51 protein-coding genes and 1 pseudogene (1 of these 52 running past the window's edge) are annotated in these 57,671 nt (G+C 35.9%); 40 read left to right on the forward strand and 12 right to left on the reverse strand.

Features of this window, described 5'->3' with window-relative positions; genetic code table 11:
* Window positions 1-342: 342 nt before the first annotated feature.
* The 7 genes from B3D98_RS12525 to dnaA all read right to left on the reverse strand — a co-directional run bounded on the left by B3D98_RS12525 (window position 343) and on the right by dnaA (window position 10,243).
* Complete coding sequence (locus tag B3D98_RS12525) at window positions 343-1,425, reverse strand: HD-GYP domain-containing protein (protein WP_054548809.1); 1,083 nt, start codon at window positions 1,423-1,425, stop codon at window positions 343-345.
* A 141-nt stretch (window positions 1,426-1,566) separates the two neighbouring features.
* Window positions 1,567-4,032, reverse strand: coding sequence for a DNA gyrase subunit A (gene gyrA / locus B3D98_RS12530; RefSeq protein ID WP_066038361.1), 2,466 nt, complete (start codon window positions 4,030-4,032; stop codon window positions 1,567-1,569).
* A 25-nt stretch (window positions 4,033-4,057) separates the two neighbouring features.
* Window positions 4,058-5,992, reverse strand: coding sequence for a DNA topoisomerase (ATP-hydrolyzing) subunit B (gene gyrB, locus B3D98_RS12535; RefSeq protein ID WP_048395198.1), 1,935 nt, complete (start codon window positions 5,990-5,992; stop codon window positions 4,058-4,060).
* Between the two features lie 93 nt (window positions 5,993-6,085).
* Complete coding sequence (gene recF / locus B3D98_RS12540) at window positions 6,086-7,201, reverse strand: DNA replication/repair protein RecF (protein ID WP_048395200.1); 1,116 nt, start codon at window positions 7,199-7,201, stop codon at window positions 6,086-6,088.
* 3 nt (window positions 7,202-7,204) lie between these two features.
* Window positions 7,205-7,429, reverse strand: a complete 225-nt coding sequence (gene yaaA / locus B3D98_RS12545) for a S4 domain-containing protein YaaA (RefSeq protein ID WP_054548810.1) — start codon at window positions 7,427-7,429, stop codon at window positions 7,205-7,207.
* 113 nt (window positions 7,430-7,542) lie between these two features.
* Window positions 7,543-8,679 carry a DNA polymerase III subunit beta gene (gene dnaN / locus B3D98_RS12550; RefSeq protein ID WP_004233305.1) on the reverse strand — a complete coding sequence of 379 codons (1,137 nt, stop codon included), beginning with the start codon at window positions 8,677-8,679 and terminating at the stop codon, window positions 7,543-7,545.
* Between the two features lie 169 nt (window positions 8,680-8,848).
* Window positions 8,849-10,243: a chromosomal replication initiator protein DnaA gene (dnaA, locus tag B3D98_RS12555; protein WP_369700628.1), complete on the reverse strand. Its 1,395-nt coding sequence runs from the start codon at window positions 10,241-10,243 to the stop codon at window positions 8,849-8,851.
* 546 nt (window positions 10,244-10,789) lie between these two features.
* On the opposite strand from dnaA, the gene rpmH reads away from it, so the two are divergent.
* The 11 genes from rpmH to B3D98_RS12610 all read left to right on the forward strand — a co-directional run bounded on the left by rpmH (window position 10,790) and on the right by B3D98_RS12610 (window position 21,394).
* Window positions 10,790-10,924 carry a 50S ribosomal protein L34 gene (rpmH, locus tag B3D98_RS12560; RefSeq protein WP_004233310.1) on the forward strand — a complete coding sequence of 45 codons (135 nt, stop codon included), beginning with the start codon at window positions 10,790-10,792 and terminating at the stop codon, window positions 10,922-10,924.
* A gap of 100 nt (window positions 10,925-11,024) precedes the next feature.
* On the forward strand, window positions 11,025-11,369 hold the full coding sequence (rnpA, locus tag B3D98_RS12565) for a ribonuclease P protein component (protein ID WP_048395204.1): 345 nt from the start codon (window positions 11,025-11,027) through the stop codon (window positions 11,367-11,369).
* A gap of 373 nt (window positions 11,370-11,742) precedes the next feature.
* Complete coding sequence (yidC, locus tag B3D98_RS12570; RefSeq protein ID WP_025115704.1) at window positions 11,743-12,513, forward strand: membrane protein insertase YidC; 771 nt, start codon at window positions 11,743-11,745, stop codon at window positions 12,511-12,513.
* Entirely contained in the window at window positions 12,510-13,310 is an 801-nt protein-coding gene (jag, locus tag B3D98_RS12575; RefSeq protein ID WP_288583329.1) for an RNA-binding cell elongation regulator Jag/EloR, read from the forward strand. Before yidC ends, jag begins: the two co-directional genes overlap by 4 nt.
* A 249-nt stretch (window positions 13,311-13,559) precedes the next feature.
* Window positions 13,560-14,945 carry a tRNA uridine-5-carboxymethylaminomethyl(34) synthesis GTPase MnmE gene (mnmE, locus tag B3D98_RS12580; RefSeq protein WP_054548811.1) on the forward strand — a complete coding sequence of 462 codons (1,386 nt, stop codon included), beginning with the start codon at window positions 13,560-13,562 and terminating at the stop codon, window positions 14,943-14,945.
* Between the two features lie 27 nt (window positions 14,946-14,972).
* Window positions 14,973-16,865, forward strand: coding sequence for a tRNA uridine-5-carboxymethylaminomethyl(34) synthesis enzyme MnmG (gene mnmG, locus B3D98_RS12585; protein ID WP_048395211.1), 1,893 nt, complete (start codon window positions 14,973-14,975; stop codon window positions 16,863-16,865).
* A 115-nt stretch (window positions 16,866-16,980) separates the two neighbouring features.
* Window positions 16,981-17,697: a 16S rRNA (guanine(527)-N(7))-methyltransferase RsmG gene (gene rsmG, locus B3D98_RS12590; protein ID WP_279493533.1), complete on the forward strand. Its 717-nt coding sequence runs from the start codon at window positions 16,981-16,983 to the stop codon at window positions 17,695-17,697.
* Window positions 17,698-17,876: 179 nt separating this feature from the next.
* On the forward strand, window positions 17,877-18,776 hold the full coding sequence (noc, locus tag B3D98_RS12595) for a nucleoid occlusion protein (RefSeq protein ID WP_004233323.1): 900 nt from the start codon (window positions 17,877-17,879) through the stop codon (window positions 18,774-18,776).
* A 223-nt stretch (window positions 18,777-18,999) separates the two neighbouring features.
* Window positions 19,000-19,761: a ParA family protein gene (locus tag B3D98_RS12600; RefSeq protein WP_048395216.1), complete on the forward strand. Its 762-nt coding sequence runs from the start codon at window positions 19,000-19,002 to the stop codon at window positions 19,759-19,761.
* Entirely contained in the window at window positions 19,754-20,602 is an 849-nt protein-coding gene (locus tag B3D98_RS12605; protein ID WP_048395218.1) for a ParB/RepB/Spo0J family partition protein, read from the forward strand. The genes B3D98_RS12600 and B3D98_RS12605 overlap by 8 nt, the downstream gene beginning before the upstream one ends.
* A 78-nt stretch (window positions 20,603-20,680) precedes the next feature.
* Entirely contained in the window at window positions 20,681-21,394 is a 714-nt protein-coding gene (locus B3D98_RS12610; protein WP_048395220.1) for a DUF554 domain-containing protein, read from the forward strand.
* Here B3D98_RS12610 and yyaC read toward each other — a convergent pair.
* Window positions 21,314-21,946: a spore protease YyaC gene (yyaC, locus tag B3D98_RS12615; protein ID WP_048395222.1), complete on the reverse strand. Its 633-nt coding sequence runs from the start codon at window positions 21,944-21,946 to the stop codon at window positions 21,314-21,316. The two genes, B3D98_RS12610 and yyaC, sit on opposite strands and share 81 nt — an antisense overlap.
* A gap of 91 nt (window positions 21,947-22,037) precedes the next feature.
* On the opposite strand from yyaC, the gene B3D98_RS12620 reads away from it, so the two are divergent.
* The 4 genes from B3D98_RS12620 (at window position 22,038) to B3D98_RS12635 (ending at window position 25,436) form a co-directional block, all read left to right on the forward strand.
* Complete coding sequence (locus B3D98_RS12620) at window positions 22,038-22,910, forward strand: mechanosensitive ion channel family protein (RefSeq protein WP_054548813.1); 873 nt, start codon at window positions 22,038-22,040, stop codon at window positions 22,908-22,910.
* A 1-nt stretch (window position 22,911) separates the two neighbouring features.
* Window positions 22,912-23,112, forward strand: coding sequence for a DUF951 domain-containing protein (locus B3D98_RS12625; protein ID WP_048395226.1), 201 nt, complete (start codon window positions 22,912-22,914; stop codon window positions 23,110-23,112).
* 97 nt (window positions 23,113-23,209) lie between these two features.
* On the forward strand, window positions 23,210-24,310 hold the full coding sequence (ychF, locus tag B3D98_RS12630; protein WP_016994923.1) for a redox-regulated ATPase YchF: 1,101 nt from the start codon (window positions 23,210-23,212) through the stop codon (window positions 24,308-24,310).
* A gap of 85 nt (window positions 24,311-24,395) precedes the next feature.
* A complete protein-coding gene (locus B3D98_RS12635; protein ID WP_257520876.1) occupies window positions 24,396-25,436 on the forward strand; it encodes an acyl-CoA dehydrogenase in 1,041 nt (346 codons plus the stop codon).
* A 67-nt stretch (window positions 25,437-25,503) separates the two neighbouring features.
* On the opposite strand, the gene B3D98_RS12640 is transcribed toward B3D98_RS12635, so the two are convergent.
* Window positions 25,504-26,073, reverse strand: a complete 570-nt coding sequence (locus B3D98_RS12640) for a DUF3267 domain-containing protein (protein WP_054548815.1) — start codon at window positions 26,071-26,073, stop codon at window positions 25,504-25,506.
* A 176-nt stretch (window positions 26,074-26,249) separates the two neighbouring features.
* Between B3D98_RS12640 and rpsF the strand changes: the two genes are divergently transcribed.
* The 10 genes from rpsF to B3D98_RS12690 all read left to right on the forward strand — a co-directional run bounded on the left by rpsF (window position 26,250) and on the right by B3D98_RS12690 (window position 35,997).
* Complete coding sequence (gene rpsF / locus B3D98_RS12645; RefSeq protein WP_016992320.1) at window positions 26,250-26,537, forward strand: 30S ribosomal protein S6; 288 nt, start codon at window positions 26,250-26,252, stop codon at window positions 26,535-26,537.
* Between the two features lie 43 nt (window positions 26,538-26,580).
* Window positions 26,581-27,147, forward strand: a complete 567-nt coding sequence (ssb, locus tag B3D98_RS12650; RefSeq protein ID WP_054548816.1) for a single-stranded DNA-binding protein — start codon at window positions 26,581-26,583, stop codon at window positions 27,145-27,147.
* Between the two features lie 40 nt (window positions 27,148-27,187).
* On the forward strand, window positions 27,188-27,424 hold the full coding sequence (gene rpsR / locus B3D98_RS12655) for a 30S ribosomal protein S18 (protein WP_012296211.1): 237 nt from the start codon (window positions 27,188-27,190) through the stop codon (window positions 27,422-27,424).
* Window positions 27,425-28,013: 589 nt separating this feature from the next.
* Window positions 28,014-28,505 (forward strand): RNA polymerase sigma factor, encoded by a 492-nt coding sequence (locus B3D98_RS12660; RefSeq protein ID WP_016992318.1) that lies wholly within the window; start codon window positions 28,014-28,016, stop codon window positions 28,503-28,505.
* A complete protein-coding gene (locus B3D98_RS12665) occupies window positions 28,505-29,254 on the forward strand; it encodes a hypothetical protein (protein ID WP_279493524.1) in 750 nt (249 codons plus the stop codon). The genes B3D98_RS12660 and B3D98_RS12665 overlap by 1 nt, the downstream gene beginning before the upstream one ends.
* 462 nt (window positions 29,255-29,716) lie before the next feature.
* Window positions 29,717-30,658 (forward strand): YybS family protein, encoded by a 942-nt coding sequence (locus tag B3D98_RS12670; RefSeq protein ID WP_288583346.1) that lies wholly within the window; start codon window positions 29,717-29,719, stop codon window positions 30,656-30,658.
* Window positions 30,659-30,671: 13 nt separating this feature from the next.
* Entirely contained in the window at window positions 30,672-32,642 is a 1,971-nt protein-coding gene (locus B3D98_RS12675) for a DHH family phosphoesterase (protein ID WP_288583348.1), read from the forward strand.
* On the forward strand, window positions 32,642-33,088 hold the full coding sequence (gene rplI / locus B3D98_RS12680) for a 50S ribosomal protein L9 (RefSeq protein ID WP_004233368.1): 447 nt from the start codon (window positions 32,642-32,644) through the stop codon (window positions 33,086-33,088). Before B3D98_RS12675 ends, rplI begins: the two co-directional genes overlap by 1 nt.
* Before the next feature lie 13 nt (window positions 33,089-33,101).
* On the forward strand, window positions 33,102-34,463 hold the full coding sequence (gene dnaB / locus B3D98_RS12685; protein ID WP_004233370.1) for a replicative DNA helicase: 1,362 nt from the start codon (window positions 33,102-33,104) through the stop codon (window positions 34,461-34,463).
* Between the two features lie 244 nt (window positions 34,464-34,707).
* The gene (locus B3D98_RS12690; RefSeq protein WP_004233375.1) at window positions 34,708-35,997 is read left to right on the forward strand and encodes an adenylosuccinate synthase; all 1,290 of its coding nucleotides are present in this window, start codon (window positions 34,708-34,710) and stop codon (window positions 35,995-35,997) included.
* 44 nt (window positions 35,998-36,041) lie between these two features.
* On the opposite strand, the gene B3D98_RS12695 is transcribed toward B3D98_RS12690, so the two are convergent.
* Complete coding sequence (locus B3D98_RS12695; RefSeq protein WP_048395239.1) at window positions 36,042-36,959, reverse strand: YitT family protein; 918 nt, start codon at window positions 36,957-36,959, stop codon at window positions 36,042-36,044.
* Window positions 36,960-37,282: 323 nt separating this feature from the next.
* Between B3D98_RS12695 and B3D98_RS12700 the strand changes: the two genes are divergently transcribed.
* The 11 genes from B3D98_RS12700 to B3D98_RS12750 all read left to right on the forward strand — a co-directional run bounded on the left by B3D98_RS12700 (window position 37,283) and on the right by B3D98_RS12750 (window position 50,587).
* On the forward strand, window positions 37,283-38,743 hold the full coding sequence (locus tag B3D98_RS12700) for a peptidoglycan DD-metalloendopeptidase family protein (RefSeq protein WP_288583351.1): 1,461 nt from the start codon (window positions 37,283-37,285) through the stop codon (window positions 38,741-38,743).
* Window positions 38,744-38,957: 214 nt separating this feature from the next.
* Entirely contained in the window at window positions 38,958-39,671 is a 714-nt protein-coding gene (yycF, locus tag B3D98_RS12705; RefSeq protein WP_036077923.1) for a response regulator YycF, read from the forward strand.
* Between the two features lie 5 nt (window positions 39,672-39,676).
* Window positions 39,677-41,542, forward strand: a complete 1,866-nt coding sequence (gene walK, locus B3D98_RS12710; RefSeq protein ID WP_048395245.1) for a cell wall metabolism sensor histidine kinase WalK — start codon at window positions 39,677-39,679, stop codon at window positions 41,540-41,542.
* Window positions 41,539-42,864 (forward strand): YycH family regulatory protein, encoded by a 1,326-nt coding sequence (locus B3D98_RS12715; protein ID WP_054548820.1) that lies wholly within the window; start codon window positions 41,539-41,541, stop codon window positions 42,862-42,864. The genes walK and B3D98_RS12715 overlap by 4 nt, the downstream gene beginning before the upstream one ends.
* Window positions 42,851-43,675, forward strand: coding sequence for a two-component system regulatory protein YycI (locus B3D98_RS12720; protein WP_048395249.1), 825 nt, complete (start codon window positions 42,851-42,853; stop codon window positions 43,673-43,675). The genes B3D98_RS12715 and B3D98_RS12720 overlap by 14 nt, the downstream gene beginning before the upstream one ends.
* Complete coding sequence (locus tag B3D98_RS12725) at window positions 43,675-44,463, forward strand: MBL fold metallo-hydrolase (protein ID WP_048395252.1); 789 nt, start codon at window positions 43,675-43,677, stop codon at window positions 44,461-44,463. The genes B3D98_RS12720 and B3D98_RS12725 overlap by 1 nt, the downstream gene beginning before the upstream one ends.
* A gap of 166 nt (window positions 44,464-44,629) precedes the next feature.
* Window positions 44,630-45,925, forward strand: coding sequence for a S1C family serine protease (locus B3D98_RS12730; RefSeq protein ID WP_288583357.1), 1,296 nt, complete (start codon window positions 44,630-44,632; stop codon window positions 45,923-45,925).
* A 245-nt stretch (window positions 45,926-46,170) separates the two neighbouring features.
* Complete coding sequence (locus B3D98_RS12735; RefSeq protein WP_004233391.1) at window positions 46,171-46,335, forward strand: CxxH/CxxC protein; 165 nt, start codon at window positions 46,171-46,173, stop codon at window positions 46,333-46,335.
* A 90-nt stretch (window positions 46,336-46,425) separates the two neighbouring features.
* On the forward strand, window positions 46,426-46,905 hold the full coding sequence (gene rlmH / locus B3D98_RS12740; protein ID WP_054548823.1) for a 23S rRNA (pseudouridine(1915)-N(3))-methyltransferase RlmH: 480 nt from the start codon (window positions 46,426-46,428) through the stop codon (window positions 46,903-46,905).
* A gap of 206 nt (window positions 46,906-47,111) precedes the next feature.
* A complete protein-coding gene (locus B3D98_RS12745) occupies window positions 47,112-48,713 on the forward strand; it encodes a hypothetical protein (RefSeq protein ID WP_054548824.1) in 1,602 nt (533 codons plus the stop codon).
* Between the two features lie 665 nt (window positions 48,714-49,378).
* Entirely contained in the window at window positions 49,379-50,587 is a 1,209-nt protein-coding gene (locus tag B3D98_RS12750; RefSeq protein ID WP_288583363.1) for an acyltransferase family protein, read from the forward strand.
* A 98-nt stretch (window positions 50,588-50,685) separates the two neighbouring features.
* Here the strand turns inward: B3D98_RS12750 and B3D98_RS12755 are convergent, their stop codons facing one another.
* On the reverse strand, window positions 50,686-51,264 hold the full coding sequence (locus tag B3D98_RS12755; protein ID WP_288583365.1) for a TetR/AcrR family transcriptional regulator: 579 nt from the start codon (window positions 51,262-51,264) through the stop codon (window positions 50,686-50,688).
* 176 nt (window positions 51,265-51,440) lie between these two features.
* On the opposite strand from B3D98_RS12755, the pseudogene B3D98_RS12760 reads away from it, so the two are divergent.
* The 4 genes and pseudogenes from B3D98_RS12760 to B3D98_RS12775 all read left to right on the forward strand — a co-directional run.
* A pseudogene (locus B3D98_RS12760) lies at window positions 51,441-51,790 on the forward strand (IS4 family transposase); the annotation flags it as partial.
* A gap of 380 nt (window positions 51,791-52,170) precedes the next feature.
* Window positions 52,171-52,953 carry a transporter substrate-binding domain-containing protein gene (locus B3D98_RS12765; RefSeq protein WP_288583367.1) on the forward strand — a complete coding sequence of 261 codons (783 nt, stop codon included), beginning with the start codon at window positions 52,171-52,173 and terminating at the stop codon, window positions 52,951-52,953.
* Between the two features lie 31 nt (window positions 52,954-52,984).
* The gene (locus B3D98_RS12770) at window positions 52,985-53,650 is read left to right on the forward strand and encodes an amino acid ABC transporter permease (RefSeq protein WP_004233396.1); all 666 of its coding nucleotides are present in this window, start codon (window positions 52,985-52,987) and stop codon (window positions 53,648-53,650) included.
* A gap of 27 nt (window positions 53,651-53,677) precedes the next feature.
* Entirely contained in the window at window positions 53,678-54,406 is a 729-nt protein-coding gene (locus B3D98_RS12775) for an amino acid ABC transporter ATP-binding protein (RefSeq protein ID WP_167444822.1), read from the forward strand.
* 199 nt (window positions 54,407-54,605) lie between these two features.
* Here the strand turns inward: B3D98_RS12775 and B3D98_RS12780 are convergent, their stop codons facing one another.
* Window positions 54,606-57,671: the 3' portion of a S8 family serine peptidase gene (locus tag B3D98_RS12780; protein WP_288583369.1), read on the reverse strand. Its footprint extends 678 nt past the window's final position; 3,066 of the gene's 3,744 nt are visible here — the last part of the coding sequence; the start codon falls outside the window, past its right edge — the gene reads right to left on this strand; it ends in the stop codon at window positions 54,606-54,608.

Genomic DNA, 57,671 nt, shown 5'->3' on the forward strand with positions numbered 1-57,671 from the left:
AAAATTTTGCTTCGTTCACTAGCTAAGCTAGTTACTTAAAACTTTATTGATTACGTTTTGCTTGTTCAGTTTTCAAGGTTCATTTTGTTTATTTCGTTGTCACCTCTTGGCGACTCATTTATAATATCAAGATTCCAAAATAAAGTCAACAGTTTCTCCAAAAATATTTTAATACAATATATAAATGTTTCAAAAAACAATTATGGTTAAAATGCTCACTATTTAATTGATTACTATTATTGCGAAGTGTTTGTTAAGAAAAAATTATATTAGCACTTGCGTAGAGTACATCTCTTACCTAATAAAAAAAGGCAAACCACATAATATAGTTTGCCCGTCTATCTATAAATTAGTTATGATACGTGAAATATAAAAACTGCGATTTTTCCCTAAATCAAAAATTTCCCCTGAATGAATTAATTTAATAAGTGGTCTTGTTGGGGCAAATTTATTTACAAACATTACTTCCCCACGTTCTAAATTAGAAAGCTCTACAATTGTACCTATCGGAAGATCTGCAACAATATCAATTAATGCACGTACTACTTTAATATCAAATTTACCAAACTCAGATTCATTAATCATTTCAATTACTTTAAATGAAGATTGTTTCGTTCTATATACTCGTTCACATGTCATAGCATGAAAAACATCTGCAACAGCAATGATTTGTGCAAATATAGAAATATTGGCGATCTTTTCGTTCTTCGGATATCCACTACCATTTAAACGTTCATGATGTTGGAAGATTGCTTCTTTCATCGTTTCTTTTAAAATGGTCAAATCTTTCACCATATTATGGCTATAAATCGGGTGTTTATATATCTCATCATATTCTTGCTCTGTTAATGGTGTCTTCTTATCCCTGATACGAGGATGTACTTTAGCCATACCACAATCAGCCAATAAACCACCGATGGCTACTTGAATAGTGGTTCCTCTATCATAACCAAGTTTTTGAGCAATAACTGAGGCAATCAGACCAGTTGCTACACAATGATGATACAGGTAGTCTTTTGGATTTGAATACTCATTTAAATCAAAAATAATAGTACGATCTTCTAGTACCATCTCTACTAAAGGTAAAATAATTGTTCTGGCCTTTGCAATATCTACCTTGGCGCCCGCTTCCCAGTTTTTAAATTCTTTTTTAAACTGTTCAACTGAATGATTATAGATTTTCCTAAAAGTCGGAAGTTCTTCTATTATAACTTCGACATCACTTTCATTCTTTTCTACACGCATATCATTTTCACTTTTATAAACGGGGACGGTGAAAATATTAAATGCATGAAAAACTTGCAAGTGTACATAAGAAATCATTGTATCTTTGAAAATAATCGGATACTGTGTATTAGCAAATATATCTTCAGAAATTACCTTGCCAACACCTAGCTCTGAAATTGGAACATGTATAGTTTCCACAGAATGAACACCTCTCCACTATTTCTTGCTTCAAAATAAGGTATTATCATTTTATCATGGAATTCAAAATAATTACTTATTTTTCATTATTTACGTAAAAAAACCGATGACGACATTCAATAATGTCGTCATCGGATTATATTATTCTTCGACTTCCTCTTCGTCTTCAAAAGACTCTTCTGCTTTTTCCACTTTAGCGACAGTTGCAACCAATTCGTCATCTCCTAGTCGAATTAAACGTACACCTTGCGTACTGCGCCCAATTAATGAAATATCATTTACATCCATACGGATAAGCATACCATTAATAGTTATAAGCATTAAATCCTCAGAACCATCGACGGTTTTTACAGCCACCATTGGACCATTCTTATCTGTAATCTGAATAGTTTTCAGTCCTACTCCACCACGACTTTGTAAACGATAGTCCTCTTCAGAAGTACGTTTACCGTAACCTTTTTCAGTTACTACTAATATTTCTTGCCCTGGTTCAACAATCTCCATGCCAACTACTTCATCACCATCACGTAGCTTAATGCCTCGAACACCACCAGCTGTACGGCCCATAGATCGAATGTCGTCTTCTTGGAAACGAACGAGCATACCATCGCGAGTACCAATAATCACTTGTTTCTCTCCATCTGTAAGACGTACCGAAATAAGATCGTCGTCTTCTCTCAAGCTGATTGCGATTAAACCATTTGTTCGAATGTTAGCAAATTGTGATACAGGGGTACGTTTTGTAATACCTGTTTTTGTGGTAAAGATAAAGTAAGCATCTTCATCAAACGATGCAACACGAATCATAGCTGTTACTTTTTCGCCTTTTTCTATATTGAGCAAGTTTACGATTGGTAACCCTTTAGCAGTACGACCGAACTCAGGAATTTCATATCCTTTTGCTCTAAATACTTTACCTTTAGACGTGAAGAATAAAATTGTATCGTGGGTAGAAGTATTCATTAGATGCTCTACAAAGTCGTCTTCATTTGTACCCATTCCTTGTACACCACGACCACCACGCTTTTGACTACGATATGTATTCGCAGCTAAACGCTTGATATAGCCATTATGTGTTAAAGTAACAACTGAGTTTTCAACAGGAATTAAATCCTCATCCTCAATCATTTCAATTCCACCTGATGTAATCTCAGTACGGCGTGTATCATTAAAACGTTCTTTCAACTCTAAGATTTCAGTACGAATAATATCTACAATTTTCTCTTCATCTGCTAAGATTGCCTTTAATTCAGCTATAAGAACTTGAAGCTCTTGATATTCTGCTTCAATTTTTTCACGTTCTAAGCCACTTAATCGAACGAGTCGCATATCTAAAATAGCTTGAGCCTGACGCTCCGATAAGCTAAAGCGTTCCATTAATTGAGGTTTTGCTTCTTCACCACTACGTGAACCACGTATAATAGCGATTATTTCATCAATATGATCGAGTGCGATTCGTAAGCCCTCTAAAATGTGAGCGCGGTCTTCAGCTTTTCGAAGATCAAACTCTGTACGACGACGAATAATTACTTTTTGGTGTTCTAAATAATGGTATAGCATTTCTTTTAAGCCTAATACTTTAGGCTGACCGTTTACTAAAGATAGCATATTGATACCGAAGCTAGATTGCATAGCTGTTTGTTTATATAAATTATTTAGTACAACATTAGCATTTGCATCTTTACGAACTTCAATCACTACACGCATACCACGACGGTCTGATTCATCACGTAAATTTGTGATTCCATCTATTTTTTTATCACGTACAAGCTCTGCAATTTTTTCAATGAGCTTAGCCTTATTCACTTGGTAAGGCAATTCATGAATAAGAATAGTTTCTTTACCATTTGCCTTTTGCTCAATTTCCACTTTCGCACGGATGATAATGGAACCTCGACCAGTTTCATAGGCTCTACGAATACCACTACGTCCTAAAATTAATCCACCAGTAGGAAAATCAGGGCCAGGAATGATTTCCATCAGCTCTTCAGTCGTAATGGCCGGATTTTCAGAAAGTGCTATAACAGCATCAATTGTTTCGCCCAATTGATGCGGAGGAATATTTGTTGCCATACCTACAGCAATCCCTGCAGCACCGTTTACTAAAAGATTTGGATAGCGACTTGGTAAAACTATTGGTTCTTTTTCTGATCCATCATAGTTATCTGTATAGTCAATTGTATCTTTATTAATATCACGGAGCATTTCCATTGCTATTTTAGACATACGTGATTCTGTATAACGCATGGCTGCTGCGCCATCACCATCAACAGAACCGAAGTTTCCGTGACCATCAACAAGCATGTAGCGATAGCTAAAATCTTGTGCCATACGTACCATTGCATCATAGATGGAAGAGTCACCATGTGGATGGTACTTACCCATTACATCCCCAACGATACGTGCTGACTTTTTGTAGGCTTTATCTGCTGTATTACCTAATTCCTGCATCCCATATAAAATACGACGATGAACTGGTTTTAATCCATCACGTACATCAGGTAATGCACGTGATACAATTACACTCATTGCATAATCAAGAAAGGATGTTTCAATTTCTTCTGTTATATTAACTCCTTTAACACCGGAGCGTTCTTGTTCTGACAAAGTGTAGACCTCCTCTCAAGAAAAATTAGATATCTAAATTAGCGTATACGGCATTTTCCTCGATAAATTGACGACGAGGTTCAACTTCATCGCCCATTAAACGTTCAAATGCTTGGTTTGCTTTAATTGCATCATCTAATTCTACTTGTAATAATGTGCGGTACTCAGGATCCATTGTTGTTTCCCAAAGCTGCTCAGCGTTCATTTCTCCAAGACCTTTATAACGCTGCACATTTGGCTTTGGCATTTTTGGTAGCCGTTCTAAAATTTCTTTTAATGTCTCTTCATCATAGCAATACTCAATATGTTTACCTTGTTTCACTTGATAAAGTGGTGGCTGTGCAATATAAATATAGCCTGCTTCTATAAGTGGTCGAAGGAAACGGAAGAAGAATGTTAAAAGTAATGTACGAATATGTGCCCCATCGACATCGGCATCTGTCATGATAATGATTTTATGATAACGAGCTTTCTCTAAATTAAACTCCTCACCAATACCAGTGCCGAATGCTGTTATCATCGCACGGATTTCCGCATTCGATAAGATTTTATCTAAACGAGCTTTCTCAACGTTAAGGATTTTACCACGTAAAGGTAAAATTGCTTGGAAGTGTCGATCACGTCCAGATTTAGCCGAACCGCCGGCAGAATCACCCTCAACAATATAAATTTCACAATCAGCTGGGTTAGTAGAAGAACAGTCAGCTAATTTACCCGGTAAGCTAGATACTTCAAGGGCATTTTTACGACGAGTAAACTCACGTGCTTTTTTCGCAGCTACACGAGCACGGGCTGCCATTAATCCTTTTTCCACAATCTTTCGTGCAACCGTTGGATTTTCTAACATAAAACGCTCAAAGCCATCTGAGAACAAAGAATTGGTAATTTGACTTACTTCTGAATTCCCTAACTTTGTTTTTGTTTGTCCTTCAAATTGCGGATCTGGATGTTTAACTGAAACTATAGCTGTTAACCCTTCTCGTACATCCTCACCTGTAAGATTAGCGTCAGATTCTTTTAGTAATCCACTTTTTCGTGCATAGTCATTAATAACGCGTGTAAGGGCTGTTTTAAACCCTGACTCATGTGTACCGCCCTCATACGTATTAATGTTATTAGCAAATGAAAAAATATTAGAAGAGAATCCAGCATTATATTGCATAGCAATTTCTACTGTGATGCCATCCTTCTCTCCAAGAACATCAATTGGATCATGGATTGGCTCTTTAGATTGATTTAAATGCTCAACATAAGAGCGAATACCACCTTCATAGTGGTATGTTGTTGAGCGAATCTCTTCTTCACGCTCATCAGCAATCGTAATCTTAATACCACGATTTAAATAAGCCAATTCTCTAATACGATGAGCTAAAATATCATATTCATAAACAGTAGTTTCTTTAAATATTTCTGGGTCAGCTTTAAAACGCGTTGTTGTACCATTATGATCGGTGTCACCGATAACCATTAACTCTTGAACTGTTTTTCCACGTTCAAATTTTATTTCATGGATATGACCTTCACGATGTACTTGAACAATTGTTTCAACAGAAAGTGCATTTACTACTGATGCTCCAACTCCATGAAGACCACCAGAAACTTTATAGCCTCCACCGCCAAATTTACCACCAGCATGTAAAACAGTCATAATAACTTCAACAGCAGGCTTACCCATTTTTTCTTGAATACTAACTGGAATACCACGACCGTTATCTTCTACACGAATCCAGTTTTCTTTTTCAATTGTTACTTTGATATCTGTACAAAATCCTGCAAGTGCTTCATCGATACTATTATCAACAATTTCCCATACTAAATGGTGAAGCCCTTTAGAGCTAGTTGAACCGATATACATCCCTGGTCTTTTACGTACTGCTTCTAAACCTTCTAATACCTGTATCTGATCGGCCTCATAAGCTTGGTTTTGTAAACCTTCGTTCTCTATAGCCACGGCTTTCATCTACTCCTTCATAACATCATTGTGTGTAAATGAATGAACAGTCAACCGAGCTGACTATTACCATTCTTTTTGTAATCTAAAAAACTACCCTGGCTAACTTCTTTCAATCGCACCTTGTTTCACGTGGAACAGTTGAGCCTGTTCCATCGTTTCATGATGAATTCCTTCCACACTTGTGGTTGTAACAAAGGTTTGGACTTCACCCTGAATGGTATTTAATAAATGCGATTGGCGATAATCATCGAGTTCCGATAAAACATCATCTAAAAGTAGTATGGGTGTTTCATTTGTTTCTTGTTTAATTAATTCAATTTCAGCAAGCTTTAAAGACAATGCAGTAGTACGCTGCTGTCCTTGTGAACCATAAGTTTGAACATCATAGCCATTCACTAAAAACTGTAAATCATCTCGGTGTGGACCAACTAATGTCACGCCTCTATCAAATTCACGTTCTCTCGCTTCAATTAATTTTTGATGTAAAGTATTTTCAATTTCACTAGTAGAGTGTTCTTTTTCAATACCAGCTACCGTACGATATTTTATAACCAGTGTTTCCTTACCTTGCGATATACCTGCGTGTATGGGTTCCGCCCACTCTTGCAATAAATCCATAAATTGAAATCTTTTACGAATAATTTGGGTAGCAGCGTGAATATATTGTTCATTGTAGACCTCATACATCACATCATTTGGCATGGACTTGCCTTGGTTCATTTTTAAAAAATGGTTACGTTGTTTTAAAACTTTTTGAAAGGTTAATAAATCATGTAAATAGACAGGCGAAATTTGCCCAATCTCCATATCAATAAAACGCCGACGTATTTGCGGACTTCCCTTAACAACGTTCAAATCCTCTGGCGCAAACATAACGACATTCATTTGACCAATATAATGACTAAGGCGACTTTGCTCTATATGATTTATCTTGCCCTTTTTACCTTTCTTTGTAATCGTAAGTTCGATCGGTAAAATACCATGCCTTTTTTTAACGGCCCCTTCTATTTTACCATAGTCTGAATCCCAACGTATCAATTCTTTATCGTTCGTTGTTCTATGGGACTTAGCCATTGCTAAAACATAGATGGACTCCATAACATTTGTTTTTCCTTGTGCATTTTCACCAATAAAAACATTAATTTTTGGAGAGAAGTTTAAAGCTAAGGCATCATAGTTACGGTAATTTGTAAGTTTTATTTGCTCAATATACATAATTTATTGTCCAGTTGGTCCTATAATTTGAAAACGACCACATCCAGGAATATTTACAACATCTCCGTTACGTAATTTACGACCTCGACGATCGTCTACTTCTCCATTTACATATACAGCATGTTCTTGTAAAAACCACTTGGCCATTCCACCTGAACTAATGGCATCAGTAATTTTTAAAAGTTGCCCTAACGTGATGAACTCCTCATCAATTTTAATGTCCTGCATAGTGTGTTCCCCTCCGAATACAGACTGTCTATCTCTCTATCATACCTAAAATTACGCCATAAGTAAAAAAAGATAGTCACGATGAGCGACTATCTTAACAGATCTTTTATTCTTTAGTAAGTTCGTACAGGTAAAATTAATTGTAAAATAGCATCATCATGAACGGAACGTAAAATAAACGGTCTCATTGCCCCAGTAAATTGAATAACTACGTCTTGTCCATCTATTGCTTTTAATGCTTCCATCATATATTTTGCACTGAATGAGATTTTCAAACCTTCCCCTTCTAATGCTTCCACAGGAATTTCTTCTTGTACTTTTCCGATTTCAGGAGAATTAGAAGAAACCTCAACTGCTTGGTTATCTAAAATTTCAAAACGGACAACATTATTACGATCTCCTCGTGCAACAAGTGATGCACGGTCAATAGCTTGTAATAAAGATTTACCATTAATTGTTACATTTGTTTGATACTCTTCAGGAATTAAACGAGTTGTGTCAGGATAATTTCCTTCCAGTAAGCGAGAGAAGAATAATACATCACCAGTTTTAAATAATACTTGCTGACTTGTAATAACGATTTGGACAAGATTTGTAGAATCTTCAAGTACTTTATTTAATTCATTCAAACTTTTCCCTGGAATTACTACACTATGTTCAACTTCTGGTAAATTTTCGAGTTGCACTTTACGTCTTGCCAAACGATGACTATCTGTTGCAACACAGATTAATGTTTCATTTTTGATCTGCCAGTTTACACCTGTCAACACGGGTCTACTTTCTGAAGTGGCAACAGCGAATACTGTTTCACGGATAATTGTTTTTAAGAGATCAGCAGGAATAGTAAATTTTTGATCTTCTGTAAGCTCTGGTAATAAAGGATACTCTGCTGCATCTGAGCCAATTAAATGGAATTCCGATTTCCCTGAACGAATATGCGTTTGGAAACCTGGTGTTACTTGAATTTCAACATCGTTTGTTGGTAATTTACGTACGATTTCATTAAACATACGTGCTTGTACAACAATTGAACCTGTTTCTGTAATGTGAATAATTTGTTGTCCATCTTCTTCTACTGGAATAAATGTTTGAATAGTTATATCAGCATCACTACCAGTTAAGCGGATCCCTTCCTCTGTTACGTCAATTTTAATACCAGTTAAAATCGGAATTGTTGTTTTTGAACTTACTGCTTTCATGACATCATTTAAACCTTCTAATAAACGGTCACGTAAAATATCAAATTTCATTCGTTTTCCCTCACATATTTATATTATTTATTTATATAAAATAAAAAGATATAGTAATAGGCCCTGTGGATTTGTGGATAAGTATATTTTTATGAATAAAATCAGTCTATCCACATGTAGATAGACTGTGTATAAGTTTGTGTTTAAATAGTTAGTTTGTCCACAGCAATTACTTGCCTAGCATACTACGAATTTGTTTAACATCTTGTTGAAGTTGAACGTCATTTTTCAACATAGAAGATATTTTTTCGTGCGCATGGATGACAGTCGTATGATCGCGGCCACCAAATTCTTCGCCAATTTTGGGCAGCGAAAAATCTGTCAACTCGCGTGATAAGTACATAGCGATTTGACGTGGAAAAGCAATTAATTTAGTACGTTTTTTAGCAGCGAAATCTTCCAAACGTATACTAAAATGTTCCCCTACTGCATTTTGAATGTCTAATATTGTCACTGTTCGCGGTTTTGAATTTGGAATGATATCCTTCAATGCCTCGGCAGCTAATGTCGCTGTAATATCTTTGTTTACAAGAGATGAGTAGGCAACGACGCGAATAAGCGCACCTTCAAGCTCCCTAATATTGGAGTCAATCTGGTTCGCAATATAAAGCATTACTTCATTTGGTACCTCTAGACCGTCTGCTTTTGCTTTTTTACGCAAAATAGCGATACGAGTTTCCAAATCGGGTGGAGCAATATCAGTTATTAACCCCCACTCGAAACGTGAACGGAGCCGATCTTCTAAAGTTGGGATCTCCTTAGGAGGTCGGTCACTTGATATAACAATTTGTTTGGATTCTTCATGTAAAGTATTAAAAGTGTGGAAAAATTCTTCTTGAGTTGATTCTTTTCCAGCAAGGAATTGAATATCATCAATTAGCAGTACATCCACGTTGCGGTACTTATTGCGAAAATCAAGTGCTTTGTTATCACGAATTGAGTTAATAAATTCATTTGTAAATTTCTCGGATGATAAGTACACTACTTTAGCATTTGGATTATGCTCTAATACATAATGACCAATAGCGTGCATTAAGTGCGTTTTACCTAGCCCTACTCCCCCATAAATAAAGAATGGATTGTATGCCTTAGCAGGTGCTTCAGCTACAGCTAGCGAAGCTGCATGTGCAAAGCGGTTACCAGAGCCAATAACAAACGTGTCAAAAGTATATTTCGGGTTTAACATACCTGGTGAAATATCATGATGTTCATTATTTTTTGCTTGGATAATCGGCGCTGGCAAATCAAAATCGTCCGAATCCTGGTTTTTTTGAACAACAAATTTAATAAGCAAGTCTTCGCCTGTTAGCTCCGTTAATATACCTGTAATCAAATGAATATAATGATTTTCAAGCCAGTCTCGAGCAAACGAATTTGGCGCAGCAATTGTCACAGTGGACCCACTACCATTGTAAGATAGTAACTTCGTAGACTTTAGCCACGTTTCGAAGCTTGGTTTAGAAATTTTTTGTTCAACTTGAGCCAGGACATTGTTCCATAGTTCTTCTAAATGTTCCAAGCTGCTAATCTCCTTTACAGTGTTCAATACAAAAAAAAATCGCATTTATAGAATTGTAAATACGTTCATTTTATAACTCGTCCACATAATCACAAGTTGTGGATAAAAGTTAACCAAAGGCTGTGATGAAAATTATCCACAGCATATTAACAGTTGTGGATAATTAAAATGTTCGTTTTAGTTTTCAACAAAGTGAAGCACAGTAATCGTATCAGAAAAACAAAGCTATTTCAATAGTTTGTGAAACTTATCCACATAGCTTACAGTTATGCACTTTATAGTTGTCCACAAGCACTGCTTATGTGAGAAACCTGTAGATAATTGTTGTGGATAAAAAATAATGCAAAAAATACTATACACAACTCTGTGTAAAAAAAACAAGTACTCTGTGGATAAATATTTTTATGTTTATGTAGAAAAAATATTTCTAGTAGAGTTCCAAACACTAGAAAATTGAGAATAGAATAAATAGATAGTTGGACGGATTAAAAGAAATTTGTGAAATTCATTGACAAAATAACTAGATACTTTATATAATATTCGAGTCTGTATGTTGAAAAATTCAACTCATATCAGGAGGTGTCTATATAAATGAAACGTACTTACCAACCAAAAAAACGTAAACACAGCAAAGTACACGGTTTCCGCGCACGTATGAGCACAAAAAACGGTCGCAAAGTTCTTGCTGCTCGTCGTCGTAAAGGAAGAAAAGTTTTATCAGCATAAAATAAGTCCACTGAGCCACATCAGTGGTCTTTTTTTTCTTTATTTTTGGTAAACCTAGAAATGAGGATCAAAAGATATTATCTAATAGCAGGTGAAAGAAATGAAAAAACGCCAACGAGTGAAGAAGAATGATGATTTTCAAAAGGTGTTTAAAAAAGGTAAATCTTTCGCTAATCGTCAGTTTGTTGTTTATTTTTTAGTAAAAGAGGGACAAACGGAATTTCGTGTAGGTTTATCAGTTAGTAAGAAGCTTGGGAATGCGGTAACACGCAACCAAGTAAAACGCTATATTCGACAAAGTATTCATGAATTAAAAGATGAGCTAAAGCCGAATATGGATTATGTTATTATCGCCAGACATCCGGCGGCCACTATGGATTTTCATGAAGTGAAACAAAGTTTGCAGCATGTACTACGAATCGCAAAGGTAATGAAAAAAGTGTAATGTATGCAACCAAGTGGTGAAATTACGCCTGTACTGTTAGCAATAGAATAAATAATATGTGATTTTGCATAAAATTATATGTAAGAGAATTATACACACGGGGGTATTTGTGTCGAGAGTTTTCGCTTAAAAATATGTAAAATTCACAACTTATCCTAGGAATAAGTATGTGTAGTTAGAATATTTAGTAGAGTGAATGTTATAGGCATGATAAAATAACTGATAACTTTATCTTCATCGAGGACTCTCAAAAGTGGACTGAAATAAAGATAAGGCTACTGACGTTAAACCGATTATGTGATAGGAAACTGTCGGTACAAAAAGAACCATATAGAATAAGAAAAAGTGAATAGTAATTGTAGGGGGAAGAAGGTTGAAAAAACAACATTGGGTAATTTTGTCACTAGTATCGGTAGCCTTACTACTTTCTGGTTGTACAGAATTCAATGAACCAATTTCCAAAGATAGCACAGGCTTCTGGAATGAATTCATTGTTTGGCCGTTGGTATCAGCAATAAAATACTTTGCTGATCTGCTAGGTACGTATGCATGGGGGATCATTGCCGTAACGATTATTATTCGTTTAGCAATTTTGCCATTGATGATCAAACAAACAAAGAGTTCTAAAAAGATGCAAGAAATTCAACCAAAATTGAAGGAACTGCAAAAGAAGTATGCTTCTAAGGATGCTCAGACACAACAACAATATCAGCAAGAAATGATGAAGTTAATGAGTGAATCTGGAGTAAATCCACTTGCAGGATGCTTACCAGTAATCATTCAAATGCCAATCTTAATTGGTTTCTATCATGCAATTAGCCGTATGAATGCAACATCAACATTTGATTTAGGGAATTTCTTTATCTTCCCGCTAGCAGATCCTGCACCTGCATTAGCTATTACAGCTGGCTTAATGCAATTTATCGTGTTACGTACAGGACCAGCAATGGATAATCCTCAAATGAAAATTATGATGTATATTATGCCATTCATGATTATTGGTTTTGGTATGGCCTTACCAGCTGCATTATCATTATACTGGGTAATCGGAAACATTATTTCGATTTTCCAAAACTTGTACATTTATAAACCTTGGAATAAAGATAAAACACAACCTGCTCAAAATGGAGGGGCTAAAAAGTGAAACAACTTACGCAAATAGGCGCAACAACACAAGAAGCGATCTCATTGGCGTTACAGAAACTTGGCAAAACCCGTGAACAAGTAGATGTTGAAGTTTTACAAGAAGGTAAAAAAGGATTTTTAGGTTTTGGTGCACGTTCTGCAGAGGTACGTGTAACAGTAAAAGAAGTTCAGGTTCCGACAATTGAAGGCGACAATGCGCAATTGCAGGTAGTAACTCAATTATATGAACCAATAGAAGTAGATGATGTTGAAACACTAAGTTCACAAGTTTCTGAACAACCAAGTGAAATGGAAGAAGTTCAACAAGTCGTTAAAGAACAAACTGAGGATGGAGACTCAGCAAATCCAATTGAAGAGGCAAAGGCTTATTTAAGTAGTATCGCTGAACAATTGGCTATTCATGATCTTGAGATTGCTACGACACGCGAAGGGAAATATGTATTATTTCAACTAAAAAGTGAGAAAGCTGCCCTGCTTATAGGGAAACGAGGTCAAACATTAAATTCCTTACAGCAATTAACACAACTCGTATTAAATAAAAGCGCAAAGCAGTTCTTAATGGTGAAACTAGATGTAGAAAACTATCGCGAGCGTCGACAAGTAGCTTTAGAATTACTTGCGGATCGAATGGCGGATAAGGCATTACGCTTAAATCAACGTGTGGCATTTGAACCAATGCCGTCTTACGAACGAAAGATAATTCATAATCAATTAGCAAACCGCCTAGATCTTGAAACGTATTCAGAAGGTACGGAGCCTAATCGTTATTTAGTAATAGAACCAGTAAAAAAATAATTAGACTGTTTCACATAATCATACAGACAATATATTTTGAAAGGTCATTTTATCTTTTAGATAAAATGACCTTTTTTAATGAAACGTAGCAAATTTTGTCGAAAATATGATTAGCGAAAAATTGATTTTATTCACATTTGGAAATGATCCTTACTTTAGATTTTGCTGAAAATATGTTAGTCTAAGGTGTTAGTAAGTATTGGTCGGTTTTGATTATCCACATGTGGATAACGTTGAGGAGGTCATTAAATGGAGTTCGATACAATTGCTGCGATATCCACACCGATGGGTGAAGGTGCCATAGCCATCGTTCGTTTAAGTGGAGACGAGGCTGTGACGATTGCAGACAAAATATTCAAATCACCCGGGGGAAAAAGTTTAACAACCAAAGATTCGCACACTATTCATTATGGACATTTAGTCGATCCTAAAACTAATGAGGTAGTAGAGGAAGTAATGCTATCGCTGATGCGTGGGCCAAAAACATTCACACGTGAGGATGTAGTTGAAATAAACTGTCATGGTGGATTAGTTTCAGTCAAACGCGTGTTGCAACTTGCTTTAACAAATGGAGCAAGGTTAGCTGAGCCAGGTGAATTCACAAAACGTGCCTTTTTAAACGGACGTATTGATTTATCACAGGCTGAAGCAGTAATGGATTTGATAAGAGCTAAAACAGATCGTGCGATGAATGTGGCTCTGGGTCAAATGGATGGAAAATTATCGAGACTTATTGGTGATTTGCGCCAAGCTTTACTAGAGACATTAGCGCAAGTAGAGGTTAATATAGATTATCCAGAGTATGATGATGTAGAAGAAATGACTGTACCTGTATTAGTAGAGAAATGTACATGGGTAAAAAATGAAATTATAAAACTTTTGCAAACATCTTCTCAAGGAAAAATTTTACGTGAGGGATTATCAACAGTTATTTTAGGTCGTCCGAATGTAGGGAAATCTTCACTATTAAATAGCTTAGTACAAGAAAATAAGGCCATAGTGACAGATATTGCAGGGACTACTCGTGATATTATAGAGGAGTACGTCAATGTCCGAGGTGTTCCACTTCGTTTAGTGGATACAGCGGGTATTCGGGAAACAGAAGATATTGTTGAACGAATTGGAGTAGAACGCTCACGGGAAGCTCTTCGTGGAGCTGATTTAATTCTGTTTGTATTAAACTATGCAGATGAATTAACTGCTGAGGATGAGCGTCTATTCGAAACAATTGAAGCGATGGATTACATCGTTATTGTAAATAAAACAGATTTACCGCAAAAAATTGATTTGGCTCGTGTCAAGGAATTAGCTGGTGACCATCGCATTGTAACAACTTCTCTGCTACAAGAGGAAGGTATTACAGAGCTAGAAGAAGCCATTGCTGCATTGTTCTTTGAGGGACAAATCGAAGCGGGCGATTTAACATATGTTTCAAACGCAAGACATATTGCTCTTCTACACCAAGCGCAAGCAACGGTAGAAGATGCAATAGCAGCTGCACAGGATGGTGTACCAGTTGATATGGTACAAATTGATGTAACAAGAACATGGGAAATACTTGGCGAAATCATTGGTGATACTGTTCAAGAAAGCCTCATCAATCAACTATTTTCTCAGTTCTGTTTAGGAAAATAATTTTCAGAAAGAAAGGAAGGTACGAGCATGCCAACAAAATATGAGGCAGGCACGTTTGATGTGATTGTGATTGGTGCTGGTCATGCAGGTTCAGAAGCTGCACATGCCGCAGCTAAAATGGGTGCTAACACATTAATGCTAACAATCAATTTAGATATGATTGCATTTATGCCATGTAATCCATCTATTGGTGGTCCTGCCAAAGGAATTGTCGTACGTGAGATTGACGCTTTAGGAGGCGTCATGGGGAAAGTGATAGATAAAACGCATATTCAAATGCGAATGTTGAATACAGGGAAAGGCCCAGCTGTACGTGCATTGCGCGCACAAGCGGACAAAGTTTTGTATCAGCAAGAAATGAAACGAGTATTAGAAGAAACACCAAACTTAACAATCCATCAAGGGATGGTTGAAGAGTTAATTATTGAGGATGGGGAAGTAAAAGGGGTCATTACACAAATTGGTGCCGTTTATCGTGCTAAAACAGTTGTCGTGACTACAGGTACTTTCCTACGTGGTGAAATCATTATTGGTGATATTAAATATTCAAGTGGTCCTAATAACCAACAACCGTCAATTCGCTTAGCTGATAATTTAAAAGAGCTAGGTTTTGATCTAGTTCGATTTAAAACAGGTACACCACCACGTGTGAATAATCGAACAATAGATTATGACAAAACAGAGATTCAACCAGGTGATGATGTTCCACGTGCATTTAGTTTTGAAACGACTGAATTCATCATGGATCAGCTACCTTGCTGGTTAACATATACAAGCCCTGAAACTCATGAAATTATTGAAGCAAATTTACATCTTTCACCGATGTATTCAGGGATGATTAAAGGGACAGGTCCACGTTATTGCCCATCTATTGAAGATAAAGTTGTACGTTTTAATGATAAGCCAAGACACCAAATCTTCTTAGAGCCAGAAGGCCGCAATACACGTGAGGTTTATGTTCAAGGTTTATCAACAAGCCTACCAGAGCATGTTCAAACACGTTTACTAAAATCTATACCTGGCTTAGAGAATGCGGAAATGATGCGCGCTGGTTATGCTATTGAATACGATTCAATTGTGCCAACACAACTATGGCCAACTTTAGAAACAAAACGTATTAAAGGCTTATATACAGCGGGTCAAATCAACGGCACATCTGGCTATGAAGAAGCTGCCGCGCAAGGCTTAATGGCGGGCATGAATGCTGCTGCTAATGTACTAGGTAAAGACGAATTAATTTTGAGCCGTTCGGATGCTTATATTGGCGTTTTGATCGATGACCTAGTGACAAAAGGAACAAATGAGCCATATCGTTTATTAACATCTCGTGCAGAATATCGTTTACTATTACGTCATGATAATGCAGATCTACGATTAGTAGAGTTAGCTTACAATATGGGGATGATTCCACAAGAAAGATATGCTAGTTTCAATGAGAAAAAAGAGCTGATTGAAAATGAAATTGCACGTCTTCGTGAAGTCATTATTAAGCCAAATGAAGCGACACAATCTGTTATTCGTTCTGTTGGTGGTAGTGAATTAAAAGACGGTATACGTGGTGCAGACTTATTAAAACGTCCTGAAATGCATTATGAGTTAATCTCTTCTTTAATTCCTGCAGAAATCGAGTTGGCGGATGAAGTGAAAGAACAAATTGAAATCCAGCTTAAATATGAAGGCTATATCGAAAAAGCATTGCAACAGGTAGAGAAACTACACAAAATGGAAAACAAAAAAATTCCTGAGAATATTGATTACGATGCTATTTCAGGTTTAGCAACAGAAGCGCGTCAAAAATTAAAACAAGTTACACCTCTATCTATTGCGCAAGCCTCTCGTATTTCTGGTGTTAATCCAGCTGATATTTCAATTCTGCTTGTTTATATTGAACAAGGTAAAATTGCGAAAGTAAGCAGCTGATCATCAACAACAGTAAAGTGAATAAGAGGCGGGCATACCATTGTGCCCGCTTCCTATTTTTAAAGCTATACTATTAGTTGGAGTTGTATAGCTAGATCAACAAAGGAGACTTTACATGAACGAACAACAATTTATTGAGGCTCTGAAAGAGAAAGGTATTGAACTTTCTGATATACAGATTGCTCAATTTAAAAAGTATTTTGAATTACTTGTTGAGTGGAATGAAAAGATGAATTTAACTGCCATTACAGATTTAGAAGGCGTGTATTTAAAGCATTTCTTCGATTCGATTAGTCCTTCATTTTACTTTGATTTTTCAAAAGTCATAACTGTTTGTGATGTTGGAGCAGGAGCTGGTTTCCCAAGTATCCCAATTAAAATCTGTTTCCCACATTTACAAGTTACAATTGTCGACTCCTTAAATAAAAGAATTACCTTTTTAAATCATTTAAGTGATGAGTTACAATTAGAGAATATGCATTTTGTACATGCTCGCGCGGAAGAGTTTGGCCAAAATTTAAAATACCGCGAACAATTTGATGTGGTAACAGCACGAGCTGTAGCTCGTTTATCCGTTCTAGCAGAGTTATGTGTACCTTTAGCGAAACAAGATGGATATTTTGTTGCTTTAAAAGCCGCAGCTGGGGCAGAAGAACTAAAGGATGCTAAAAAAGCTTTAACAACATTGGGTGTTAAACTGAGTGAGGAATTTTCTTTCAAGCTACCTGTTGAAGAAAGTGAACGCATTTTATATATATTTGATAAAATAAAAGGAACACCGAAAAAATATCCGCGTAAGCCAGGTGTACCAAATAAAACACCGATTCAATAATTAGTGTTTCATGTGAAACTTCTCAAAGTGGAAAATATTTTTTCTATTTTGAGCATACATACTAGTTATGGATGGTTCACGCAAAAGACATCTATGAACTATATACATTTCAAGAAATATAATAAATAATAATAGAATGACACAGAGCAAGATAGTTACTTAAAGGTGGTGCCACTTGGATGAAAAGTCCTTTTTCACGTTTTTTTGGAGGCGGAAGTAAAACAGAGCCTATTGTGAAAAATGAAGTAGAACAAGCAGAGGCGGTTCATGCAGCGGAAGAAGTCATAAAGTTGCCTATTGATCAAATTGTACCTAACCGTTTTCAGCCACGTACTATTTTTGATGATGAAAAAATTGAAGAATTATCAAGAACCATTCATACACATGGTGTGATTCAGCCAATTGTTGTACGTAAAACATCAGACAATCAATATGAAATTATCGCTGGTGAGCGTCGTTATCGAGCGATGAAAAAGCTACAATGGACAGAAGTCCCTGCTATTGTACGTAATTTAACTGATAAGGAAACAGCATCTATTGCGTTAATAGAGAACTTGCAGCGTGAGGAGTTAACTGCTATTGAAGAAGCGGTAGCCTATCAAAAATTATTAGAGCTTCATGAGCTAACACAGGAAGCTCTTGCCCAAAGACTTGGAAAAGGACAATCCACTGTAGCCAACAAATTACGTTTATTAAGGCTGCCAGATGAAGTACAGCAAGCTATTTTGAAGCGAAAAATATCTGAACGACATGCACGTGCATTAATTGCTATTAAAGATCAACCATTGCAACTAGAAATTTTGCAGCTAGCAATTGAAAATGATTGGAATGTGCGACAGTTAGAGGAGCAAATCCAGGCTATATTACATCCTGTAGCTGATGAGCAGGAAGAATCAATTCCAAAGAAAGCTAAACCGAAACGTAAAGCTATAAGTAAAGATGTACGTATTGCTTTGAATACCATCAAACAGTCTTTAACGATGGTAACGAAAAGTGGGATTACGGTGAAAACTGAAGAAGAAGATACAGAAGAATACTATCAAATTACAGTGAAGATACCTAAAAAGAAAAAAGTGTAATAAATTATTTTAGAAAAATAATTTATGATCAAATTTATCACTGTACAGGGGAGATATCTCAGAAGATTAATAGAGATATCTCCTTTTTTGTATTTATTCTTAATATTTTATACAACTCTCTTCAAATTTTTTGATAGAATGAAAGTTAGATAGCGGATTAAATAGTGATTTTACAAATGATTTGTCAAAGTAAACTTTGATAGATGAAAGCAGGTGCTTTTAAATGGGTAGAATTATAGCAATCGCCAATCAAAAGGGTGGCGTAGGTAAAACAACAACTTCGGTCAATTTGAGCGCTTGCCTAGCATACTTAGGTAAGAAAGTGCTTTTAATTGATACTGATCCGCAGGGGAATACAACAAGTGGACTTGGTATTAATAAAGGAGAAATACAGGGTTGTATTTATGATGTGCTCATTGATGATGAAGATGTTCAAAATGTCATTCAAAAAACAAATGTTGAAAATTTATCTATCGTGCCAGCAACAATCTCACTTGCAGGTGCAGAAATTGAATTGGTTTCGACTATTTCCAGAGAAGTACGTTTAAAACATGCTTTACAAAATGTGAAAGAGGATTTCGATTATATAATTATTGACTGTCCACCATCTTTAGGGCTTTTAACAATCAATGCGTTAACAGCTTCAGATGCGCTTATTATTCCTGTACAATGTGAATATTATGCATTGGAAGGGTTAAGTCAATTACTATCAACAGTTCGCCTCGTTCAAAAGCATTTGAATCAACAGCTTTATATCGATGGCGTTTTATTAACAATGCTAGATGCACGCACAAACTTAGGCTTACAAGTTATTGAGGAAGTGAAAAAATATTTCCAAGATAAAGTATATAAAACAATAATCCCCCGTAATGTGCGATTAAGTGAGGCACCAAGTCATGGTCAACCAATCATCACTTATGATGCAAAATCTAGAGGTGCAGAAGTTTATTTAGAGATGGCGAGGGAAGTGATTAAAAATGGCTAAAGGTCTAGGAAAGGGTATTGGGGCATTATTTCCAGGAGAGTCTTTAGAACACAGTGGTCAAGTGGAAGAAATCCAATTAGATTTAATTGTTGCGAACCCATTTCAGCCACGTAAAATTTTCGATGAAGAAAGTTTACAAGAATTAGCTGATTCTATTAAAGAACATGGAATTTTGCAGCCAATTGCTGTGCGTAAAAAAGCACGCAAGTTTGAAATTGTTGCGGGAGAGCGTCGTTACAGAGCTTGTCTATTAGCTGGCCTCGAGGTTATTCCTGTCATTATAAAAGAGCTATCAGATGCACAAATGATGGAGCTTGCTATTTTAGAAAACCTCCAACGTGAGGATTTAACTGTTATTGAAGAAGCAGAAGCCTATCAGAGTTTAATGGAAAACTTACATTTAACTCAGGAAGAGTTATCGAAGCGATTAGGAAAAAGTAGACCGCATATTGCCAATCACGTTCGGCTACTGGCATTACCAGAAGATGTACGTAAACTGATGAATGATGGAACTTTATCGATGGGGCAGGGACGGGCATTACTCGGCTTAAAAAATAAAAGAAGAATATCAGAAGTGGCTAATAAGGTAATAAATCTAGGATTGAACGTACGTCAAGTTGAATTATTAGTGCAAAATTTAAATGAAGAAGTTTCACGTGAAACAATCCCTCCTAAGAAAAAAGATATCTTTGTAACTGCAAAGGAGTCACAATTACGAGACTACTTTGGAACAAATGTTCAAATAAAGAAAACAAGCAATAAAGGGAAAATAGAAATTGAATTTTATTCTGAAGATGATTTAGAACGAATATTGGAAATATTAAACATACAGGAAGAATAAAATAATATTTCTATAACTTAATCAGAGCGCCAAGCAAATAGGCGCTCTCTATTTTTTAGAGAGAAAGAAGGCTTAAGTGTGGTATTACTAGGGGCATTAATAAATGCTGTGTTAATTATAGTAGGAGCATTAGTAGGGCGCATTTTTAAAAATCTTCCTGAATCTATGAAATCTACGGTTCTTTCTATTATTGGTTTAGCCGTCACATTATTAGGGATAAAAATGGGCTTTGAAAGTGATAATTTTATTATATTGGTAGTAAGTTTAGTGGTAGGTACAGTAATAGGTGAGTGGTTAGATTTAGATAAACAAATGAATCGTCTAGGTAAATGGGTAGAGAGTTTATTTCGTACAAAACGGGATGACCAAAATCAAATTAGCATAGCAGAGGGCTTTGTAACTGCCTCACTAATTTTTGTTGTAGGATCAATGGCTGTTATAGGTGCTCTTGATAGTGGTCTTCGTAATGATCATAATGTACTCATTACTAAAGGATTAATAGATGGATTTACATCCATTATTCTAGCCTCGACATTAGGTATAGGTGTAATGCTATCCGCTGTACCTGTCTTTGTTTATCAAGGATTAATAGCTCTTTTTGCAGGTGTTATAAGTTCCTTTATCCCTGATGCCGCACTACAAATGTTCATTACAGAAATGACGGCTGTTGGCGGGGTTATGATTATGGCAATAGGGTTAAACATTGCAGGCTTAGCTAAGATCAAAGCTGCTAACTTGCTTCCAGGTATCGTCATTGTTGGTATTATGGTGGCTATCTTCTACATTTTTTAGTGAATAACGATGAGCAGCCAGTAATAATGCTCTTGAAAGCTTTTCAGCCATTGCATAAGAGATATGAAGTCTGGTATTTTGTAAAACAAGCATTTCCATAAAGCCTCCAATATTGACGATTCCTTTCACGGAAATGTCTCCAATTGGGGGTAATTCTTTTTTTACAGCTTTTCCAGGGAAAATGGGTCCACTTTGAACTGAAATATGACCAACATTTTGCTCACTGCCGAGACAGGCATCAATCGCAATAATGAATGGTTTTGTAGTATGATTGTGTAGCTGTTGCATTGTAGAATCTAGGTTTAGAGCATGTAAAGGGTCTTCTAAGGAACCTACAATTTCATAAGGAAAGCTAACAGATTTTTTTAAAAAGCTACCAGTTAATGGACCAAGTGTATCACCCGTACATCGGTCACTGCCAATACAACAAAAAATTAGTCTTTCATGATGAAACGGTATATGTTCTAAAAATAATGTACTTAATTGCCAAACAGCATTTTTACTCTCATGATGAAGGGAATAAGGTAGTAACAAATTTGGTATAGTATTCATAAAAAAACTCACTTTCTTTTTATTTTTAGAAGTGCTCAATTTTTATGCAGTATACGCAAATTTTTAGCAAGTTATTCAAGAGGTGGTAATGATGGAAAAGAATAAAAAGTTAATGGAAAAATACTGGGACAAGCTCACATCTGAGGATCTTTGGGAAAAGGTTATTGATGCATCTATAGAAATTTTGCTCATTCTATTAGTATCGTGGATCGCTGTAAGATTAGGTAAAAAATTTATTAAAAAGGTGTTTTTAATCCGTATGCGTTCACCATTGAGCCACTCAGAGCGACGCCAACGAACAATTTCAAGATTATTACAAAGCGTGATTTCCTATGTCGTTTATTTCTCTGCAATCATTGGTATACTTTCTTCCTTAAATATAAAGGTAGCAGGTTTATTAGCGGGTGCAGGAATTGTTGGTTTAGCAATAGGTTTTGGTGCTCAAAGCTTAGTAAAGGATGTTATTACTGGATTCTTTATTATTTTTGAAGACCAGTTTGGTGTAGGCGATTATATAAAAATAAATGCTGCAGAAGGTACAGTTGTAGAAATTGGCTTACGTACAACAAAAATTAATGGTGCTACTGGTGAACAGTTCATCATTCCCAATGGTGCCATAGGCGAAGTCGTCAATTATTCTGTTAACAACTCCAAAATTTTTATAGATTTACAAATGGCCACGGATGCTGATTTTGAGAAAGCAGAAGGGGTTATTAATAAGTATTTAGAGACATTGCCTAAGATGCATAAAGAATTAATTGCAGCTCCGGTATTTCTAGGTGTGCAAAACGTGAAAGGGACAGAAGTAACCATTCGTATAGCTGCTGAAACATTACCGCAGCAACAATATGGAGTAGCACGTACCATACGCCGCGATATTACGAAACTCTTTGAAGAAAATAATATACCAATGGCCTATCCAAAAATGATGTTCTATGGCAAAGATGAGGGGAGAAGTGTGTAAGATGGAGGCAAAAAAATTTGGTTTAAACGATATTGTTGAAATGAAAAAACAACATCCATGCGGTACTAATAAATGGAAAATTATTCGTATGGGGGCGGATGTACGTATCAAATGCGAAGGATGTCAGCATAGTGTCATGATTCCACGTCGTGAATTTGAGAAAAAAATGAAAAAGGTTTTATTTTCTGCGGAAGAGTCGTAACATCAGGCATATTAGACTTTTTCTGGGTGAATCAATATAATAGATAAGGTTATAAGAGAGAAAATTTGAACTGAGTATAGAAAGGTTGTGTCCATCCATGGCATTAACAGCTGGAATCGTTGGTTTACCTAACGTTGGAAAATCAACATTATTTAACGCAATAACAAAAGCGGGCGCATTGGCTGCAAACTATCCATTCGCAACGATCGATCCAAACGTTGGTATAGTTGAAGTACCTGATGCACGTTTAGATAAATTAACAGAATTAGTGGTACCGAAAAAAACTGTGCCAACTGCATTTGAATTTACAGATATCGCTGGAATTGTTAAAGGTGCTTCCAAGGGTGAAGGATTAGGAAATAAGTTCCTAGCTCATATTCGTGAAGTAGACGCAATTTGTCAGGTAGTACGTTGTTTTGTAGACGAAAACATTACTCACGTTTCTGGTGCAGTAGATCCAATTGACGATATTGAAGTTATTAATCTAGAGCTTGCACTAGCTGACTTAGAATCTGTGGATAAACGTTTACAACGAGTTAGCAAAATGGCGAAACAAAAAGATAAAGAGGCTATGATAGAGGAGCCAGTGCTTCTAAAAATTAAAGAGCAACTAGAAAACGGTAAACCAGCTAGAGCAGCTGAGCTATCAGATGATGAATTAAAGGTAATTAAAGGTCTTCATCTGCTAACAATTAAACCAATGCTTTATGTAGCAAACGTTTCAGAAGATGAAGTAGCAGATGCAGACAACAACGAGTATGTGAAAAAAGTACGTGAGTATGCATCCGCTGAAGGTGCACAGGTCATTACTATTTGTGCAAAAATCGAAGAAGAAATTTCTGAGTTAGATGATGAAGAAAAAGCTATGTTCTTAGAAGAATTAGGAATTAAAGAATCTGGTTTAGATCAACTAATTCGTACTTCTTATGACTTATTAGGACTAGCTACTTACTTCACTGCAGGTGTACAAGAGGTACGTGCCTGGACGTTCCGTAAAGGAATGAAGGCACCTCAATGTGCTGGTATTATCCATACTGACTTTGAGCGCGGCTTTATTCGTGCAGAAACAGTGGCATATGATGATCTTCTTGAGGCAGGTTCGCAAGCAGCGGCTAAGGAAGCTGGTAAAGTACGTCTTGAAGGTAAAGAATATGAAGTACAAGATGGCGATATTATGTTATTCCGCTTTAATGTATAAAAAACTTACAAGGGCAATCTAAAATGGTTGCCCTTTTTCGATTGCGTAGTTATCAGAATTTTTAATGTATGGAGGCGACTTATGAATGAATCCTGTGCAAATTAAGGAACGTGGTTTAGAGTTTGAGCAACTGGGGATGCTACCACAAGATGTCTTAGATTATATTTATGAACAACGATTATTCAAATTGTTCACTCCAAAAGAATTAGGTGGTATGGATTTAAATTTAGTAGAAGGTGTAAAGATATTTCAACAGATGTCTGCACTTGATGGCAATTTTGGATGGCTCATTACTATTGGTACAGGTGGAAACGCATTTATTCCAACATTCAGTAAAGAAATTTGTGAAAAAATCTATTCTCCTAAAGAAGCAGTTATAGCAGGTAGTGGATATCCAACAGGGATAGCTGTAAAAACAATTGGAGGCTATTATGTAACAGGGCAATGGAAGTATTGTAGTGGTTCTAATTATGCATCAACATTTACGATGAATTGTTTAATTGAAGAAGATGGTATCAAAACTGAAAAAATTATTAGCTGCTCAGTAAATCCACATGATGTAGAAATTTTGAATGATTGGTCTGCAATGGGTTTAAAGGCAACAGCTAGTCATACAATCCGTGTAAACAATGTTTGGGTACCACAGGAAGCTACTTTTCAATTAGGGGTCATCAGAAATGATTATGGCAATTCAGTACATAGCTTTCCATTTACCACTTTTGCAGAGGCTTCCTTTTTAGGCGTTTGTCTTGGGATGACAGAGAATTTTTTAGAAGAAGCTTTTGCTTTAATGAAGCAACGAAATCATGATGGAAGCAGAACTGAGCGAATTGGAGCCTTCCAATTTTTATGGATGCAGCAGCATAAACGTTTCAAGCAATGCGAGGAACAGTTTTATGCAACATTATCTGTCTTTTGGCAACAACATCAAAAAGGTGAACAATTAACGGAAGAGGAATTATCACAATTTACTCAATTGGCTAAGGATATAGCTGCTGCCTGCTTAGAGATAGCCAATAATTTAATACGCAGTCTCGGTATGGATGCTATTACAGAAACATCTATGATTAACCGTATTTGGAGAAATTTATATACAGCAGCCCAGCATGGATTTTTAACTCCTTAAAGTATAAATAGAATCTGTAGTTGTTCATTTCTAATCTACAGATTCTATTTAATTATGTAGTCTTATTTTAATGATGATCCTTTTCCCGCAATAGATAAACATACAGCTTTGGTAATTTAGGATCATCCTGTACGATAGCATTACGTGGATATTTGCGTAGCTCTTTATACATGGCAAAATCGCCTACAGCTCCAGCTATTAACACCGCCCCTATCAATATTAAAACAGTACTGTTAAGATAAAACCCAACAATGGTTGGAAGTACTCCAGTCGTCCAGAATGGCAGTAATAAAGCTTTTTTCATAGCATGGTTGGGGAGAGGTTGCTCAGTAGTTGCATAGGCAATACCTTGCTCTAAATTTATGCCATATTTTAAAGCTTTAAAGGGAACTCTGCCAAAAATCATAAAGCCAATTAAATGAAAAGCCTCGTGTAGGATAATAAAAATTATATACAGCACAACAAATAGTGCTGTGCCACCAATCATCTTCCAAAAAGAAAAATGGAAATCTTTAAAGCAAATATATTGAATGGCAATAAATAATATGACAAGACCACTTGTAATCACAAAATTGTCGATCATTAACTTCTTTAAATCTAATTCGATAACGATAGGCTCCTTATCGTTGGTTAACATGAAGGCACTCCTTTCATAGATAATGAAATATACTGCCATTATATAACGAATTATTAGTTTGTGACTTGAAAGACATGTACCTATATGTTACAATTCATTGATGTGAGTAATAATTAATTACTTGCTCCTTGCTCCCTTAATTAGGAGAGCCTAAGTCCATAAGGAGGTGTAAACAGATGAGAAAATACGAATTAATGTACATCGTACGTCCGAACATTGAAGACGAAGCGAAGAAAGCTTTAGTTGAACGTTTCAACGAAATGTTAACTTCTAACGGTGCAGAAGTCATCGAATCAAAAGAGTGGGGCAAACGCCGCTTAGCTTATGAAATTCAAGACTTCCGCGAAGGTTACTACCAAATCGTAAAAGTAAACGCTACTTCAGATGCAATCAACGAGTATACACGTCTTGCTAACATCAGCGAAGACATCATTCGCCACATTGCAGTTCGCGAAGAAGCTTAATAATTAATTTTTTACAAAACGCTGAAAAGGAGGTTGTATTCTGATGATTAACCGTGTCGTATTAGTTGGAAGACTAACAAAAGATCCTGAGCTACGTTATACACCGAATGGAGTTGCGTCTACAAGATTTACAGTAGCTGTAAACCGTGCATTCTCAAATCAACAAGGTGAACGCGAAGCTGATTTCATTAGCTGTGTTGCTTGGCGTAAACAGGCTGAAAACCTAGCGAACTTCATGCGAAAAGGAAGTTTAATTGGGGTAGAAGGTCGTATCCAGACAGGCAGTTATGAAGGACAAGATGGTAAGCGAGTATACACAACAGATGTCGTGGCGGATAGCGTACAGTTTTTAGAACCCCGTAATGGTAGCGGTGCTCCTGCTCCTCAATATGGTGGACAAACTTACGGTAATAACCAACCGTCATATGGCGGTGGTCAACCACAACAACAGTTTAGTGGCGCTATGCCAGGGCAGGGTTCCTATGGCGGCGATTCGTATCAGCAAAATCAACCACCTATGAATCAGCCGAATTATACACGTGTAGATGAGGATCCATTTGCGAATAGCAAAGGGCCAATAGAAGTATCTGAGGATGATCTTCCATTCTAATGCTTCTAAATGATAAAAAAAGATAAGGAGGAGACACACTATGGCACCACGTCGCGGAGGCCGCAAACGCCGTAAAGTTTGCTACTTCACTGCTAATAACATTACGCATATCGACTATAAAGATGTAGATTTATTAAAAAAATTCATCTCTGAGCGCGGTAAAATTTTACCACGTCGCGTAACTGGCACTAGCGCTAAGTACCAACGTAAATTAACTTCAGCTATCAAAGTATCTCGTATCATGGGATTACTTCCATTCGTAGCAGAAGATAAATAAAATTTATTTATTAATAAAAGCACAACAAGGTTTTCATAACCTTTGTGGTGCTTTTTTTATTTATACTGTTTTCTCAAATATTGTTGCTATAAAGGAAAAAAAGCGAGAAATTTGAAACTAATATTGTTGGGGAAGTAAATCTATCTTTAGCAGGAGATGATTATCCAGATGACTCAATCTCTCCTTTCGGTTTCTATCTTTATAAGGACGTGGATACCCCTTCTCCTCAAACTTATTCAACTCACAGCAATGTACCAGCAACCTATTATTATGAAGCATTCAGTGGATCATATCTGCTTGGGTTGAATAAATTATCAAATGTAAAATTATTTCAAGCTCACCTATTCGGTGGGCTTGTTTTATTTAAGAGAACGATAGATATAGCAAAGTATCAACGATAGGTACCTAAAATGACATTCTAATTACACAATATAATAAGATTAGATTCGGATAGAAGACTATTGGAAAATATTTTTCCAATTTTTATGCATCGATCAGTTTTTAGGTAAGATTATTTTCTAAAATTATTTTATTTAAAATGTCACCAAATGGTAACTTCATGTGTGTTATAAGTGAAAGGAGTTGATGGATGTTGCAACAATTAGTTTGGTCGAACGAACTAGATATAGAACGAATTGTTGATAAATATGGAAATATGCTTTTTAGAATGTGTCTTGTTATTCTATGCAATGAGAATGATGCAGAGGATGTCGTACAAGACACTTTTATTACCTATCTAACTAAATCTCCACCATTTAACGATTCAGAACATGAGAAAGCATGGTTGATTACTATTGCTACAAATCGTTGCAAGAATATGAGAAGGTACAATATTATTCGTAAACATATGGATATCAATGATTTACAACTATATTGTAAGGATGATGAAAACTATGGTTTAATTGAACATCTTATGAGATTGCCAAATAAACATAAGATTGTCTTGTTACTTTATTATGTAGAGGGCTATAAAGTAGATGAAATAGCAAAAATACTTGGCATTACTACTTCAGCAGTTAAAAAGCGATTACAACGTGGAAGAGAGCTTATTCGAGAAAAATATCGAAAGGAGAATGAATGATGAACTTTGATAAGATTAAAGAAGCTGTTAATACTATTGAAATGCCAAAAACTATGAAAAATCGTGTGAAAAAGAATTGCAATATTATAGAAAAGAAAAATTTTAAAAGGCGGATTTCTGTAGCTTGTGCATTTGGATTCCTATTGTTAATTATGATAGGTATTCCGTTTTTCAATAATAATGGAAACTTTCAAGTCGCAAATTTTACAATCACAGCTTATGCATTGAGTGATGATGGGAATCAGCCAAATACCAAACTTTCATCAGATAAAGCTACTTTTGAATTATCAACTGAAGCTAGAGGTAGTACAACTGATATAACTGGAGATGTAGGTAATTTAATCTTTACAAAGCTTATGCTAAATATAAGTGGAGAACATATCGACTCAGTCACTTATACCATTAGCAAAGGCAAGTTTATAGAGGATGTTACACTTACAGCTAAAGAATATGCAGACAAAGACTGGTTATTATCAGAAAAGATATTTATGATTGGAAGTTCGCCTGGTTCAGATATATACAACGGTACAAAGGAAATTGGAAATACCTATACAGTTGAGTATAATGAACAGGATAAATATCAATATTCAATTGCAATTCCTCATGATGGCAATTTGGTAATAGATGACGACATAATAATCAAAGTCATTGTAAAATATACAGATGGAAGCTCTGAACAACAAGATATTGCTGTAACTCAAGAATCAAATTCTTTAAAATCAAATTCTATTTCATTAAAGCTTAATTAAAATAATCGAGATGTAATACTACTGTACAAAGAACTAAGTTAACTGGAGAAAAGAAGAACTAGTAGAAAAATCTACAGGATAGATTAGAAACCAAACATTGACGAGGATACTTATTACTCTTGGTAGTATTGTTGGGTACGGAATTTATGTTGAATTTAGTTAAATTAGTTAGTATCATGGGATTACTTCCATTCGTAGCAGAAGATAAATAAGATTGATGACGTTAAGGTAACTGACCTTACATCAATTTTAACTACCAGCATATTACGATATTCGTATCGGGTATGCTGGTTTTTTGTTATGGTTAAAAAGAAAATTATCAGCTACTTAGGTAAAAGTTCGAATTAAAATTGAAAAAATAATGACAATGTACATAGTGATCTAAGTGATTTTTGTTCAATACTATGAAAAAATGGTACAATAAAGGGTAGTAAGTTTGACTGAAAAAAAGGAAGGTTTTCAATGCCGAATAATCAAACAAAAGCGCTTGTACAAGGCTCAATGATGGTTGCACTTTTTACAATTTTGATGCTAATTTCTGCATATGTACCATTCATCTTTATAGTAGCTTTATTATTCGCTCCACTACCGATTGCTTGGTATAGCGCAAATTACAAGCGTTCCACATCAATACTCGTAGCAATAGTAGGCTGTATCCTAACCACTATAACGAGTGGAATATCCATGCTGCCATTTGCCTTTATTTTAGGGCTAGTAGGTGTCGTTATGGGTAACGCCATTTATTTGAAGAAGAGTAAGCTTTATTTATTTATGTCAACGGGGATTGCTAATCTCCTTTCGATGGCAATTGTTTATGTTGCTTATGTAAAGCTTTCAGGGATTGACTTCATAAGCATGAGTTTAGAGATGGCACGTAAAAATTATGAGCAATCTAATGAATTTGCGAAGAATGTAACAGGCAAAGTAGCCATTAATCCAGAGCAGCTTGAGGCAATGTTTAAAACAATTGAACTGACTATGCCTGCAACGATAACAATCTCAGCATTTTTTGCTGCATTTATTATCATTACAGTCAATTTACCAGCTCTAAAACGACTAGGGGTAGATGTTCCAAAATTTGCTCCATTCCAAAATATGAGATTACCACGCTCTATTTTATGGTATTACATGATCGTTTTATGTATTAATTTATTCATGCGTCCTGAGGCTGGCTCTACGCTAGATATTATTGTATTAAATGTTTCTTATATTTTATGGTTGTTACTGATTTTACAAGGAATATCTTTTATCCATTATTTTATCTCTAAAAAGGGGATGCCAAATGGAGTTAAATGGGTAGCAACTTTATTAGCAATTCCATTATCATCCTTTATGATCTTACTCGGTATTGTTGATTTAGGTTTTGACGTACGTTCACTTGTAAAGGGGAAGACTAAAGAATAAGGGGCTGATTGTAATGGGGACATTTAGAAAACGACCAATTCGCTATCCGCTTTTTGTTCTTTCCATATTTGGAACTGTGACGTTCGTGCTTCTATGTATTTGGAATATCGGGATAGGCATCGGTTATGGTGTAGGTTTTGTTTTACTGATGGCCTACACATGGAAAGTAGAGAAGATAGCTTTTGAGGAAACAGAAAAGCACATTGAATCTATCTCCTTCCGTATGAAAAAAGTGGGGGAAGAGGCACTGCTTGAAATGCCAATTGGGATACTGCTGGTTAATGAGCAGTATGAAATCGAATGGTCTAATCCATATATGCAAGGCATTTTAAATATGGAATCATTAGTTGGAGAAGGTATTGTAAATATATCTGATGACATCTATGTATTAATGAAGACCGAGGAGACTAATGAGGCTACGATTACACTAAGTGATCGGAAATATCGTGTTTATTATAAAAAAGAGGAACGACTACTGTATTTCTTTGATATAACTGAACAGATTGCCATTGAAAAGCAATACTATGCAGACCGTACAGTAATCGCTATATTGTTTGTCGATAATTACGATGAAATCACGCAAGCCATGGACGATCAACCACGTAGTTTAACCAACACAATGGTTACTTCAATTGTCAATGAATGGGCTGCAGAGCATGGTGTATTTGTCAAACGAATATCATCAGATCGTTTCTTAGCAGTCTTAAATGAATCCATTTTAACGGAGCTAGAAAAGAAAAAATTTGCTATATTAGATACCATTCGAGAAAAAACAGCTCAAAAGAATTTATCATTAACATTAAGTATTGGTGTAGGAGCTGGATCATCCTCATTAGTGGAGCTTGGTGAGTTGGCACAATCCAGTCTTGATCTTGTATTAGGACGGGGTGGAGACCAAGTGGCGATAAAGCAACCTACTGGAAAACTTAAATTCTATGGTGGAAAAACAAATCCAGTCGAAAAACGTACACGTGTTAGAGCGCGCGTTATTTCACATGCATTACGCGATTTAATTCAAGACAGTGACCAAGTGTTTGTTATGGGACATAAAAATCCTGACATGGACTCCATTGGTGCTTCTGTAGGTGTACGGAAAATGGCACAAATGAATGATGTAAAGGGTTATGTCATTATCAATTTTGATGAATTAAATGGTAGCGTTACACGATTAATGAATGAAATAGAGAGTAAATCAGATTTCTATGAAAATTTCCTTACACCAGAGGAAGCCGCTGGTAAAATGACTGAGAAATCGTTGCTCGTTATTGTTGATACACATAAGCCGAATTTAGTAATTGATGCACACCTATTGAAATTAGCTGAAAAGGTGGTTGTAATCGACCATCATCGTCGAAGTGAGGACTTTATCGAAAATCCTACACTCGTTTATATGGAGCCATATGCGTCGTCCACAGCAGAGCTAGTGACAGAGTTACTAGAATATCAGCCGAAGCGTGCAAAAATTAATATGCTAGAAGCTACTGCATTACTAGCGGGTATTATCGTTGATACCAAAAGCTTTACACTTCGAACAGGAGCACGTACATTTGAAGCAGCTTCTTACTTACGAACAAATGGTGCCGATACAGTATTGGTCCAACGTCTCTTGAAGGAGGACGTGGACACATATATAGAGCGCTCCAAAATTGTGCAAACAGTTAAGTTCGTAAAACCAGGAGTAGCTGTTGCTGTAGGTGAGGAATCAAAAGTGTATGACTCTGTCTTAATTGCGCAAACAGCCGATATTTTACTAACGATGAAGGATGTTAGTGCATCCTTTGTCATTGCACATCGGGCAGATGGCAAAATTGGTATAAGTGCACGATCACTTGGCGAGGTCAATGTACAGCTAATTATGGAGAGGCTTGGCGGCGGTGGACATTTAACGAATGCTGCCTGCCAAATAGATGCTAAATCCATCGATGGTGTGAAAAAACATTTAGAAGAGGCCATAAATGAGGTCTTTGAAGGGAGTTCTGACTAATGAAAGTAGTATTTTTAAAAGACGTTAAAGGAAAAGGAAAAAAAGGTGAAATTAAAAACGTAGCTGATGGCTATGCACAAAATTTCTTAATCAAGAATGGCTATGCAGCGGAAGCAAATGCGCAAGCTTTAAGCCAAATAGAGGGGCAAAAGAAATTAGAGGCCAAAAATGCTGCTGCCGAATTAGCTGAAGCACAAGCATTAAAGGAAAAAGTAGAAGCACTAACAGTTGAGCTAAAAGCAAAATCAGGTGATGGTGGCCGCTTATTTGGCTCAGTATCTACAAAGCAAATTGCTGATGCATTACAAAAAGTGCACGGCATTAAAATTGACAAACGTAAAATGACTTTACCTGATGGAATTCGTTCACTTGGCTTTACAAATGTTCCTGTAAAACTACATCATGAAGTATCAGCAACGTTAAAAGTCCATGTAACGGAAGAATAAGGAGCGACAATCCATGAGTGAACCGATGATGGACCGCGTTCCACCGCATAACCGGGAGGCGGAGCAATCGGTTATCGGTGCTATCTTCCTTGAGCCACAGGCATTAATAACAGCATCAGAAATTTTATTGGCAGATGATTTTTATTTAAATGCCCATAAGAAAATTTTCGAAACGATGTTGCGCTTGAGTGATCAAGGAAAAGCGATAGATGTTGTAACAGTTACAGAAGAATTATCAGCTAAAAAAGAGATTGAGGACGTTGGCGGGCTTTCTTATTTACTAGAGCTCGCCAATGCTGTCCCTACAGCTGCCAATGTCGCTCATTATGCCAAAATCGTTGAGGAAAAGGCCCTCTTACGTCGATTGATTCGAGTGGCTACGAAAATTGTCGAGGACGGCTATACCCGTGAAGACGAAGTAGAGGCATTATTAGGCGAGGCAGAGAAGAAAATGATGGAGGTTGCCAATCGAAAGAATGCAGGTGACTTTAAGCATGTTAAAGATGTGCTAGTGGAAACTTTCGATAATATTGAGCAACTGCAATCACAAAAGGGAGAAGTAACGGGTATCCCGACTGGCTTCCGTGATTTAGATAACATTACTGCAGGCTTTCAACGCAACGATTTAATCATTGTTGCTGCTCGTCCATCTGTAGGGAAAACAGCCTTTGCATTGAATGTTGCGCAAAGTGTTGCTGTACAAGCTCGTGAAAATGTTGCAATCTTTTCTTTAGAGATGGGTGCAGAGCAACTGGTCATGCGTATGCTTTGTGCAGAAGGAAATATAGATGCACAAGTTTTACGTACAGGTGCTTTAACTACAGAAGATTGGGGTAAACTAACTATGGCAATGGGTAGTTTATCGAATTCAGGGATTTTTATTGATGATACTCCAGGTGTACGTATCAATGAAATCCGTGCAAAATGTCGTCGTTTAGCTCAGGAGAATGGACTAGGAATGATCTTAATTGATTATTTACAGTTGATTCAGGGTAGCGGCAAGCCAGGAGAAAACCGTCAGCAAGAGGTATCAGAGATTTCCCGTTCTTTAAAGGGATTAGCCCGTGAATTAAAGGTACCTGTGATTGCGTTATCACAGTTATCTCGTGGTGTTGAGCAACGACAAGATAAACGGCCAATGATGAGTGACTTACGTGAATCGGGAAGTATTGAGCAAGATGCTGATATTGTTGCGTTTTTATACCGTGATGATTATTACGATAAAGAATCTGAGAATAAAAATATGATCGAAATTATCATTGCGAAACAACGTAATGGTCCAACAGGAACTGTTACATTGGCCTTTAAAAAAGAATTCAATAAATTCATTAATGTGGATTGGTCACAAATGCCACCGCCACCGCCACGTGATTAGTCAAGTTACTCGTCATTCAGATAAGTTGCCTATTAGTAATAAAATATTACCCTTAGAATAAATTAATCTGAATGTTCGATAATATTCATACCATTCTGTTATTAAACACGAACGTTGAATCAGATTTTTTGATTTTATGTTCGTGTTTTTTCGCTAATTTTTATTGACGAGTTGTTTCTATCATTGTTACAATAATTGAGGCTTGAAAATTGAGATACAAAGGTATCTAACGGAGGTGCTGATTATGACATCAGTAGTAGTTGTAGGAACACAGTGGGGAGACGAAGGAAAAGGTAAAATTACAGATTTCCTTTCGCACAAAGCCGATGCCATCGCTCGTTTTGCCGGTGGAGATAATGCAGGACATACCATTAAAATTGATGGTGAAACTTATAAATTACATTTAATTCCATCAGGGATCTTCTATAAAGATAAAACTTCAGTAATTGGTAATGGATTAGTTGTGAATCCAAAATCATTAGTAACAGAGCTTAAAGGTTTACAAGAGCGTGGTATTAATACAGATAATCTACGTATTTCTAATCGTGCACATGTGATTTTGCCTTATCATATTAAACAAGATATTGCGGATGAAGAAAGTCGTGGAGACAATAAAATCGGCACAACTTGTAAAGGTATTGGACCTTGTTATCAAGATAAAGTAGCACGTATTGGGATCCGTATGGCTGACTTACTTGATAAGGAAATCTTTGAGGAAAAACTACGTCATAATTTAGCCATTAAAAATAAGTTATTTGAGAAATTCTATGAAGTCGAAGGCGTAACATTCGAAGAAATTTTCGAGGAATACTATGGTTACGGACAAGAAATTGCTAAGTATGTTACGGACACGTCTAAAATTTTGAACGATGTCCTTGATGAGGGCGGTAAAGTGCTATTCGAAGGTGCACAAGGAATTTTACTTGATGTCGATCAAGGTACGTATCCATATGTAACATCTTCAAATCCTGTTGCTGGGGGAGTAGCAATTGGTGCAGGTGTTGGGCCATCACGCGTAACAAGCGTTATTGGTGTATCTAAGGCCTATACATCTCGAGTAGGAGATGGGCCATTCCCAACGGAGTTGTTCGATGAAGTAGGTCAACAAATTCGTGAGGTTGGTCGCGAATATGGTACAACAACAGGTCGTCCACGTCGTGTAGGCTGGTTCGACACAGTCGTTGTTCGTCACTCACGCCGTGTAAGTGGCATTACTCATCTTGCTCTTAACTCTATCGATGTTTTATCGGGCTTAGAAACAGTAAAAATTTGTACAGCCTATAACTATAAAGGTGAAACAATCACAGAGTATCCAGCAAACCTTCATATTATTGAACAATGTGAGCCGATTTATGAGGAGCTTCCAGGCTGGTCAGAGGATGTAACAAGCTGCAGAACTTTAGAAGAGCTACCTGAAAATGCACGCCGCTATGTGGAGCGTATCAGCGAACTAACGGGCATTCAAATTGCTACTTTCTCTGTTGGACCTGCACGTGAGCAAACAAACGTGTTAGTGGACGTTTGGGAAGCATAATGAAATAAAATGAAAAGGGCGTGCCAAATGCGGCATGCCCTTTTTTAGTGAATATCTTTCTTCTTAAAGCGACCACCTTTTACCTCGGCGATATTACCGATGGCTAGAAAAGCATTGTCATCTATTTCAGCGACGATTGTTTTCAATTTAGATTCTTCTAAACGAGTAATAACGGTAAATATGACTTTCTTGTCATTCCCCGTATAAGCTCCCTCTCCGTGAAGGAAAGTAACGCCACGACCAAGTCGATCCATAATAGTTTGTCCAATTTCATCAATGTCATCACTTATGATATAAACCGATTTAGATTCTTCTAATCCTTGAATAACAATATCAATCATTTTATAGGCAATATAGTATGCAATGATGGAGTACATGGCTTGCTCCCAATTAAAAATAAATCCTGCCACCGTAAAAATAATGATATTGAAGAACATGATGATTTCTCCAACTGAAAAAGGTGTTTTGCTATTAGCTAAAATAGCTAATATTTCAGTTCCATCCAATGAACCTCCATAACGAATGACAATTCCGACACCAACTCCTAAAATCATTCCTCCAAAGACTGTTGCCAATAATGTGTCTTCCGTAAATGGATGGATATTATGTAAGGCGAGTGTTGAAAATGAGAGTACGGTAATACCTAGACCTGTGGACAATGCAAAGGTTTTACCAATTTGTTTATAGCCTAAAAAAATAAAAGGTAAGTTTAAAATGAAGATGAAAATACCAAGGGGTAATTTTAATAAATGAGATGTGATAATGGAAACACCTACGATGCCACCATCCATAATGTGGTTGGGTACTAAAAACAGTTCCAAGCCCAATGCCATTATAATCGCGCCTAGCGAAACCATAATAATTCTTGCAAAAACTTTACGCATGCTATTTTTCTGAGGTCTCAACACTTTTGTTGTGATCTCAGAGGTTTGTGAATCACTCAATTTAATCGCTCCAATCAAATAGTGTACCTTCTATATATATTTTATCGGAATATTAAAAAAGTAAAAAGTATTAAGTCAAAATTCACTTGAAAAAATTTGAGAATAGTATACAAATGATAGTTAAATTGAATTTTAAGAACCAATATATGAATAAAATTACAGTATTTATAAACTATATAAAATATATTCTATGTAACAATAAGTAGATAAATAATACATTTACATTACAAAAGAGTGAAATCGTTCAAACGTCATTTTCTTTATGGTACATTATAGGGGTGCAAAAAATCCTTGTGGGTAAATCATCCTACAGTAGGGTAAAGTTGGAAGGGGCTTTATTGATGAATTCGTTTTGGAAAAGAAAAGAAGAAAACAATAGATTCACCTACAATTTTTCTTCTTTTAAAAAGGCTTCAATCATTGTAGTTTTAATGACAAGCCTAACGATTAACATGGGATTTGCTAAGGAATATAACAAAGAAAACTTAAATAAAATTTACCACGTCTATGTGGGGAATGAATATATTGGTGCAGTATCTGATGAGAAAGCAATTCAAGAAATAATTGCATCAAAAGAAAAAGTGGCAAGTCAGCAATTCAAAGGTTTATCCATTGATGCTAGCTCAGCTGTTAAAATAATCCCAGAACAAGTATTTACAAATGAAACAAAAGATGCAGAAACATTATCGAAACTTAAGCAATCTTTAGTGGCCAAATCAGATGCCTTTACATTATTAGTAAATCATAAACCAGTAGTATCACTAAAGAATACGGAAGCTTATGAGAAAACTGTTCAAATGTTAAAGCTACAATATGTTTCTCAGCAAGAATTAGATAACTTATCAAAACGCCAAGCTAGCAATAATCTACCAGAATTAAAAGATGGTGAGGCTAGACTTCTAAATGTTTCCTTTAAACAAGGCGTTTCAGGGTTATCACAAAAAGTGACACCCACTGATATATTATCACCTGAGCAAGCCGTGAAGTTTTTAATGACAGGCTATCTTGAGCAAGAAACATATAAAATTGAATCAGGAGACGTGTTAGGGTCAGTTGCTAAAAAACATAATTTAACAACAAGTGAACTACTAGCTCTAAATCCGGATATCACAGTAGATACAGTTTTACAAATTGGACAAGAATTAAATGTTACTGTGGCAAAGCCATTTGTGACACTTGAAGTAAAAAAGGAAAAGAAAGTTGCGGAAGTCATTCCGTTTAAAAAAGTAATTGAAGAAGATCCTACAATGTATAAAGGTGAAAAGGTCATCAAGCAAGAAGGTGTTAATGGAAAAAAAGAAACAACTTATGCATTAACATCTGAAAATGGTACACAGACATCAAAAGTTGCCTTAGAGGAAAAAATACTTCAACAGCCAGTAGATGAAATTGAAGTAGTTGGTACAAAGGTTATTTCTTCACGTGGAACTGGAGAATTTGCATGGCCAGCAGTCGGGGGCTATATTTCAAGTGGTATGGGTGAACGTTGGGGAGCCTTCCATCGTGGTATTGATATCGCTCGACCAAGTAACTATAATATTTTAGCTGCTGATAATGGTGTAGTTGTTGCTGCTGGCACTTCTGGCACCTATGGTAATCGTATTGTTATTAATCACAATAATGGTTTTACAACACTTTATGGACATTTATCTTCTATTAATGTTGAAGTCGGACAAGTAGTGGAAAAAGGTTCTGTGATTGGTATTATGGGTTCCACTGGAAATTCGACAGGTACACATTTGCACTTTGAAGTTGAAAAGAACGGTTCATTAGAAAATCCGTTATCTTATGTAGGCCGATAAAACATGTTGAATAGAAGGCAGTCCGAATAATGGACTGTCTTTTTCTATTATTTCCCGAGAAATAATTGTTGAATTACATCGCTTTTTGTCACAGTATTAGAGGGATTGAATATCGATTAATGCATAGAATCCGAAAGCATGATAGAGTTAAGAGTAGTGAATTTACAAATACACATTGTTTAAGAATAGATAAGAAGCGAAAGGGAGAGTATGTATGAATAAAACAATTTTAGTTGTTGATGATGAGAAACCAATCGCAGATATTTTGCAATTTAATTTAATAAAAGAAGGCTATAAAGTTATTTGTGCTTATGATGGTGATGAGGCATTAAAGAAAGTAGAGGAAGAGCAACCAGATTTAATGCTTTTAGATATTATGCTGCCAAAGCGTGATGGGATGGAAGTTTGTAGAGAAGTACGTAAAAAATATGATTTTCCGATTATTATGCTAACAGCTAAAGGCTCTGAAATTGATAAAGTATTAGGATTAGAGATGGGTGCAGATGATTATGTCACAAAGCCATTTAGTACAAGAGAGCTGATTGCACGTGTAAAGGCCAATATGCGCCGTTTACAAGTAGTCGCTCCAGCAGCAGAAGAGGCTGAGGAAGAGTCGAATGAGATTGTCGTAGGTTCGCTTGTTATTCAACCAGATGCTTATTTAGTAATGAAGCGTGATGAAGCAATTGAATTGACACATCGAGAATTTGAGTTACTTCATTATTTAGGGAAACATATTGGACAAGTAATGACACGGGAGCACCTCCTACAAACAGTATGGGGCTATGATTACTTTGGTGATGTACGAACTGTTGATGTAACAATTCGCCGTTTACGTGAAAAAATTGAGGATAATCCTAGTCATCCCGCTTGGATTGTCACACGACGTGGTGTAGGTTATTATTTACGAAATCCTGAACAGGAGTAATAGGAATGCAGAAAGTGAGCTTCTTTAAATCCATTCATGTCAAACTAGTGCTGATTTATATTTTATTAATATTGCTTGCTTTACAAATTATCGGTATCTATTTCGCTCGTGAATTAGAAAGAAATTTGAAGAGCAACTTCCAAGATTCCATTTTTCAGCGAGTTGACTTGATGCAATATAGTCTTCGTGAGGAAATTTTAAAGGAACGCGATGAAAGCATGCCTAAACTAGAGGAGAGCCTAAAGTCAATTGTTATGGAGTTTTCTACTGGTTTAAGGGATGTTTCAAATGGTGATATTCTAGAAATTCGTGTTATTGACGATAGACAAAGAATACTTGCAACATCTGAGCTTGAAAACCAGAATTTAATAGGTCAACGCTCTAATACTGACCTTGTACGTCGAGCGATATCAGCCGAAACATTGTTTGATATTATTAAGCTGGACAATAAGACGAGAAATCGTGTGTGGGTTTTAGCGAATCCCATTCGTGCAGGTGCAGGACCAGACGATGAAATCATTGGTGTACTCTATATTGAAGCCAATATTGAATCCGTTTTTGAACAAATGAATGATATAAATCAGATTTTCCTTGGTGGTACGGCAATGTCCTTGGTCATTACCATCTTCTTAGGTATTCTTGTGGCAAGAACGATTACACAGCCTATTGCTGATATGCGAAAGCAGGCTCAGGCAATGGCGAAGGGGAACTATTCTCGAAAGGTACGTGTATATGGTACAGATGAAATCGGCCAGCTAGCCATCACCTTTAATCATCTAACCAACCGTTTGCAGGAAGCACAATCGACCACAGAAGCTGAACGTCGAAAGCTAGATTCAGTTCTGAGTAATATGACAGATGGTGTAATTGCAACAGATCGTAAGGGACGTATTATTCTCATCAATGACCCTGCATTGGAATTACTGCATATTTCAAGAGATATTACATTAGGGCGTCCTATCGCCTCTGTATTGGGGATTGATCAGGAATATAGTTTTGAAGACTTAATTCATATGAATGATGCCGTGAATTTAAACTTTAGTACAGCAGATGCTCCCTATATACTTCGTGCTAATTTCTCTGTTATTCAAAAAGAAACAGGCTTTATTAATGGTCTGATTACTGTTTTGCACGATATAACAGAGCAAGAAAAGATTGAAATGGATCGTCGGGAATTCGTCTCGAATGTATCACATGAGTTAAGAACGCCATTAACAACAATGCGTAGTTATTTAGAGGCACTTGCAGATGGTGCATGGAAAGATGAAAATATTGCTCCTACGTTTTTAAATGTGACACAAACCGAAACAGAGCGTATGATTCGTCTAGTAAATGATTTACTGCAGTTATCAAGAATGGATAGTTCAGATTACGAGTTGAATAAAGATATTGTCTTATTTAATTCATTCTTTAACCGCATTATAGACCGATTTGAAATGTCTAAGTCTGACAAGGTACATTTTGAACGATTATTCCCTGAAACCTCCTTTTATGTAGAAATTGATACGGATAAAATCACACAAGTTATTGATAATATCATTTCCAATGCTATTAAATATTCTCCAGATGGTGGCAATATTCGCTTTGGCTTTACGGGACAGGATGACATGTTGAAAGTCATGATTTCAGATGATGGCATGGGCATTCCTAAAGAAAATGTTGGCCGTATTTTTGATCGCTTCTATCGTGTGGATCGTGCACGCGCTCGTTCTATGGGAGGAACAGGCTTGGGACTAGCTATTGCGCGGGAAATGATTGAAGCACACGGCGGTAAGATTTGGGCTGAAAGTGAAGAAGGACAGGGTACAACAATTTTCTTCACATTACCATATGATGCAGATGAATTTGGTGAGGCAGGTGAGTGGGAATGAAATATATAGAGCCAGTTAAATCTGTTGTATTATTTCTACTTGTTATGCTGAGTGTGATTTTAACTTTTTTAATTTGGACCTATACACCTGATTATAAATATATTGAAAAAACAGAGGGAGAGGAAATTTTAATTAAGCCGCAAAAGGATATGGAGGATATTATTCGACCATACAAGGCTATTTTCCGTTCTGAAGAAGAGTTTACAGGCACAGTTTCTAATGCAGCTATGAAAGACATGATGAAAGTATTTAAAGGCTGGAATGTTTTAGATTTGGTGCCTGTAAACAATAATCTTTCTGCAAACTATGTGAATCAAATTATTGGCGCTGATCATCGAATGACAATATTTTTTACAGGAGAGATTCCATTTTCAGCTTTTAACACAACCTTTCAGTTCACTGATAAGGAATTACCAGAAACAACGTTCAATCGTATGATTATAGATTGGAGTAATTACAATAGCAAAGAATTGATGTTGTATTACATTAGTGGTAATAACCAATCATTATTCCGCTCACATGTCAGTGTGCCAAACATGAATCAATTTATACAGGAAGTCATAGAGCCTGCCAAAAAATATGAGGTTTTTAAAGAAGTAGAAAGAGAAGGCTATACGTCTCTTTATTTGGCGAACAGTAATATTGAATCTGTAAAATATACGTATTTTATTGAGGATATTACGCCAGAACTATTTAAAAATGTATTATTCCCAGATCCAAATATTGTGCAGCGGAATGTGGAAAGTGCATCCTCTGAAAAATATACAGATGGTATGTCGTTAATGACCTTAGAAACAAATCTTAAATCATTAAACTATGTTTATCCTGCTGCAGAAAGTAGTATTAGAGTCGAGCCATCCAAGCTTTTAAAGGATAGCTTTGAATTTATTAATGAGCATGGAGGATTTACCGCAGATTTCCGCTATGCTTCATCCAATACCAATAAAAATCAAATAGATTATCAAATGTATTTGCAAGGTTTCCCTGTCTATAGCAATCATGTCATTACACGAATGACAACGATTTGGGGAGATAGTCGAATTTTCCATTATAAGCGTCCATACTTCTCATTGGATATGGATATATCATTGGAGAAAGAAATCAAAGAGTTAGCATCAGGTGCGGAGATCGCAGAGAGATTAAAAAGCGCTAACAGTATTCCTCTGTCTGATATCGATGAAATCGTCTTAGGCTATTATTTAACACAAAATCAAGAACAGAATATATTTATATTTGAACCTTGTTGGTTTGTTATTCGTAATGGTACATGGACTAAACTGACTCCTGAAGTATTAGGAGGTGTTAAAAATGGATTGGAATAGAACGAAATCTATTTTTATATTCGTTTTTTTAATACTGAACATCTTCTTGTATTCACTTTATGTCAATCGCTATAATGAAGCAAAAGATATTGAGGTACCAGGTGAAAGAACAATAGAAGCTCGTTTAAAGGATGATAATATTACGTACGGCACATTACCAAATAATATTGAATCTGCTTCGTATATGACAGCTCAAGTGCATAAATTCACACCAGCCGAATTTAATAATAGTAACCAGCAAGTTAAATTTAAGGATGATAATAATACAAAGGCTCGTGTTATTTTTATGAGGCCTGTTAAATTACGTAATGTAAGTGATGACGCAAGCTTTACAGATTTTGTCTTAGCAAACATCATTGAAGGTGCATCTTATGCTTTATGGAAAATAGACCGCGAAGAACGAGTCGCAATTTTTTTCCAAAAGACAAACAATCGAATGTTCTATTATAGTGGTTCATTAAAAATAAAATGGAATGCTAATAACGAAGTAACAATGTATGAACAAACAATGATTGATAATATTGAAGAAATGGAACAGCAGGAAACAGTTATTCCTCCACTTCAAATTATTCAAACTTTGTATGCAAAGGGACCGCTCAAGCCAGATTCTCGCATTACACAAATGAAACTAGGTTACTCAACGCTTGTTAAATTGACACGTACTCAGGTATTGGTGCCAACATGGGAAGTTCAAGTGAAATTATCTGATGGGACAAAAGAGGAGTACTTTGTGAATGCAGTAGAAGGTAAAGTCATCGAAATCCAGGAGGACAAGCAAGAGAGCGAAGAAGAAGACTGGGGAGTTGAATAATGCGATTTAGTGTTTTAGCAAGTGGCAGTACAGGGAATTCGATTTATGTAGAGAATGACGATCATGCTTTTATCGTTGATGCGGGTCTTAGTGGGAAAAAGATGGAGCAGTTATTTACAAAAATTGACCGTAATATGAAGCAGCTCAGTGGTATCTTTGTTACACATGAGCATAGTGATCATATTAAAGGAATTGGTGTACTGGCACGGAAATATAATGTACCAATTTACGCAAACGCCAAAACGTGGCAGGCAATGGATGGGCTTATTGGGGACATTCCTGTAGAGCAACGTTTTGAATTTGAAATGGATACAGTGAAGCATTTTGGTTCTTTAGCTGTTGAATCCTTTGCTGTTTCACACGATGCAGCAGATCCAATGTTCTATACTTTTCATGAAAATGATCGCAAGCTTGTTATTATTACAGATACAGGCTATGTCAGTGATCGTATGAAAGGAATTATTCGAGGCGCTGATTCTTTTGTCTTTGAAAGTAATCATGATGTCAATATGCTGCAAATGGGACGCTACCCTTGGTCTATTAAACGTCGTATTTTAAGTGATGTAGGACATGTGTCTAATGAGGATGCAGCAATTGCAATGAGTGAGGTTGTATTTGATAAGACGACCAATATTTATCTTTCACATTTAAGTAAAGATAATAATATGAAAGAGCTAGCACGTATGAGTGTCGCACAAACCTTACAATCTTGTGGCATCCTTGTTGGTGAGCATGTTCATCTATTTGATACGGATGCAGAAGAACCAACAAAATTGGTGACGGTTTAATCATAGGCTATTTAGATAAAATTTGAAGCTGTTCAATGCATAAAAAAATGCATTGAGCAGCTTTTTTTATGCCTATTTTATTTGTTTTTCATCTGATTTTAATGTTTGAATCGTAAGATTAGGGTAACAACTAATTAGATAGCACTCAAAGGAAAGGATGACGAACATGAGCTATTTCCAAGATGATGATAAAAACAGTGATTTCCTTAAAAATGATGAAGTACCGAAATCACCTCTTCAAGAAAGACTAGAGCGCGAGGAGCAAGAAATACAGACTAAGCGCATGAAAAAGAAAGGTGGAGGAGGTAAAGGCGGCTATTTCTTTAGTGGTCTGGTCGGTGTCATTATAGGTGCCTTACTTGTGTGGCTTATGCTACCGGGACTTGTCAATCAAATGCCTGGAACAACAACAAGTAATACAGGAAAAAATAACACAACAATTAATCAGGTAGCTACAGAAGTAACGACAGATGTGACAACTGCAGTTGATAAAGCCTCACAAGCAGTTGTTGGTATCACAAATATTCAAGAAGTCACAAGCGGAGGTTTTTGGAGCCCACCATCAACGACAACAAAAGAAGCAGGAAGCGGTTCAGGTGTCGTTTATAAAATTGAAGGTGACAAAGCCTTTATCATTACAAATAACCATGTTATTGAAGGGGCAAAGCAGTTAGAGGTCACAATGCCAGACGGAACAAAAGAACCTGCACAATTAGTGGGTCACGATGTTTGGACGGACCTTGCAGTTATTTCTATTAACTCTAAAAATGTTAAAACAGTTGCGACATTCGGGAATTCGGATGTATTAAAACAAGGTGAAACAGTGATTGCCATTGGTAACCCACTTGGTTTAGACTTCTATGGTTCTGTGACAACTGGTGTTGTTTCAGGTAAAGACCGTTCTGTACCAGTAGACTTAAATGGTGATGGCACAGAAGATTGGCAACAAGAAGTATTGCAAACAGATGCTGCGATTAACCCAGGGAATAGTGGTGGAGCACTTGTGAACTTAGCTGGAGAATTAGTAGGAATTAACTCCATGAAAATTGCTGAATCCTCAGTTGAAGGTTTAGGGTTCTCTATTCCAATTAATTCAGCTATTCCAATTATCGAGGAACTAGAGAAAAATGGAGAAATGAAACGTCCAACAATGGGAGTTTCACTTGCAGATTTAACAGATGTGCCATCATTCTATCAACAACAAACATTAAAATTACCTGCAGAGGTGACAACAGGCGTTGTTGTAACAGATGTCATGAATAACTCACCAGCCTCAAAAGCAGGGGTTCAACAATACGATGTTATTGTAGAGATGGATGGTCAAAAAATTGAAACAACTATTGATTTACGCAAACATTTATATAATGACAAAAAAATTGGTGATAAGCTAACATTAAAAGTGTACCGTCAAGGTAAATTAGTCGAGCTATCACTAACATTAACAAACGGTAATACATTGTAAAGAATATGAAAAGCGATGGAGATCTAATCAATCTCCATCGCTTTTTTTATGAGGATGGAGAAAATACTTTTATGAAATATTGTGGATAACTAGAAAATTGTGAATACTAATTCCGCACAGTAAATCGGGAGTAAAAGGCACTTCTTCCATACATGCTATTACTTTGTTACAATAGATTGTGGATAACATAGACTGATTTGTGAATAAGTTTGTGGAAATTTCGGAAAATAAGGAGACATCAAAAAATGGAAAAGTACAGCTGTGAAAGCCATATAGATCACGCTTTAGACATGTTTGTAGCAGAGCAAAAAGTGTTCCCAATTATGGATAAAATCGAAGAGGATAAAAAGTTATCCACAAAGTGTAGCTACTGTGAACAGGCAGCAGAATATATTGTATCAAGTAAATAACTTTACACAATATATAGAGAGTGCTTGTGGATATGTTGATAACTTTTGTGGATAATTTGTTTGTAAATGAATTGTAAAGGTGGATAACGTGTGAATATAACGATTGTATCAGTCGGCAAACTAAAAGAAAAGTACTTAAAAATGGGGATCGATGAGTACGTAAAACGTCTTGGCGGCTATGCAAAAATGGACTTGGTTGAAGTGCCAGACGAAAAGGCACCTGAACAGCTAAGTGAAGCTGAAATGGATATCGTCAAGAAAAAAGAGGGCGAACGCATCCTAGCGAAAATCAGTCCGGATGCCTACGTAATCGCCCTAGCCATCAACGGCAAAATGAAAACCTCCGAACAAATGGCTGCCGATATGGAATCCCTCATGACCTATGGCAAAAGCAAAATTGCCTTCGTCATCGGCGGCTCCCTAGGCCTACACGAAGATGTCCTAAAACGAGCCGACGAACAGCAATCCTTTGGTAAGATGACACTTCCTCACCAGCTCATGAAGCTTGTGCTAGTCGAGCAGATTTACCGCAGTTTTAGGATTATGAAGGGTGAACCGTATCATAAATAAGTGCGGTTTTTAATAAACCATCGATTACAGTCGTTTTATTGTAGTTGGTGGTTTATTTTTTGTTTATTGAGGCTCGAGAATTTGTAGATAGTTTACGGGATCCGTAGTGAATCTAAATTTATTTATAAAAAAAGACTTAATAGTAGATATAGAAGAAACCTCTTAGAGTATAATATTTATAAAATAATGCTAAAAGAGGTAGAATAATGGAATCTGGACTGTATACTCAAAAAGAAAAAAATGAAGCTCGTAGCAAATTAATAATCAATGCAATTGAAAGTTTAACTACAAGAAGAAAAGAGAGTATGTTATTAGATGAAGAATATATAAATAAAATGCTTGAAAATTTCGTTGGTTTAATAAATCTTTATTTAGAAAAAAAGAATGAAATATTGCCAGAAGATTTTTGTGAAATTTTAAAAAATAAAAGCATAAATTTTTTAAATTCTAAATATCATAAAAAGAATAAAGCGGATTTAAAAGTACTTTATTTATCAGGACCTGAGCCAGTTAATGATCTAAATATACTATTAGAAAATGGCATAAGTCCATCTAATATATGGGCGATTGAAGGAGATAATCAAACTTATAAAAAGGCATTGCAAAATTTAAAGAATAATAGTTCTTATATAAAAATACATAAAGGTTCTTTAAAAGATTTTTTTGAATTTTGTCCTGAACATTTTGATATTGTTTATTATGATGCTTGTACTCCGATTTGCTCCAATGAATATAATCCATTATATGTTCTAGAAAAGTTATTTGCTAATAGAAGATTGACAGAGTTATCAATTTTAATAACGAATTTTTCAGAGCCAAACGAAAATACATGGGATGAATGGGGGAAATTATTAGCTTGTTGGTATACAAGCAGATATGAAGAATGTCCTCAATCAACTCATGAAGAGTATTCAGATGTTAATTATAGATTAAGTGATATTGAAGGGTATGCTCAGTTTATTAGTAAAAGAATACCTGAGTATTATAGTGATTTTATAAGAAGATTTATGTCATCATTAGCTTCTGAGATAGTTCCATTCAGCAAAATAACATCGTTTAAAGCTTTAAGTTCTAAATTATTCAAAGAAAATAAATATAAAGATTTATTAGATGAAAAAATAGAAGTAGATAAGATAACAAAACCAGAAGATTTACTAAAAATTATACCACACCATATACTTTCACCTGAATCATATCCTTTATTAAATTGGGTATTTTTAACACAAGAAAATCTACCAGTAAATCATCCAATGAATAAATTTTTATTAGAAAATGGAAAAAAAATATTAAATTCTATACTAGTATGTACGCATTTGAAATCTTTTGAAGAAAGTTATTCAGGATATAATACTTTATTTAAAGAAATCTATAGTGATCAGTTATTAAAAGTCATGAATGATATAGATTTTTTTGATAGAGAGATTAGATTAACACTGGACATACCTATGAAAAATTTAATAGCTGAATTATTGATTGGACAATATGCTTTTCCATATATATCAAACGCAGATAAACATTATTCGATAAAATATAAAGCAGATGGAAAAAAGACTTGGATGTATTCAGATATTTTTGTTTTTGATCAGTGTAGATACCTTTATGATTTACTTCCATCTTTAGAACTTATAGAAGACTATTTTAAAGATAGTATAGATGAACAAATAATAATAAGGTGTTTTATAGATGGAATATTAAGGAATCATGTGGCCTATAATAGGAATTTCTTTGAGTTTGGATTTATAGAATCGTTATATGATGATAAATATGGATATTCGCTTTTAAAAGAAAGAGAAAATTTAAATATATAATTTTAAAATCTCCAAAATATAGAATAAAAACCGCACTTACATTAGTTACGGAGAACCGTATTATAAATAAGGGCTTTTTGAGTAAACGACTAATCATTATCAATATGATTAGTCATTTATTTTGCTTCATAATTAATAGAGAAAGCTGTATATACATCTATCTTTTTGACACGGTTTTAGACTTCTCTAGATTCAGATTAAAAATCCTGTTGCTCCACGTATTTTGTACGGTTTTAAAATCATGTCCCGTTTCATTTGCTATTTTCCGTAACGAATAACCCTTCTCCTAATACAAAAATTTGATAAGATGAACTTGTATTATTGTAAGTATCCTTTCCATTCCTCCTAATCGACTTTTTTGCCAATTAGAAGGTTAGTAGATTTGAAGGGTACGGACAATGATATTTTTTTACGTTTTAAAGGACCTATAACTGCTAGAATTTCCACTTACAATCTGCTCCGTTTTTATTTTTCCCTAAACATTTTATATTAATATGAAATTCCACGTAATCAACCATATATAAATTGACCCGTAGTCATAATTAATAATCATAAAATAAATATTCTAAAATTTAATCAATAGTATAATAAGATAAATATTGACCACGAGTATAAAAAGTATTATAAATAGTTTAGAAGTTATTTCCAAAAAGGGGAAATGTGAGTTGTCTAATACACGTATAAATTTTATGGATTTTTTAAAAGTGTTTCTTTCTTGCACTGTAATTGTCCACCATGCAGGTCAACCTTATGGCGGGGCAAATGGTTTTTGGTATGTACGAGATTTGGGTGTCGATTCTGATTTGGGCGTTTTTTTTGGGATAAACTCTGCCTTTAATATGAGTCTTTATTTTTTTCTTTCTGCTTATTTTATACCTCTTGCGTATAAACACAAAGGGAGTATAGGTTTTTTGAAAGATCGGTTGAAGAGAATTGGTATACCTTTATTATTTGGATTTATAGTAATAATTCCTTTAATAATGTACTTTTATTATAATGAATTTCGTGGTTACCCTCACCTATCGTTATATGAATACTATAAAAATATTTATCTAGGATTTGGTGAAAAGCCATTGAATTGGGCAGGACCATCTTGGCCAGACCTAAATTTTAGCCATCTTTGGTTTATTGAACATCTTCTTATTTATTCACTGATATATCTAGTATTAATGAATCTTTTTAAAAAAATTAATTTACCAAAAATTTCAATTTACCCAACACATAAACATATTTTTATATTTGTTATTATCATATCGTTAATCACTTTTTTAGTTCGAATAAGTTATTCGATTGATGAATGGATTGGTGTTCTAGGTTTTATCCAAATGGAGTATGCACACTTTCCTCAATATTTAGCATTTGTAGTTTTGGGAATAACAGCTGCTAATAATAACTGGATTTATCATATCCCTAAAAGTGTTGGTAATTTATGGTTATTTATAGGAGTTTTATTAATTGCTTTAAATGTAATTGGGTTTGTACCACATTCAAGGGGTGGATGGGATAGTAGTTCACTTATTTATGCAGTCTATGAGACCTTTTTATGTACAGGACTTTCAATTGGTTTAATTGAATTATTTCAACGTAAATTAAATAGAAAATCAAAATGGATTGAGGCTTTATCTAAAAATTCCTTTTGTGTTTATATTATTCATATTCCGGTTTTAATTGGAATTCAATATATTTTAATTAGTGTATCTGTTTCAGGCTATATAAAATTCGTATTAGCATCACTATTGGGGATCGTATTTAGCCATTTAATATCGTATTTTATTATTCGAAAATTACCGGTTATTAGTCAACTATTCTCTGGGACAAATCATAGACGTTCTCAAGGTTTAGTGAATAAATTTAATAAGAAGAGTATATATTAGTTCTCTGCTTGTCTCCAATTCTCTCTTTGACAACATCCCTGCGAGTTTTTATAACACAGGCTATTCTCGCAGGATTACTTTGGAAATCAACAGGATCTTTATGATGATATTCCTTTAAAGAAAACATCAAAACTCATCATAAGTTGTGTAATAAGATCATCTTCGCCACCACCAAGACACCAGTGGGTTAATACACCAATAAACATTTGAATAGTTAAGTCTGCCAGTGTTTCAGGGGATAATTTTTGTGTAAATTCCCCTTTTTCTTGTCCATACTTAAAAATTGGAATCAATAAAGCACGAAGATTATTCATATTATCTATGTGATTATTTAAATTATTAGCACTTGAGAGAGTTGCCATTAAAGTTGCTCTTCTTAATGACCTTGTATAGTTTAAATTATGTACGATATTAATTAACGAAGAGAGTATTTTAGGTACTACTGGACTTGTGATATTCATTAATTTTTCAGCTTCCGAATAGATTGAAAATCTTTCAAAATCTTCTATGACTGCTTCTTTTGTCGGAAAATAATTAAAAAAAGTACCCTTAGAAACTCCAGCTAATTTCACAATATCTTCAACCCTTGTCGACTCGTATCCGTTTTCCGAAAATAATTTGAAAGCAGCGTTTGTTATAGCTAATTTAGTTTGTCGTTTCTTTTCTTCCCTTCCCAACTTTATTCACTCCATTTCTTGCAATAACGTTATTATTAATTCTACTATAAATAACTGTTTAAAAAGTATTATTATGAATAACAGACAGCTATTATTGATATGCTCCCAATTAGGTAGACAGATAAAGAAATTCATCTTATCATTACATTTAAATTTATCGAATTATCCATAGGCGAAAATTCTGTAAAACGAAATTTGGTGTGAAGCTTCATTTACGCCTTGCCTATATGGCAAAAAGGTATTGTTATCCGGATTAAGCCTTACTGACAAATGCCATCGAAAATGACCACCATCATTTAGGAGTATTCATTGATGACAAAGAATGCATGTACATCTTTGGCCGTGGCTACTTAGATTACGAACGGTTTAATCGAATGACAGAGGAAGGGTATTTTGCTGTTACTCGTTTGCGTTACCCGAAAATCCATCTGTTTTATCCGATGAACTGGTCGTAATTGAGACGACACAAAATCGGTCTGAAAATGTACTTTTCTTAATTAAAGTCCTCGATTCAAAAGGGAACGAACGTATTTACAAATCAGTAGTTATTTAAAAGCTGCTTTATGGAAATCTCTACGTAAAATTCAAGGAGAGAGCGTTTTATAAAGAATTAATCATCGTTGTTGCACAAGCCACAGGATATAGTAAAAAGTGGTTGATTACTACCTTTGTTTAACTACTTACGCATATATTTTAACGTAATTTCCCATTTTTTATTTCCGGCTTGGAGAGTAAAAACGACCACACTGAAATGCAAAATTTGTAGAAAAAGTATCAGGCACTATTAAAAGTGCCTGATACTTTTTTGTTTTATTGGGAGTGGATTGGGTATTAACTATCATAAGCAAGTTATATAGCAAGAAAGGATTGTAGGAATAATCGAAAGAGAAAGGAGTTATAGCCAACATGTTGTTGAATAAAAAGTTTTTATTGGTCTTAAGTACAATCGTAGCCTGCATGTTGTCTGGTTGTGGAGAGAAGCAGAAGCTTGAAGATGGATCTGAACTGATCAATAAAAATCAATTTGTTTTTGCTACTTCTGGTGAATTTAAGCCATTTAGTTATATAAATGACGATCTTACAATGTCGGGCTTTGATATTGAGGTTGGTGAAGCGATTGCAAAGGAAATGGGCCTTGAGCCGGTTCAGAAACGAATCAAGTTCAAAGGGATTGTTGAAGGGGTGAAAACGGGAAGAGCGGATGCAGCCGTTGCAAGTCACACGATTAACCCGCAGCGGAGTAAACATGTTTCTTTCTCTACCCCCTATTATTATTCAGGGCCGAAAATTTTCACCAGACCGTATAGTAAAATTAGGACTGTTGAAGATTTAGAGGGAAAGGAAGTAGCTGTTGCAAAAGGATCAACATATGCCGATACAGCTTCCAAGTATACAGACAACATCAAAACATATGACAGCGATATTACGGCATTAAAGGCGTTGAGTAGTGGGCGTCATGATGCAGTAATTACAGATTTTGTTACAGGAAAAACTGCTGAAAAGGAAGGTTTTAAGATTAAAGGACAGCAATTAATTAATCGCAGTGAACAAGCGATTGTGTTGCCTCAGGATAATCCAAAGCTATTGAAGCGAGTAAATGAATCTTTGGAACAACTTCGGGAAAATGGAACATTGACTCAAATCAGTATCAAATATTTTGGTGAGGACATTACCGAAAAATCAGAATAAACCAATGCTATAAAAGAAAGGAAGTAGTACTTTGCCAAGTTTTTCGCATTTTTTTCAAATACTAATGGAAACAAAAGGTGTATTCTTTAAAGCTATGCTTTTAACATTAGAGCTGACGGTGGTTTCTATCTTACTGGGAATCATCATCGGACTAGTCTTTGCCTTATTAAAAATTTCTAATATAAAAATTTTAGAACTTATTTCAGATATATATGTCTATTTGGTTCGAGGAACACCACTGATTGTTCAAATATTTATCCTCTACTTCGGAATTAGCGGGATTTTCCTTCTTCCTGATTTTTGGGCTGCTTCCCTTGCTCTAGCGCTACATAATGGAGCTTATATTTCTGAAATCCTTCGTGGAGCAATTCAGTCAGTCGATAATGGCCAATTTGAAGCAGGACGTTCTTTGGGAATGACAAAGACACTGACATTAAGAAGGATTATTCTCCCACAGGCATTCCGTAGAGCATTGCCGCCTTTAGGCAATCAATTTATCATCAGTTTAAAAGATTCTTCGTTAGCCGCATTTATCTCCATGAATGAGCTGTTTAATGTGGCGACAACACTTGGGTCGAATAATTTCGATGAAATGACCTACTTACTCATTGTAGCAGTCTACTATTTATTGCTGGTAGCGTTGATGACATTTGTAGTGAACCGAACTGAACTAAAATTAGCAGTAAGCGACAGATAGGAGCTGAAAAAATTGGACACTAAGGAAATGATTAAAATAAGTCAATTGAATAAATCGTTTGGAGACTTACATGTATTGAAAAATATCGACATGACAGTCTACGAGAGCGATGTTGTTTGTCTAATAGGATCGAGTGGGTCAGGGAAAAGCACCCTCCTTCGCTGCTTGAACTTTTTAGAAAGAAAAGATAATGGCAATATTATAATTGAGGGAAATGAAGTCAATCCACGGACAGATGATCTTAACAAGATTAGAGAAAAGGTTGGGATGGTGTTTCAAAATTTCAACTTATTCCCACATAAAACGGTTTTAGAAAATATTATTGAAGCACCTGTTATGGTAAAGGGTGTAGACAAAGAAAAAGCTATCATCAAAGCAAAACAATTACTGAAAAAAGTAGGTTTGGAGGATAAGTCGGATGTCTATCCTAGTAAACTATCAGGGGGGCAAAAGCAACGGGTGGCGATTGCTAGAGCACTTGCGATGGAACCAGACATTATGCTTTTCGATGAGCCAACATCGGCACTCGATCCTGAGCTTGTGGGAGAGGTTTTAACAACCATGAAAGATTTGGCTGAAGAAGGAATGACTATGGTTGTTGTAACCCATGAAATGGGATTCGCAAAAGAGGTAGCTGATTGGATTGTCTATATGCATGATGGGAGAATTATTGAACGCGGCACACCTGAACAATTTTTCAATCATCCAAAAGAGGAGAGAACACGAGAATTTTTAACTGCAACAATGCTTAAATAAAACTAAAAGGTTCTGAACGGTAATGTTAGGATCTCTTATGGTTTTGCATTAAATATTCGATTACTAGATAAAGCATGTACAGAAAAACTGCACATAGACTCGTTACAGCCAACCTTATCATGAGTAAGTGAAATTTAAATAGCAAAAGGAGAAATTGCAAAGCGCAATTTCTCTTTTTGCTGGAACTGTACTTATTTAATTATAACTCAACTTCGGTAACTTCATTATTACCATTACCGTTGCCATTACCGTTGCCGTTGCCATTGCCATTGCCATTGCCATTGCCATTGCCATTGCCGTTGCCGTTGCCGTTGCCATTACCATTGCCATTGCCCGGCTTTTCAACCAATACGTCAAATGTTAATGTGTGGTCACCATACGTTGCTGTAATTGTCGTAGTACCTTGACCTTTACCTTTTACAGCCCCTGCTTTTACAGTAGCTATTTTATCATTTGCTACTTCGTAGGTTGCAAGAGTAGTAACATCTTTTTCTGTTCTTCTACCCTCAAAAGTAGTTACTTCAGTAATCTTAACCATAACCTCTTTACCTATTCTAGTTTCAACCTGAGCTTGGTCAATTTCTAGTGTTACGATTGGTGTTTCTACAACAGGTGCTTTTACTGTAACATTTACCGTAACTTCATGATCACCATATGAAATAGTAATCGTAGTCGTGCCCTCACCTACAGCAGTTACTAATCCATTTGCTATTGTTGCAACATTTTCATCTCCCACAACATAAGTTGCTTTTGAAGTTACATCTTCCTCTGTTGCTTCACCTTCTGGAGGAGTAGATGTCTCTGTTACCGTAAGTTGTGCAGATTCCCCAGCTGTTAGGTCTAGCTCAGTTGGATTGACAGAAAGTGTTACTTTTGGTTCAACTACATCTTTTTCAAATATTAGTGCTTCACCAACATTCCCAGCAGCGTCTTCAATTTTTACTGATACAGCATTAGTTTCTGTTGTTACTGGGAATGTGAAGCTACCGTCTTGATTTAATTCAAAAGGAACAGGCGCTTGTATTTCGCCATTCACAGTCGCAATATAGGAAGCTTTTAATTTATCATTTAAATTGTAGTTTAAACCATATAAATATAACTCTTCATTGTAGTCGATATACTTATCTGTTACCTTTCCTGTAGCGACACCTTCAGCTACTGAACCAGTAATTTCTGGTTTAGTCGTTTTCACGATAATTGGTCCAACATAATCGGAAACTACCCCTGATGCCGCAAGACCAGTAAAGTCAATAGTATAGAGACCATCTGGAATTGCTGTGGCAGGTTCTGTTCCCCATGGTTTGTATTGCCCAGCGATATTCAGCGTATAAGAGCCTTTTCCTAGCGCAGTACCTGCATGTAGATAACCGATGTAGCCATCACCATATTCTCCACCTTGAGGATTCATAATATCCCATAGCTCGATATAGTTAGTTGTTACATCGCCAGTTAATGTAAATGAAAGTACAGCTGAATCTTTCACGCCATCTCCATTAAAGGAGAGGTCTGTTTCTGTAATCTTTAAATCTTTAATTTCAGTTACTGCCTCACTTCCAAAGTCAGCTGCGAATGGCAATGAAATTTCTGTAGCACCACCGCTGATGTGAATATACCCCAGTATTTCCGAGCCGTTTGGAGCTGTAGCTTGTGAAGCCGTTAATGTAAGATTTAACACTTGCTCACCAACTAGATTAAATGTTGGCTGGTCGACTGTAACAGTTGCATCACCAAATGATTTTGTCACATCAATTGATACATTATAATTACCGCCGTTCCCCTTTATATCTTTTACTAAAACTTGTTTCGTTACGGAAATATTCTGGTCTTTAAGTGATTGTGGACCAAAAGTAACTGTCCCTTTTAAGTTTTCTGAAACAGCTCCTGTTCCATCTAAAATTGCACTATCCAATGCATAGGCAAGAATTTCTGGATGTGCAGCAGCATAAGCATTTACACGACCTGCACCTTGAGAGAACACATCGTATTTTGTTTTATCTAAAACCTTTGCTGTATTAGAAAGCGCCACTTTTATGTCGAACGCATTCCAATCAGGATTTGCTTGTTTAAGTAATGCAACAATACCTGTAATATGCGGTGTTGCCATAGAAGTTCCTGTTTTACGATCATATGCCTCTGCATAATCTGCATTAGGGAAGTCCTTTTTATACATTGGAATCGTTGACATAATGTTTGTTCCAGGTGCACTTACATCTGGTTTAATATCAAAGTTTGGCGTAGATGGGCCACGGGAACTTGAATCGTTTACTTCATCTCCCAGTGTCTTTGTGGAAGTAAATTGACTAAAGCTAACTTTTCCAGTTCCACCGGCTAATGCAGCACGAATTGCATTGCCATCCGTTTGGGACATATCAAATGTTGGTAGAAAAGCAAAAGAATCACCCAGGAATGTACCTGAAATATTAGGTGCATTTGTTCCACCAGCAAAGTTATGAATAATTGTGGCGACTGCTCCATTTGCCTTTGCATTCGCAATTTTATCAACAAATGCGATACTGCCACGAGAGATTAATGCCACTTTACCTTCTACATCGATTCCCTCATAGTCTTTTACTTCTCCGTTTCCAGGAATAGCAACTAGGTCAAATTCTCCTTGAAGCTGTGTTGCTAAATCCCTTCCAAAAGTTGTTCCCATTAATGGGAGCTGTTTTGTTAAGTTGTAGTCACCAACTGTAACATTCACTTCACCGCTATACATTGTTTCTGGATTTGTTGTGTTACCCACAGCAATTCCTAAACGAGCGGTTGCAGGCGTGCCCATTGTTCCTCGATTTGGGCCGGAGTTCCCTGTTGCAATTACTCCGATTGTTCCAGCCATCATTGCATTATTAATAGCAAATGAACCAGCGTCCGTTTCAGAGTTAGCCCCCCCACCAAGAGAAAGGTTGATTATGTCCATTTTTTCTGTTACAGCCGTTTCAATTGCTTTAACAATACCAGATGTAGCCCCACTTCCATATGCACCAAGAACACGGTAAGCATAAAGGTCTACTTTTGGAGCAATTCCTTTAATGCCGAAATTGTTAGCCCCAATTGCTGCAATAGTTCCAGCAACATGAGTACCGTGAGAAGTATAGAACGAGCTTCCCTTTTCATTAAATTCGGGTGTTCCAGCAGGACGCTCAGAAGGCAAGGTTTCCGATGCATCGTCATCTGCCCGAGGCTTTGTGTAAGTTGATGAATTTGGAATGAAGTTTTTCCCACCCTTGTAAATTCCGGCGAACTCAGGGTGATCTGTGTCAATACC

Origin of the sequence: Lysinibacillus sp. UBA5994 (assembly GCF_002429725.1) — a bacterium.
GTDB lineage: Bacteria > Bacillota > Bacilli > Bacillales_A > Planococcaceae > Lysinibacillus > Lysinibacillus capsici.

Bases quoted from the DNA above. Each gene is read 5' to 3' on its own strand.
- noc (WP_004233323.1), top strand. From the start codon at position 17,877: ATGAAAAGTCCTTTTTCACGTTTTTTTGGAGGCGGAAGTAAAACAGAG.
- B3D98_RS12775 (WP_167444822.1), top strand. From the start codon at position 53,678: ATGATTAAAATAAGTCAATTGAATAAATCGTTTGGAGACTTACATGTA.
- rsmG (WP_279493533.1), top strand. From the start codon at position 16,981: ATGAACGAACAACAATTTATTGAGGCTCTGAAAGAGAAAGGTATTGAA.
- B3D98_RS12690 (WP_004233375.1), top strand. From the start codon at position 34,708: ATGACATCAGTAGTAGTTGTAGGAACACAGTGGGGAGACGAAGGAAAA.
- rpmH (WP_004233310.1), top strand. From the start codon at position 10,790: ATGAAACGTACTTACCAACCAAAAAAACGTAAACACAGCAAAGTACAC.
- B3D98_RS12675 (WP_288583348.1), top strand. From the start codon at position 30,672: ATGGGGACATTTAGAAAACGACCAATTCGCTATCCGCTTTTTGTTCTT.
- ychF (WP_016994923.1), top strand. From the start codon at position 23,210: ATGGCATTAACAGCTGGAATCGTTGGTTTACCTAACGTTGGAAAATCA.
- rplI (WP_004233368.1), top strand. From the start codon at position 32,642: ATGAAAGTAGTATTTTTAAAAGACGTTAAAGGAAAAGGAAAAAAAGGT.
- B3D98_RS12765 (WP_288583367.1), top strand. From the start codon at position 52,171: ATGTTGTTGAATAAAAAGTTTTTATTGGTCTTAAGTACAATCGTAGCC.
- B3D98_RS12735 (WP_004233391.1), top strand. From the start codon at position 46,171: ATGGAAAAGTACAGCTGTGAAAGCCATATAGATCACGCTTTAGACATG.
- B3D98_RS12725 (WP_048395252.1), top strand. From the start codon at position 43,675: ATGCGATTTAGTGTTTTAGCAAGTGGCAGTACAGGGAATTCGATTTAT.
- B3D98_RS12665 (WP_279493524.1), top strand. From the start codon at position 28,505: ATGAACTTTGATAAGATTAAAGAAGCTGTTAATACTATTGAAATGCCA.
- rpsR (WP_012296211.1), top strand. From the start codon at position 27,188: ATGGCACCACGTCGCGGAGGCCGCAAACGCCGTAAAGTTTGCTACTTC.
- B3D98_RS12745 (WP_054548824.1), top strand. From the start codon at position 47,112: ATGGAATCTGGACTGTATACTCAAAAAGAAAAAAATGAAGCTCGTAGC.
- mnmG (WP_048395211.1), top strand. From the start codon at position 14,973: ATGCCAACAAAATATGAGGCAGGCACGTTTGATGTGATTGTGATTGGT.
- B3D98_RS12715 (WP_054548820.1), top strand. From the start codon at position 41,539: ATGAAATATATAGAGCCAGTTAAATCTGTTGTATTATTTCTACTTGTT.
- B3D98_RS12600 (WP_048395216.1), top strand. From the start codon at position 19,000: ATGGGTAGAATTATAGCAATCGCCAATCAAAAGGGTGGCGTAGGTAAA.
- gyrB (WP_048395198.1), bottom strand. From the start codon at position 5,992: ATGAAAGCCGTGGCTATAGAGAACGAAGGTTTACAAAACCAAGCTTAT.
- dnaB (WP_004233370.1), top strand. From the start codon at position 33,102: ATGAGTGAACCGATGATGGACCGCGTTCCACCGCATAACCGGGAGGCG.
- rnpA (WP_048395204.1), top strand. From the start codon at position 11,025: ATGAAAAAACGCCAACGAGTGAAGAAGAATGATGATTTTCAAAAGGTG.
- B3D98_RS12635 (WP_257520876.1), top strand. From the start codon at position 24,396: ATGAATCCTGTGCAAATTAAGGAACGTGGTTTAGAGTTTGAGCAACTG.
- B3D98_RS12660 (WP_016992318.1), top strand. From the start codon at position 28,014: ATGTTGCAACAATTAGTTTGGTCGAACGAACTAGATATAGAACGAATT.
- ssb (WP_054548816.1), top strand. From the start codon at position 26,581: ATGATTAACCGTGTCGTATTAGTTGGAAGACTAACAAAAGATCCTGAG.
- rpsF (WP_016992320.1), top strand. From the start codon at position 26,250: ATGAGAAAATACGAATTAATGTACATCGTACGTCCGAACATTGAAGAC.
- B3D98_RS12730 (WP_288583357.1), top strand. From the start codon at position 44,630: ATGAGCTATTTCCAAGATGATGATAAAAACAGTGATTTCCTTAAAAAT.
- B3D98_RS12670 (WP_288583346.1), top strand. From the start codon at position 29,717: ATGCCGAATAATCAAACAAAAGCGCTTGTACAAGGCTCAATGATGGTT.
- B3D98_RS12625 (WP_048395226.1), top strand. From the start codon at position 22,912: ATGGAGGCAAAAAAATTTGGTTTAAACGATATTGTTGAAATGAAAAAA.
- walK (WP_048395245.1), top strand. From the start codon at position 39,677: ATGCAGAAAGTGAGCTTCTTTAAATCCATTCATGTCAAACTAGTGCTG.
- B3D98_RS12720 (WP_048395249.1), top strand. From the start codon at position 42,851: ATGGATTGGAATAGAACGAAATCTATTTTTATATTCGTTTTTTTAATA.
- dnaA (WP_369700628.1), bottom strand. From the start codon at position 10,243: ATGCGATTTTTTTTTGTATTGAACACTGTAAAGGAGATTAGCAGCTTG.
- B3D98_RS12640 (WP_054548815.1), bottom strand. From the start codon at position 26,073: ATGTTAACCAACGATAAGGAGCCTATCGTTATCGAATTAGATTTAAAG.
- yyaC (WP_048395222.1), bottom strand. From the start codon at position 21,946: ATGAATACTATACCAAATTTGTTACTACCTTATTCCCTTCATCATGAG.
- B3D98_RS12605 (WP_048395218.1), top strand. From the start codon at position 19,754: ATGGCTAAAGGTCTAGGAAAGGGTATTGGGGCATTATTTCCAGGAGAG.
- yycF (WP_036077923.1), top strand. From the start codon at position 38,958: ATGAATAAAACAATTTTAGTTGTTGATGATGAGAAACCAATCGCAGAT.
- recF (WP_048395200.1), bottom strand. From the start codon at position 7,201: ATGTATATTGAGCAAATAAAACTTACAAATTACCGTAACTATGATGCC.
- dnaN (WP_004233305.1), bottom strand. From the start codon at position 8,679: ATGAAATTTGATATTTTACGTGACCGTTTATTAGAAGGTTTAAATGAT.
- B3D98_RS12620 (WP_054548813.1), top strand. From the start codon at position 22,038: ATGGAAAAGAATAAAAAGTTAATGGAAAAATACTGGGACAAGCTCACA.
- B3D98_RS12700 (WP_288583351.1), top strand. From the start codon at position 37,283: ATGAATTCGTTTTGGAAAAGAAAAGAAGAAAACAATAGATTCACCTAC.
- yaaA (WP_054548810.1), bottom strand. From the start codon at position 7,429: ATGCAGGACATTAAAATTGATGAGGAGTTCATCACGTTAGGGCAACTT.
- mnmE (WP_054548811.1), top strand. From the start codon at position 13,560: ATGGAGTTCGATACAATTGCTGCGATATCCACACCGATGGGTGAAGGT.